49 protein-coding genes and 1 pseudogene (1 of these 50 running past the window's edge) are annotated in these 57671 nt (G+C 73.6%); 20 read left to right on the forward strand and 30 right to left on the reverse strand.

Annotated features, from left to right (window positions below; translation table 11 throughout):
- Both I6A81_RS14770 and I6A81_RS45565 read left to right on the forward strand, forming a co-directional pair.
- The coding region (locus I6A81_RS14770; protein ID WP_407661303.1) for an ABC transporter permease at positions 1–981 on the forward strand (981 nt) is incomplete at its 5' end.
- Between the two features lie 53 nt (positions 982–1034).
- Positions 1035–1937, forward strand: a complete 903-nt coding sequence (locus I6A81_RS45565; RefSeq protein ID WP_307874671.1) for an ABC transporter permease — start codon at positions 1035–1037, stop codon at positions 1935–1937.
- A gap of 383 nt (positions 1938–2320) precedes the next feature.
- Here the strand turns inward: I6A81_RS45565 and I6A81_RS14780 are convergent, their stop codons facing one another.
- Entirely contained in the window at positions 2321–2452 is a 132-nt protein-coding gene (locus I6A81_RS14780) for a DLW-39 family protein (protein ID WP_238428626.1), read from the reverse strand.
- 141 nt (positions 2453–2593) lie between these two features.
- Positions 2594–3136 (reverse strand): YbhB/YbcL family Raf kinase inhibitor-like protein, encoded by a 543-nt coding sequence (locus I6A81_RS14785; protein WP_203001840.1) that lies wholly within the window; start codon positions 3134–3136, stop codon positions 2594–2596.
- Positions 3137–3239: 103 nt separating this feature from the next.
- Here I6A81_RS14785 and I6A81_RS14790 point away from each other — a divergent pair, with 103 nt between their 5' ends.
- Complete coding sequence (locus tag I6A81_RS14790; protein WP_203001839.1) at positions 3240–3578, forward strand: P-II family nitrogen regulator; 339 nt, start codon at positions 3240–3242, stop codon at positions 3576–3578.
- Positions 3579–4259: 681 nt separating this feature from the next.
- Here the strand turns inward: I6A81_RS14790 and I6A81_RS14795 are convergent.
- Positions 4260–5012 carry a DedA family protein gene (locus tag I6A81_RS14795; protein WP_238428642.1) on the reverse strand — a complete coding sequence of 251 codons (753 nt, stop codon included), beginning with the start codon at positions 5010–5012 and terminating at the stop codon, positions 4260–4262.
- Positions 5013–5446: 434 nt separating this feature from the next.
- Between I6A81_RS14795 and I6A81_RS14800 the strand changes: the two genes are divergently transcribed.
- From I6A81_RS14800 to I6A81_RS14810, 3 genes are all read left to right on the forward strand, one after another.
- Positions 5447–6688: a lipase family protein gene (locus tag I6A81_RS14800; protein ID WP_307874673.1), complete on the forward strand. Its 1242-nt coding sequence runs from the start codon at positions 5447–5449 to the stop codon at positions 6686–6688.
- A 124-nt stretch (positions 6689–6812) separates the two neighbouring features.
- Positions 6813–7802 carry an ROK family protein gene (locus I6A81_RS14805; RefSeq protein ID WP_203001837.1) on the forward strand — a complete coding sequence of 330 codons (990 nt, stop codon included), beginning with the start codon at positions 6813–6815 and terminating at the stop codon, positions 7800–7802.
- Positions 7803–8213: 411 nt separating this feature from the next.
- The gene (locus tag I6A81_RS14810; RefSeq protein WP_307874674.1) at positions 8214–9002 is read left to right on the forward strand and encodes a hypothetical protein; all 789 of its coding nucleotides are present in this window, start codon (positions 8214–8216) and stop codon (positions 9000–9002) included.
- 112 nt (positions 9003–9114) lie between these two features.
- Here the strand turns inward: I6A81_RS14810 and I6A81_RS44870 are convergent, their stop codons facing one another.
- The 8 genes from I6A81_RS44870 to I6A81_RS14850 form a co-directional block, all read right to left on the reverse strand.
- Complete coding sequence (locus I6A81_RS44870) at positions 9115–10659, reverse strand: AAA family ATPase (protein WP_203001836.1); 1545 nt, start codon at positions 10657–10659, stop codon at positions 9115–9117.
- 22 nt (positions 10660–10681) lie between these two features.
- On the reverse strand, positions 10682–11311 hold the full coding sequence (locus tag I6A81_RS14820; protein WP_203001835.1) for a 4Fe-4S single cluster domain-containing protein: 630 nt from the start codon (positions 11309–11311) through the stop codon (positions 10682–10684).
- On the reverse strand, positions 11305–11526 hold the full coding sequence (locus tag I6A81_RS45570) for a DUF2997 domain-containing protein (protein WP_203001834.1): 222 nt from the start codon (positions 11524–11526) through the stop codon (positions 11305–11307). The genes I6A81_RS14820 and I6A81_RS45570 overlap by 7 nt, the downstream gene beginning before the upstream one ends.
- A 133-nt stretch (positions 11527–11659) precedes the next feature.
- A complete protein-coding gene (locus tag I6A81_RS14830; RefSeq protein ID WP_203001833.1) occupies positions 11660–13309 on the reverse strand; it encodes an Hsp70 family protein in 1650 nt (549 codons plus the stop codon).
- Entirely contained in the window at positions 13306–13878 is a 573-nt protein-coding gene (locus tag I6A81_RS14835; RefSeq protein ID WP_203001832.1) for a hypothetical protein, read from the reverse strand. The genes I6A81_RS14830 and I6A81_RS14835 overlap by 4 nt, the downstream gene beginning before the upstream one ends.
- A gap of 304 nt (positions 13879–14182) precedes the next feature.
- Positions 14183–14599 (reverse strand): DUF1257 domain-containing protein, encoded by a 417-nt coding sequence (locus I6A81_RS14840; protein WP_203001831.1) that lies wholly within the window; start codon positions 14597–14599, stop codon positions 14183–14185.
- Between the two features lie 275 nt (positions 14600–14874).
- The gene (locus I6A81_RS14845) at positions 14875–16734 is read right to left on the reverse strand and encodes a serine/threonine-protein kinase (protein ID WP_203001830.1); all 1860 of its coding nucleotides are present in this window, start codon (positions 16732–16734) and stop codon (positions 14875–14877) included.
- Between the two features lie 137 nt (positions 16735–16871).
- On the reverse strand, positions 16872–17684 hold the full coding sequence (locus tag I6A81_RS14850) for an SDR family NAD(P)-dependent oxidoreductase (protein ID WP_203001829.1): 813 nt from the start codon (positions 17682–17684) through the stop codon (positions 16872–16874).
- A gap of 195 nt (positions 17685–17879) precedes the next feature.
- Here I6A81_RS14850 and I6A81_RS14855 point away from each other — a divergent pair, with 195 nt between their 5' ends.
- Both I6A81_RS14855 and I6A81_RS14860 read left to right on the forward strand, forming a co-directional pair.
- Positions 17880–18548: an alpha/beta fold hydrolase gene (locus I6A81_RS14855; RefSeq protein ID WP_203001828.1), complete on the forward strand. Its 669-nt coding sequence runs from the start codon at positions 17880–17882 to the stop codon at positions 18546–18548.
- A gap of 413 nt (positions 18549–18961) precedes the next feature.
- Entirely contained in the window at positions 18962–19558 is a 597-nt protein-coding gene (locus I6A81_RS14860) for an HdeD family acid-resistance protein (protein ID WP_285222872.1), read from the forward strand.
- A 338-nt stretch (positions 19559–19896) separates the two neighbouring features.
- Here the strand turns inward: I6A81_RS14860 and I6A81_RS14865 are convergent, their stop codons facing one another.
- The 4 genes from I6A81_RS14865 to I6A81_RS14880 form a co-directional block, all read right to left on the reverse strand.
- Positions 19897–20235: a three-helix bundle dimerization domain-containing protein gene (locus I6A81_RS14865; RefSeq protein WP_203001826.1), complete on the reverse strand. Its 339-nt coding sequence runs from the start codon at positions 20233–20235 to the stop codon at positions 19897–19899.
- 520 nt (positions 20236–20755) lie between these two features.
- Positions 20756–22426: an ABC transporter permease gene (locus tag I6A81_RS14870; protein ID WP_307874675.1), complete on the reverse strand. Its 1671-nt coding sequence runs from the start codon at positions 22424–22426 to the stop codon at positions 20756–20758.
- On the reverse strand, positions 22423–23406 hold the full coding sequence (locus tag I6A81_RS14875) for an ABC transporter ATP-binding protein (RefSeq protein WP_203001825.1): 984 nt from the start codon (positions 23404–23406) through the stop codon (positions 22423–22425). The genes I6A81_RS14870 and I6A81_RS14875 overlap by 4 nt, the downstream gene beginning before the upstream one ends.
- Before the next feature lie 5 nt (positions 23407–23411).
- Positions 23412–24134, reverse strand: coding sequence for a TetR/AcrR family transcriptional regulator (locus I6A81_RS14880; protein ID WP_203001824.1), 723 nt, complete (start codon positions 24132–24134; stop codon positions 23412–23414).
- Positions 24135–24305: 171 nt separating this feature from the next.
- On the opposite strand from I6A81_RS14880, the gene I6A81_RS14885 reads away from it, so the two are divergent.
- Positions 24306–25757 carry an OsmC family protein gene (locus I6A81_RS14885; RefSeq protein WP_238428624.1) on the forward strand — a complete coding sequence of 484 codons (1452 nt, stop codon included), beginning with the start codon at positions 24306–24308 and terminating at the stop codon, positions 25755–25757.
- Positions 25758–25922: 165 nt separating this feature from the next.
- Here the strand turns inward: I6A81_RS14885 and I6A81_RS14890 are convergent, their stop codons facing one another.
- From I6A81_RS14890 to I6A81_RS43415, 4 genes are all read right to left on the reverse strand, one after another.
- Complete coding sequence (locus I6A81_RS14890) at positions 25923–26399, reverse strand: hypothetical protein (protein WP_203001822.1); 477 nt, start codon at positions 26397–26399, stop codon at positions 25923–25925.
- Between the two features lie 223 nt (positions 26400–26622).
- Positions 26623–28158: an exonuclease domain-containing protein gene (locus tag I6A81_RS45575; RefSeq protein ID WP_307874676.1), complete on the reverse strand. Its 1536-nt coding sequence runs from the start codon at positions 28156–28158 to the stop codon at positions 26623–26625.
- 273 nt (positions 28159–28431) lie between these two features.
- Positions 28432–29160, reverse strand: a complete 729-nt coding sequence (locus tag I6A81_RS44875) for a DUF4232 domain-containing protein (RefSeq protein ID WP_203001821.1) — start codon at positions 29158–29160, stop codon at positions 28432–28434.
- Positions 29161–29400: 240 nt separating this feature from the next.
- On the reverse strand, positions 29401–29562 hold the full coding sequence (locus I6A81_RS43415) for a hypothetical protein (protein ID WP_203030049.1): 162 nt from the start codon (positions 29560–29562) through the stop codon (positions 29401–29403).
- Positions 29563–29709: 147 nt separating this feature from the next.
- On the opposite strand from I6A81_RS43415, the gene wecB reads away from it, so the two are divergent.
- Entirely contained in the window at positions 29710–30954 is a 1245-nt protein-coding gene (gene wecB / locus I6A81_RS14905; RefSeq protein WP_238441508.1) for a non-hydrolyzing UDP-N-acetylglucosamine 2-epimerase, read from the forward strand.
- A 33-nt stretch (positions 30955–30987) separates the two neighbouring features.
- On the opposite strand, the gene I6A81_RS14910 is transcribed toward wecB, so the two are convergent.
- From I6A81_RS14910 to add, 3 genes are all read right to left on the reverse strand, one after another.
- On the reverse strand, positions 30988–31392 hold the full coding sequence (locus I6A81_RS14910) for an MmcQ/YjbR family DNA-binding protein (protein ID WP_203001819.1): 405 nt from the start codon (positions 31390–31392) through the stop codon (positions 30988–30990).
- Between the two features lie 4 nt (positions 31393–31396).
- Positions 31397–32569: a glycerate kinase gene (locus I6A81_RS14915; RefSeq protein ID WP_203001818.1), complete on the reverse strand. Its 1173-nt coding sequence runs from the start codon at positions 32567–32569 to the stop codon at positions 31397–31399.
- A gap of 61 nt (positions 32570–32630) precedes the next feature.
- Positions 32631–33611 (reverse strand): adenosine deaminase, encoded by a 981-nt coding sequence (gene add / locus I6A81_RS14920; RefSeq protein WP_203001817.1) that lies wholly within the window; start codon positions 33609–33611, stop codon positions 32631–32633.
- 444 nt (positions 33612–34055) lie between these two features.
- Here add and I6A81_RS14925 point away from each other — a divergent pair, with 444 nt between their 5' ends.
- The 4 genes and pseudogenes from I6A81_RS14925 to I6A81_RS14940 all read left to right on the forward strand — a co-directional run bounded on the left by I6A81_RS14925 (position 34056) and on the right by I6A81_RS14940 (position 36979).
- Positions 34056–35042 carry an SPFH domain-containing protein gene (locus I6A81_RS14925; RefSeq protein WP_203001816.1) on the forward strand — a complete coding sequence of 329 codons (987 nt, stop codon included), beginning with the start codon at positions 34056–34058 and terminating at the stop codon, positions 35040–35042.
- 6 nt (positions 35043–35048) lie between these two features.
- Positions 35049–35258, forward strand: a pseudogene (locus I6A81_RS46160) (hypothetical protein); the annotation flags it as partial.
- A gap of 359 nt (positions 35259–35617) precedes the next feature.
- Positions 35618–36289 (forward strand): GOLPH3/VPS74 family protein, encoded by a 672-nt coding sequence (locus I6A81_RS14935; protein WP_203001815.1) that lies wholly within the window; start codon positions 35618–35620, stop codon positions 36287–36289.
- Positions 36290–36334: 45 nt separating this feature from the next.
- Positions 36335–36979, forward strand: a complete 645-nt coding sequence (locus tag I6A81_RS14940) for a LuxR C-terminal-related transcriptional regulator (RefSeq protein ID WP_203001814.1) — start codon at positions 36335–36337, stop codon at positions 36977–36979.
- A 222-nt stretch (positions 36980–37201) separates the two neighbouring features.
- Here I6A81_RS14940 and I6A81_RS14945 read toward each other — a convergent pair whose 3' ends face one another.
- Positions 37202–38005, reverse strand: a complete 804-nt coding sequence (locus I6A81_RS14945; protein ID WP_203001813.1) for a peptidoglycan recognition protein family protein — start codon at positions 38003–38005, stop codon at positions 37202–37204.
- Between the two features lie 376 nt (positions 38006–38381).
- Here I6A81_RS14945 and I6A81_RS14950 point away from each other — a divergent pair, with 376 nt between their 5' ends.
- The 3 genes from I6A81_RS14950 to ahcY all read left to right on the forward strand — a co-directional run bounded on the left by I6A81_RS14950 (position 38382) and on the right by ahcY (position 43949).
- Positions 38382–39512 (forward strand): GNAT family N-acetyltransferase, encoded by a 1131-nt coding sequence (locus tag I6A81_RS14950; protein WP_203001812.1) that lies wholly within the window; start codon positions 38382–38384, stop codon positions 39510–39512.
- Positions 39513–39687: 175 nt separating this feature from the next.
- Complete coding sequence (locus I6A81_RS14955; RefSeq protein ID WP_203001811.1) at positions 39688–42240, forward strand: efflux RND transporter permease subunit; 2553 nt, start codon at positions 39688–39690, stop codon at positions 42238–42240.
- 272 nt (positions 42241–42512) lie between these two features.
- Positions 42513–43949: an adenosylhomocysteinase gene (gene ahcY, locus I6A81_RS14960; protein WP_203001810.1), complete on the forward strand. Its 1437-nt coding sequence runs from the start codon at positions 42513–42515 to the stop codon at positions 43947–43949.
- A 999-nt stretch (positions 43950–44948) separates the two neighbouring features.
- Here the strand turns inward: ahcY and I6A81_RS14965 are convergent.
- Complete coding sequence (locus I6A81_RS14965) at positions 44949–45152, reverse strand: DUF1918 domain-containing protein (RefSeq protein WP_203001809.1); 204 nt, start codon at positions 45150–45152, stop codon at positions 44949–44951.
- Positions 45153–45850: 698 nt separating this feature from the next.
- Between I6A81_RS14965 and I6A81_RS14970 the strand changes: the two genes are divergently transcribed.
- Positions 45851–47107 carry a phosphatase PAP2 family protein gene (locus I6A81_RS14970; protein WP_203010211.1) on the forward strand — a complete coding sequence of 419 codons (1257 nt, stop codon included), beginning with the start codon at positions 45851–45853 and terminating at the stop codon, positions 47105–47107.
- Here I6A81_RS14970 and I6A81_RS14975 read toward each other — a convergent pair.
- On the reverse strand, positions 47100–48320 hold the full coding sequence (locus I6A81_RS14975; protein ID WP_203007626.1) for an acetyl-CoA C-acetyltransferase: 1221 nt from the start codon (positions 48318–48320) through the stop codon (positions 47100–47102). The two genes, I6A81_RS14970 and I6A81_RS14975, sit on opposite strands and share 8 nt — an antisense overlap.
- Before the next feature lie 256 nt (positions 48321–48576).
- Here I6A81_RS14975 and I6A81_RS14980 point away from each other — a divergent pair, with 256 nt between their 5' ends.
- Positions 48577–50691 carry a C2 family cysteine protease gene (locus tag I6A81_RS14980; protein ID WP_203007627.1) on the forward strand — a complete coding sequence of 705 codons (2115 nt, stop codon included), beginning with the start codon at positions 48577–48579 and terminating at the stop codon, positions 50689–50691.
- 430 nt (positions 50692–51121) lie between these two features.
- Here I6A81_RS14980 and I6A81_RS14985 read toward each other — a convergent pair whose 3' ends face one another.
- Positions 51122–51850: an alpha-ketoglutarate-dependent dioxygenase AlkB gene (locus I6A81_RS14985; protein WP_203007628.1), complete on the reverse strand. Its 729-nt coding sequence runs from the start codon at positions 51848–51850 to the stop codon at positions 51122–51124.
- A gap of 586 nt (positions 51851–52436) precedes the next feature.
- Between I6A81_RS14985 and I6A81_RS14990 the strand changes: the two genes are divergently transcribed.
- Positions 52437–54368, forward strand: a complete 1932-nt coding sequence (locus I6A81_RS14990) for a helix-turn-helix domain-containing protein (RefSeq protein WP_203010212.1) — start codon at positions 52437–52439, stop codon at positions 54366–54368.
- Positions 54369–54552: 184 nt separating this feature from the next.
- On the opposite strand, the gene I6A81_RS14995 is transcribed toward I6A81_RS14990, so the two are convergent.
- The 4 genes from I6A81_RS14995 to I6A81_RS15010 all read right to left on the reverse strand — a co-directional run.
- Positions 54553–55536, reverse strand: coding sequence for a sulfate/molybdate ABC transporter ATP-binding protein (locus I6A81_RS14995; RefSeq protein WP_203007116.1), 984 nt, complete (start codon positions 55534–55536; stop codon positions 54553–54555).
- Between the two features lie 67 nt (positions 55537–55603).
- Positions 55604–56383 (reverse strand): sulfate ABC transporter permease, encoded by a 780-nt coding sequence (locus I6A81_RS15000; protein WP_407661304.1) that lies wholly within the window; start codon positions 56381–56383, stop codon positions 55604–55606.
- A 166-nt stretch (positions 56384–56549) separates the two neighbouring features.
- Entirely contained in the window at positions 56550–57401 is an 852-nt protein-coding gene (gene cysT / locus I6A81_RS15005) for a sulfate ABC transporter permease subunit CysT (RefSeq protein ID WP_203007115.1), read from the reverse strand.
- Between the two features lie 6 nt (positions 57402–57407).
- A protein-coding gene (locus tag I6A81_RS15010) for a sulfate ABC transporter substrate-binding protein (RefSeq protein WP_238430843.1) crosses the window boundary here: on the reverse strand, positions 57408–57671 show its 3' portion. The gene runs 789 nt beyond the window's last position; 264 of the gene's 1053 nt are visible here — the last part of the coding sequence; its start codon lies off the right edge, out of view — the gene reads right to left on this strand; the stop codon is at positions 57408–57410.

Consider the following 57671-nt stretch of genomic DNA (forward strand, 5'->3'; position numbering starts at 1 on the left):
CCCGGGGGCCCCCCCGCCGCCGGGGCGGGGGGGGGCGGGGGGGCCCGGGCGGGGGCCCCCCGGGCGGGGGCCGCCGGCCCGCCGGCCCCTCGGGGGGCCTCCGCCCGCCGCCGGCGGGCCGGGCGGTGGCGCTCCCCGTTCACCCCCTACCTGCTGGCGCTGCCCGGCGGGCTGTGGCTGGTGATCTTCTTCGTCGTCCCCATGCTGGTCATGCTCTCGGTCTCGCTGCAGACCGGGAACCTGCTGGACGGCTTCCGCCAGACCTTCAACTTCGGCATCTACCCCGACGCGATCTCGACCTACTCCGACCAGCTCGTCCGGTCGTTCCAGTACGGCGGGCTGGCGACCCTGATCACGATCGTCCTCGCCTACCCGATGGCCTACTGGATCGCCTTCCACGCCGGCGGGCGCAAGTCGATGTACCTGTTCCTGGTGCTGGCGCCGTTCTTCGTCTCGTTCGTGATCAGGACCGTCTCCTGGAAGTTCCTGCTCGCCGACAACGGCATCGTGCTCGGCAACCTCAAGGACGTCGGCCTGCTGGCCGACGACTTCCGGGTCCTCGCCACCTCGACGGCGGTCGTCGCCGGCCTCGCCTACAACTTCTTCCCGTTCATGCTGCTGCCGATCTACGTGGCGCTGGAGCGGGTCGACCCGAAGCTGATCGAGGCCGCCGGCGACCTCTACGCCGGCCGGGCCGCGGTGTTCGGCCGGGTCGTTCTCCCGCTGTCGCTGCCCGGCGTGTTCGCCGGGGTGCTGCTCACGTTCGTCCCGGCGACGTCGGACTACGTCAACTCGTCGATCCTCGGCGGCACCAACGACACGATGATCGGCAACATCATCCAGACGACGTACCTGACGAACGCGGACTATCCGCTCGCGTCCGCGCTCTCGTTCATCCTGATGGCGATCCTGCTCGTCGGGATCTTCCTGTACGCGCGGGTGCTCGGCACCCGGGACGTCTTCGAGATGAGCACCCGATGACTGAGCCTCTTCCGTCGTCCTCACCAGACAGGGTCCGGAGTCTCAGCGCTCGGGTGAGACGGAAAAGGCTCATTGGCCCAGCCACCGAGGAGAAGCCGGCCGGGGCCGCCGCCTCCGCCGGGCGTCGCCCCCGCCGGCGGCGCCGGCTGGGCGAGCACTTCCTGCACGCCTACACGTGGCTGGTGCTGCTCTGGCTGGTCGCGCCGATCCTCGCGATGATCGCCTTCGGCTTCAACGACACCAAGAGCAAGCAGAACAACACCTGGCAGGGCTTCACGCTGAAGTGGTGGCGGGACGTCGGCGCGATTCCCGACCTGACCACGGCGCTGAAGAACTCGCTGACCATCGCCCTGCTGTCGATGCTCATCGCGACCGTCCTCGGCACGATGATCGGGATGGCGCTGGGCAAGCACGTGTTCCGCGGCAAGAACGGCCTGAACCTGCTGCTGTTCGCGAACATCTCGGCGCCGGAGGTCGTGCTCGGGGCGTCGTTGCTCTCGCTGTTCATCACGCTCGGGGTGCCGCGCGGCTTCCTGACGATCCTGATCGCCCACTCGATGTTCAACATCTCGTATGTCGCGATCGTCGTCAGCACCCGGCTCGCCGGCTACGACGTGAGCCTCGAGGAGGCGGCCCGTGACCTGGGCGCCGGGCCGTTCGCGACGTTCCGGCTGGTCACGCTGCCGATGATCTTCCCGGGTGTGCTGTCGGGCGCGCTGCTCGCGTTCGCGCTGTCGATCGACGAGTTCATCATCACGACGTTCAACGCGGGCAACACCCTGACCTTCCCGCTGTGGGTGTTCGGCGCGACCAGGGTCGGCGTCCCGCCGCAGGTCAACGTGATGGCGACGATCATCTTCGTCGGCGGTGTGCTCCTCGCCGGCGTGGGCGCCGTCGCCGGCCGCGGCCGGCGCGCCCGCCCACCGGCCGAGGACGCCCCCACGACGCCCGCGTGAGCGACCCCGGCGGCCGATGGCGATCCCGGTGGACGAGCCGGCGAAAACGAGAAGAGGCCGGAGGATCGGCGGATCCTCCGGCCTCGCCCGTCGTCCGGGCTCCGACTTCCCTCGTGGATCATTTTCGTGAGTCCCGAACCGCCGATCGGCGCACACAATCGTCGATCTTGGCCATGTCTCGGCGCGGTCTCCTTGGTAGATCACCAGATCCGCGCGAAGTTCAGGGACAAAGCGGGCAGAAACCGCCCGACCGCGCACACATCCAACGATCAAGGAAGGAGCCGGGCCCTCACGGGCTGATGATCGTCGGATGTGCGCGGATCGGCGGCCCAGGCGTCCCGCCAAGATCTACGGGGAGACCTCGGAGACGCGGGCCCGCGGAGTCAGGGACGCGGGTCCGCGGAGGAGGTCGCCTCGCGCCACAGGTCGATCTGCTCGCCCTTGTCCCGGCGCCGGCGGACGGCCAGCGCGGCGGCGCTGGCGACCGCGGCGATCAACGCAAGCTTGCGCATCATCCGACGCTCTCCCTTGTCCGGATTCCTGGGATTCTCAGACCCCGCACGTCAACGTATCCCCGTCGAGCGGTCGCCGCCCGCCCGCTCGGTCCACCCGCGCCGCCGGTGCCCACGGCCAGGCGCCGCGGCCGGCGGGCGCGCTCAGCGCTGGTAGGTCACCCGCAGGACGGCCCGCGCCAGCGTGTGGAAGGCGAGGTTGAAGCCGACGACCGCGGGCGCGACCTCGTCGGTGATCTCCAGCTTCGGCACGTCGACGGCGTGCACGACGAACACGTACCGGTGCGGACGATCGCCCTCCGGCGGTGCCGCGCCGCCGTACTGCTTCGTTCCCCAGTCGCTGCGCACGTGGTAGGCACCGGTCGGCAGTCCGCTCAGGTCACCGGAGGCGGCGGCGGTGGCCAGCTCCGTGACGGAGGCCGGAATGTCGACGAGCACCCAGTGCCAGAAGCCGGAACCGGTCGGCGCGTCCGGGTCGAAGCAGGTGACCGCGAAGCTCTTCGTCTCCGCCGGGAAGCCCGACCAGGACAGGTGCGGCGAGAGGTCGGCGCCGCCGGCGCCGGAGAACACCTGCGCCGCTGGCATCGGCTGGCCGTCAGTCAGATCCGTGCTGGTCACGCCGAACGTCGGCGCGGGCGGGAGCAGGTCGATCGGGTCGGGAGCCGGGGCGCGGTCGGCGAGCGACATACGTCGTCCTCCAAGAGTGTGGGCCAAGAGAACCCGGCACGCGTCGGCTCTACGCTTTGTCGGGACAAAAACCGCAGTCCGAACGCATGAGTGGGGCTTGGTCGTGAAGCTTGTCACCGCAATCCTCCGCCCGCACCGGGTGGCTGACGTCCGCGCCGCGCTGACTACGTTTGGCATACATGGGATGACAATCAGCCAGGCGACCGGTTACGGAATGGAGCTGTGGCGTACCAGCTCGTACCGGGGGCAGACATTCCATGATGAGGCGGTCAGCAACGTCCGGCTGGAGATCCTCGTCGCCGACACCGACGCCGAGGACGTCGTCAACGTGATCACGCGCTCCGCGGCGAGCAGCGCCAGCGGCGCTGGAAAGATCTGGGTCATGCCGGTCGACGCCCTGGCCAGGGTGCGCACCGGCGAGCGCGGCCTCGACGCGCTCTGAGCTCCAGCAGGAGTTCCAGTGAGTGGGCACACAGATGGCATCCGTTGTTCTGTCGCCAAGCGACAGACGCCCCGCAACCCTGTAAGGTAGGGCTTGTCCCGGGCGGCGTATCCCTCGAATCCCCCCGTATCGATGGGTGCGCCGCCCGGGCGTTCGCGTTTCCTGCTCGGTGCTTGGCACCTTCGCCGGGGTCGTGATGTCTGCCCAGGGGCACGACCCCCTGGAACCCCCGTGACAGGGGCTCCGCCCCCGACACCCCCGCCGGGGCTCGCGCTTCGCGCTTCGCCCGGTCAGGTTGATGGTCGGTGGCTCCCATAGGTCACGTGTCTGCCCCGGGGGACCTTCCTGGAACTGCCGTGGTCGGGGCTTCGCCCTGGTACCCCTGTGGGCTCGCGCTTCGCCTGGCGGGCCGCGGCCGGCGGGGCTGCGGGTCGGGTGGCTGCCGTAGGTCACGATGTCTGCCCTGGGGGGACCTTCCTTAAGTCCTGTGGCAGGGGCTTCGCCCGACAACCTGGGTGGCTCGCGTTTCGCGCGTTGCCGTCGGCGGAGCGTCACCTTCCTTCGACCCGCTCGGATTCCTGGGCCGCGCCCAGAAACGCCCTCCGCGCCGAGGTGGCGGGGAGGGCGTTTCTGGGCTGGTGGGCCCGGTGAGGCTGGCCTGTCCAGCGGCGGTGGCGGTTGCTAACGACGGTGGCGGCCGCCGCCGGTGGGGCGGTCCTCCGGGGTCAGGCGGGCGCGGGAGAGGACCTGGGTCGCCTCGCGGTCGTCGGCCCCCAGGTGGTCGGCGCCGCCTGAGGACGGGAAGTGGCGGTCCTGGAGCGGGAGGGGCTGCTTCTTGCGGTTGCGGCGGGCGCGCAGCAGTTCGAAGGCGATCGGAAGCACCGAGATCAGGACGATCAGGATGAGGATCGCCTCGACGTTGTCCCGGATGAACCCGATCCGGCCGAGGAAGTAGCCGAGGAGGGTGACGCCGATGCCCCACAGCACGGCGCCGATGATGTTGTAGACGACGAACGTGCGGTAGTTCATCCGGCTGACGCCGGCGACGATCGGGGTGAACGTGCGGACCACCGGCACGAAGCGCGCCAGGACGATCGAGCGCGGCCCGTGGCGTTCGAAGAACTCGTGGGCCTTGGTGACGTTCTCCTGCTTGAACAGCCGGGAGTTCGGCCGGCGGAACAGCGCGGGTCCGACCTTGCGGCCGAACAGGTAGCCGGCCTGGTCACCCGCGAACGCCGCGATCCCGATCAACCCGCAGGCAAGCCAGATCGGGGTGTCCACCTCGCCGCGGGCGATCAGCATGCCGTAGGTGAACAGCAGGGAGTCGCCCGGCAGGAAGAAACCGATCAGAAGTCCCGACTCCGCGAAGATGATGAGCAGCATCACCACGAGGCCGGCCTTGGCGAGCGTGTCGGCGTCCAGGAAGCCGGGCATGGCGAGCGTGTTCGTCGCGAGGGACGTCGCAAGGGGTGTGGTCACAGGCGGTCCTCCGGAGCGGTCACGGGTCTGGCCGAACAGCGGTGAACCGCCGTGGTCGCGTGGGGCGCGACATCGGGACCCGGAGCAGGGGCCCATCGCTCCGCGCCAGCGGATCGCCGGGTCCGCCCGCGGGCAGACAGGACATGGATCCTTGCCAGCGTATCCAGCGTGTCCGTTGCGGCAGTAACCGCCCGGCGCGGCGGGAGCCCGCGGGTCGTCGACCGGCGTTTCCCCGCGCCCGCCGTTCCGCGCGCCCGCGCCCCGACCGATCCGTTGACGATGGTTCGTCCGTAGTGCGTGTCCCGGTCGGGGTTGTGTGACTGGCCATGTCGACCCGATAGGGCTCATGTGAAACATGGGTCGATACAGGCGGTTAATACCCTCAGGCTGTGGGTGTGGCAGCGCAGGGCAGACCGGGCCGGCGGAACGCGCGGCGACTGGCCCTCGCCGCCGCGACGGCCGGTGTGCTCGCGGTGGCACCGCTCGCCGGCTGCGGGCTCTTCGGGCCGGTCGAGGCCACCGCGCCAGGCGCGAGCCAGTCGCCGAGCGTGGAGCCGCTGGCGGACGTGCCGCCGGGCGCGCCCGGCCAGCTGATCTCGGCCGAGAGGCTGCCGGGCGCGGCCGACGTGCTCGTCTGGCGGGTCGCCTACCACACCACCGACCACAACGGGGCCGACGTGGCGGCGACCGGGGTGGTGCTCGCGCCGGCCTCCGGCCCCGGCGACGCGGTGCCGGCCGGCGGGCGGCCGGTGGTCGCCTTCGGGCACGGCACCACCGGCCTGGCCGACGCCTGCGCGCCGTCCCGGCTGGAACCGACGCTGGCCGCCCTCGGCGCCACCCTGTCGCTCGTGCGCGCCGGGTACGTGGTCGCCGCCGCCGACTACGTCGGCCTCGGCGGCCCGGGGGAGCACGCCATCTACGCGGCGCGCCCGGAGGGCCAGGCGATGCTCGACATCGCCCGCGCCGCGCGCGGGGTTCCCCGGGCGCGCGCGGGCAGCGAGGTCGTCGCCTGGGGGTATTCGCAGGGCGGGCAGGCGGCGCTCGCCGCCGGGGCGCTGGCCGCCACCTACGCGCCGGACCTCGATCTGCGCGGGGTGGTGGCGATGGCGCCGCTGGTGGACCTGTCACGGTCACTGCGTGGGCTGCTCCAGCACAACGACAGCGGCGTCGCCTACGTCCTGCTGGCGGCCTTCGGGGTGTCGGTGACCAGGCCGGGTGTCCGGCTCGACGACGAGCTCACCGCCGAAGGCCGGCGGATGCTCTCGGTCGCGCGTCAGGAGTGCGCGGTGGACCTGCTGGCGGCGAGCGTGGGTGTCAGCGCCGCGGACCTGTTCGTCACCGACCCGCTGACCACCGAGCCGTTCGCCTCCGCGTTCGCCGCCCAGCGAACGGCCGTCCTGCGGCGGATGCCGCCGGTGCTGCTGATCCAGGGCGACGCCGACGACGTCATCGGCCGGGAGGTCACCGACGGCGTGGTCCGGGACCTGTGCGCGACGGGCACCGTGGTCGACTACCGGCGCTATCCGGGCGCCGGCCACAGCACGATCTTCCCCGCGTCCGCCGGCGACATGGACGCCTGGATCGCGAACCTGTTCGCGGCCACCTCCGCCCCGGTCCACGACATCTGCTGACGGGTCCGCGCGGAACCCGGCAGAACTGGGCGAATCGGGACGGTAGCGCCGGGTACTCGGGAACTTGACGACGTGTGGACCGGACATCGTTCATTGCCCCGGACAGGAAGCGGAGAATGGCGCGGTGACGCAGCACAACGCGAGTGGCGCGGCAACGGGCCCGGTTCTCGGCCTGGACCTCGGCGGCACCTCGATCAAGTGGGTGACCCTCGTCGACGGCGAGGTGACCGCGCGGGGCAAGGTGCCGACGCCGCGGACCGGCGTCGACGCCGTGCTCGGCGCGCTGGCCGGAGTCGCCACCGAGCACCCGGACGCGCGGGCGCTCGGCGTGGCCGTCGCCGGCGCGCTCGACCCGGTGGGCGGCAGGCTGCTCGTCGTCCCGAACATCGCCGGCGACTGGCCCGCCCGGGCCATCGGCCGCGAGCTCGCGGACGCGACCGGCCGGCCGGTCAGCCTCGCCAACGACGCCAGGGCCTTCGCCTACGGCCAGCTGCGGCACGGCGTCGCCGCGGGGGCGTCGGACGCCGTCTTCGTCACCCTCGGCACCGGCATCGGCGGCGCCATCGCGTCCGACGGCCAGCTGCGGCTTGGCTACCAGCGCCGCGGCGGCGAGATCGGCCACATGCCGATCGAGCCGGACAACGGGCGCAAGTGCGGCTGCGGCGCGATCGGCTGCCTGGAGTCGATCGCCGGCGGCAGGTCGCTGTCCGAGCTGGGCGCCGACCTGGTCAGGACCGGCGCCGCGCCCGCGCTCGCCGAGGCGGTCGACGGGCGCCCCGAGCTGGTCTCTCCCAGCCACGTCGTCGGTCTCGCCGACGTCGAGCCCGCGTGCGGCCGGCTGGTCGTCCGCGCCGGGCGCGCCCTCGGCGTCGCGCTGTCCGGGCTCGCCAGCGCGCTGGCGCCGGAGGTCATCGTGTTCGGTGGCGGCGTGGCGGCGGGCCTGCCCGCCTTCCGGCCGCACATCGACGAGGTCATGTCCCAGCACACCGTGCTGGTGGAGACGCCGCGGATCGTCACCGCCGTCGACGGCTTCGCCGGGGCCCTCGGCGCCGCCGCCTGGGCCGCCGGCCCGCCTCCCGGCTACCCGTCGCCGATCGTCCCCGGCGGGCACTGACCTCGGCCGACGCTCGCCCGGCTGGGCCGGGTCGACCCCCACCACCCCGTTGGGGTGCCTCAGCCGTTGCTGACGGCCCTCACCGGATCTCACCGGCGCCGTGGAGGTGTCCTCGGCATCGGCCGTCGGCGCCGTGCTCCCCGCGTCCGGGTAGTCGACGGTGCCCTGGAGCCGACCCGCGTGACCGGCTCCGCCCACCGTCGGCGACCCTTCAGGGGTGGGTTCGCCATGGGTTCGCGAGGGTGACCGGAGTGCGTCCGGGCGCCGGCTCGCGAGTTTTCGCGCGCCGCCCCCGCCCCATCGCCGCGCGCCTCCCTGAACATCTCCGTGATCACTCGATGACGAATTGCAACGTTTTAGTGGCACTTAACAAGAATTGAGCGGCAATAAACGAGGTGGAAGGCGGCGTGGGTGGGTGACCGGCGGGACGACCAAGTCGACCGGCAGGTGGACGATCTTCTGACCGACGTGGCGCGGCTGCTGGCCGCGGCGCCGCCGGCCGTCCGCTGGCGGGCGCTGCGCGAGCTGTCGGACAACCGGGCTAGCCTGCAGGCGATGACCGTCCACGAGCTGCTGCCCGAGGACGGTTCCCGCCGGGGCCTGTCCGCCGTCGCGAGGAGCCTGGGCGTGACGGCCAGCTGGGTCAGCCAGCTCGCGACGCTGCCGCGCCGCCATGCCGGCATGTTCGCGTGGGGCCGGGCGCTGGGGCTGGCCGGGGAGCTGGTCGCCCTGGCGGAGCGGCCCGGGTCCAGCCGCCTGTCCGACGAGTTCGCCGCGCTCGTCCAGCGCGGCCTGCACGACACCAGTCCGCGCGCCGACCTGGAGAACGCGGCCAGCCGCTGGGCGATGGCCGCCCGCCGCCAGCGCCGCGGCCCCGAGGCGGACGCGCTCGTCGAGCGGATCGACACGCTGCTGACCGACGTCGACCCGGCCCTCGATCTCGACTGGCTGGCCCGGGCCGAGATCGCCCTCGGCTACCAGAGCACCCGCGCCTCGTCCCCGCCGCGCCCCGCCGCCACGGCCTGGGGCAACGGCTCCGGCGCCGGCCCGCTCGGCCCGGCCAGGCCGGTCCCGCCACTCCCGCCCACGCCGCCCGCGCTCCAGCCGCCGCCCGCGTCCCCGCCGGCCGCCGCGCCGCGGCAGCGCCGCGGCCCCGACGATCCCCTGCCCTGGTCCCGCTACCGTCTCCGCGACCGCTAGACGCCCGGTCCGGATGGCCTGGGTGGTGCGGTAGGCGTAGCGGGCCTCTTCGTGCGGGTGAAGTGCGACATCGTGGTCCGTCCTGGTCCAGCCGGCCGGTCTGGAAGGGAAGCTAGTCGATCTCGAAGGGGACGAAGGAGCTCTCGGCGAGGGTCTTCTCGGCGAAGGACGCGGACTGGGCGCGGCCCTGGCGCAGCCAGTCGCGCAGCGACTCGATGACCTCGCGCCGCGAGCGGGACAGCGGCACGCCGCGGGCCAGGGCGCCCATGACGTCGTGGGTCGTGATGTCGCGGCCGTCGTCGGCGAAGGCGCCGTACAGCGCGTCGATGACGGCCTGCTCGATCTCCGCGCCGACGAACCCGACGGAGGCCTTCGCGAGCCGGTCCAGGTCGAACTCGGCCGGCAGCCGGCGCCGCTTCGCCAGGTGCACCGTGAAGATGTCGCGGCGTTCCCGCTCGGTCGGCAGATCCAGGAAGAAGACCTCGTCGAATCGGCCCCGGCGCAGCAACTCCGGCGGCAGGCTGGTGATGTCGTTCGCGGTGGCGACGACGAACACGGGCGCGGTCTTGTCCTGCATCCAGGACAGGATCGTGCCGAACACCCGCATCGACGTCCCGCCGTCCAGGCCGCCGGCGGCGAGTGCCTTCTCGATCTCGTCGATCCACAGCACGCACGGCGCGATCGCCTCGGTGAGCCGCAGCGCGGTGCGCACCCGCTCCTCGGACTCGCCGACGAGCGAGCCGAACAGCGCGCCGACGTCGAGACGCAGCAGCGGCAGCCGCCACAGGCCGCCGATCATCTTCGCGGTCAGCGACTTGCCGGTGCCCGGGATGCCGACCAGCGCGATCCCCTTCGGCGCCGGCAGGCCGTACTCGGCCGCCTCCGGGGAGAAGGCCCGCTCGCGCAGCCGGAGCCAGTTCTTCAGCACGTCGAGGCCGCCGACATCGTCCGGAGTCTCGTGTGCCGGGTAGAACTCGACCGCCTGCGTCTCGCGCAGGATCTGCTTCTTCTCCTCGTTGATGACGTCGATCGTGTTGTCGTCGACCCGGCGGTCGGTCACGAACACCTTCGACAGCGCGCGCTCCGCCTCGACGCGGGTCAGTCCGGACGCGGCCCGCACCAGCTTGCTCCGGCCGAGCGGAGTCAGGGAGATCTTCACCCCGGCCTGGCGGGCCAGCTGGTCCAGCGTGCGGGCGAGCTCCTCGTCGGTCGGCAGCGGGAACTCCAGCGCCACCGCCTCGTCGGTCAGCTCGCGCGGCACCTTGCCGGTGACCTCGGTGACGACGATCGTCGCCCGCTTGCGGCGCAGCGCCTGGGCGGCGTTGCGCAGCCGGCGCTTGACCAGCACGTCCTTCCAGAACTCGTGGAAGTCCTTCAGCACGTAGACGGACATGTCGTCGTTCGACGTGCGGATGATGTGCTCGAGCGCGGCGGCCGGGTCGGTGATGGACGGCACCGGTCCGCCGGATGACCCAGGGCCATCGGACAGCGAGCCGAAGCCGCCGCCGATGTCCCAGGTGACGCAGCGGCGGCCGGTCTCCTGGGCGGCCGCGGCGATCACCTCGACCGCCCGCGTCTCCTCGACCGTCGTCACGACGACGAGGGGGAACCGTGCGCGCAGATAGGTCACCAGCGTGTCGCCGAACGACTCCGTCACCCGCACGCTCCCGCCCGCGCCGTCATGCGCCCGCCCGCACCCCTGCCCCGACGGGGCCGGCGCGCGCCTGGACGGCGGCGACCGGGTCGACGCCGGTGAGGACGACGGTGCCGTCCGGCCCGACCGTCGCCTCCGCCACCGGCACCTCGGCCAGCTCGGCCAGCGTGTGCCGGCCCGAGAAGACATGCACCGTCTTGTTGTCCGAGCCGCGCAGCCCGGCCGCGACCCGGCGGGCCGCCACGTACGGACCGGCCACCAGCACGTCCACGTGCTCGGCCAGCGCCGCCACCAGCCGCGGCCGCCGCTCGCGCAGCGCCGGCATCGCGAACCCGGTGAGGACGATCACCGACAGCCCGTGGCCCGCGCACAGCCGCGCCAGCTCCACGACGGCGTCCGCCTGCTCCAACGGCTCCCCGCCGCTGATCGTCACGCCGTCCGTCCCGAACGAGGCGACGTGCTCCGCCAGCGCCGGCACGGCCCACGCGGCGCCGGCGTCGCCGGCCGCGTGCGTCTGGGGGTTGAAGCAGCCGCGGCAGCCCAGCGCACAGCCCTGGGTCCAGACGACCGTGCGCAGGCCGGGCCCGTTCGCCCGCGACCGCGGCAGCACGGCGTGCACCCGCAGCTCGGGGACCTGCCCGGCGGGGCTCACCACGACCGGCCGCTCCAGCCGGTCCGCTGCCGGGCCTCCTGGTCGACCGCGCCCGACTGGTACGCCTCGCCGGTCATCTCGCGCTCGACGACCTCGCCCCCGAGCGCCCGCTCCAGGTCGGCCGTGGTCGCCAGGCACCGGTTGCCGCCGACCCCCGACACCTTGATCGAGACCTTGCCGTCCGGGCTGATCGTGACCTCGACCTGCTCAGTAGCCACCGCGCACCTCCGGTGCGGACATGGGCACCCACACGCCGACTCGATCGTAGGTCCGGCACGCGATGGGCCGGGCACTCTTCGCGACTGGTACGCCGAGTCGGGTACCGGACACCGGTGGCCTGGCAGGAGTCTCCTAGGTGAGGCGGACCACCGGGGTCCGGTGGTGGACGAGGCGGCCGGTGCGCAGGTCGCGGGCCGTGACCAGCAGACGCTTGCCGTCGTCGACGTGGAACTCGACGGTGAAGCGGTCCTCGCCGCGCCGGCCCGGCGGGTCCGCGACGAGGAACGTCGGGGCGTCGGCGTTCATCCAGAAGTGGGTGCGCTCGCGCTGCTCGTGCGCGTCGGCCGGCACCAGCCGGGCCGCGCCGGCCCCGTCGAACATCAGCTCCACCGGGGCGTCACCGCCGGAGCGGGCGGCGGGCTCGGACAGCTCGAAGATGGCCAGGCCCAGTTCGTGCTGGCCGTCGAACGTCGCCTTGACGGTCAGAGTCGTGACGGTGTCCCTGGTCGGGTAGCTGGTGCCGGCCTCGACGACCGTGCGGTACTCGTAGGCGCCGGTGGTCGCGTTGACGTGGCGGACGGCGTAGTCGTGCTGGATGTGGTCGTAGAAGTCGACGCCGGCGACGAACGCCGCGGCGCCGGCGGCGACGACGTCCAGCGGCCGCGACATCGCCACCCGGTCACGGCCGAACCGGCGGCGCACCTGGGTGCGCACCGACGGGATCAGCGAGCTGCCGCCGACGAGCAGTACCTGCTTGACGCTGTCCTCGTCGAAGCCCTTGTCCCTCGCCTTGCCGAGCGCGGAGCCGATGACCCGCTCGACGTCGGTGTACAGGCCCTGGGCGTCGAGCAGCTCCTCCAGCTCGTCGCGGGTGACCTCGGCGTCGAGCACCCGCCCCGTCTCCGGGTCCTGGGCGCTGATCTCGGCCGAGCGGGCGGTGGACAGCGCCTCCTTGGCCGCCTCGCAGCGGACCAGCAGCTCGGCCGACATCCGCCGGACGTCCTCGTCGGACGACGAACGCCGGCCGCGGCGCAGCACCTCGGCGAACAGCCAGCCGTCGATGCTCGCGCCGCCGACGTCCGCGCCACGCTTGCCGAGCACCCGGCAGCGCCGCCCGCCGCCGGCTCCGCCGATGGGGGAGGCCGACTCCTCCTCGATCCGGACGACGGAGACGTCGAGCGTGCCGCCGCCGAAGTCGAAGACGAGGTAGACGTCGCCGGGCTGGATGCGGGCGCCGTAGCCGAGGGCGGCCGCGCTGGCCTCGTCGATCAGCCGGAACCGGCGCACCCCGGCCGTCTCGGCGACGCCGCGCAGCCAGGCGTCGTAGTGCTCGAACGACTCGACCGGCACCGAGAAGGCGACCTCCTCGTCCAGCCCGCCGCCGGCCTCGACGGCCGCGTCCTGGACCAGCCGGACGAGGAAGTCCTCGGCCGCCTCGACGGGCGTCATCCGGCGCCCGTCCGGCAGCCGCCGCCCCACCGGCGCCGCCCGCTGGGACACGTAGCGCTTCATCCAGCGGAACGTCAGCGGGTGCTCGTAGAGGCCGCGTCGCACCACCTGGCCGCCGTACCAGGTGGTGCGCGGCCCGGCCACGTGCAGCAGCGACGGCACCACGTGCATCACCTCGGCGCCGCCCTGCCCGCCTAGCCGGTCCGGCCCGTCGAGGCGCCGGTCGACGCCGAGCTCGGGCATCGCCACGGTCCTCGCCTGCCCGGCGCGCTCGTCCCAGGTGGCGACGACGCTGTTCGACGTCCCGAAGTCGATCCCCAGCCGCCCGCTCATCCGGCCTCCCCGCCCGCCTCGCCGGCGCCGGCGGTCACGGTCGAGCGGCGGACGACCCGGCCGCCGACGACCCGGACCGCGGGCGAGCGGAGCACCACCGCCGTCCCGGGCGCCGGCTCCCCGCCGGCCGGTGGCAGGTGCCGCGTCGGGTCGAAGGCCGCGGCGGCGCCGACGTCGCCGTCCAGCAGGATGCCGGCGCGCTCGAGCGCCCTGAACAGCCGGCCGGCGGCCTCGGCCAGGTCGTCGACGGTGAGGACGCCGCCGCCGGCCCGGACCAGCGCCACCTGGGTGGCCAGATGGGCGAGCGGGGTGGCGATCGCCTCGGCGACCTCGTCGACGGCTGCCCCGGCCCCGGCCGCGCCGGCCCGGCCGGCCTCCCGGCGGGCCGCCTCCAGGTCATGTTCCAGCTCGCGGATCCGTCCCAGCGCCTCCCGCAGCTCGAAGGCGGCCTCACCCGCGCTCAGCTGGCCCGCGACGGTTTCACGTGGCACATCGGCCGAGCCCGCCGGGGCCGGTACGGTCTCGGCGGTGCCGGCGGTCGCCCGGTCCTGGCGGCGGAAGAGAGCCATGATCCTCAACCTGGTTCGATGTCGTGCCGGCCGGCGCGGATCGCGTCGCCAGCGGTGCCCATGAGGTGGATGTCGAAACGGAACCGGTGCCGCGGGACCGTGGCCGGGACGCCGGCCGCGGGCAGTCACGCGCCGGCCACGCCCAGCGCTCCCACGTCCGCGGGGAGCGGCGGAGTGCCCAGAGCGCCCACCTGGCGCGCCGGCCCGCCGTCGGCTCGCCCGCGGCTGATGGTCAGACCTCCTCGGCCGAGACCACGTAGGACCTGACGAGGCGGACATCGAGCACCCGCACGACCGTCTCCGCTCAGAAACCGGTGGCCTGGCGGGTCAGGACGAGACGTACGGTGCCGTCGCGGTCGGTCTCCTCGCGGGCCACGGAGAAGCCCTGGCGGGCGAGGGTGGCGCGGGTGGCGTGGTAGGCGTAGCGGGCCTCGACCCTGCCCAGCCACCCCGCGCCGAGCTCGCGGACGTCGTACTCACTGATCCAGGCCCGGAACGTGCCGTCCTCCTGGCGTTCGAAGCCGAGGTCGTTCGACGCGGCGCCGACGTGCTGGCGCCGCACGATCACGTGCGCGCGCTGCCGGCGCCTGTCGCCCTGGTAGCCACGGAGGGGCCGCGCCTCGTCGTGGGTCTCGACGGTCGCGTAACCGACGTCGGCGAGGGCCGCCACCAGGTGCTCCAGCTCGGTGATCTTCGTGCGTAGCTGGGTGAAGTGCGACATCTCGGCCCGCCTCCTCGCCCCGCCAGGACCGTGCTCGGGCGTCGGCCCGATCCTCGTCCGCGACCGTCGGCCTTCCGTCCGATCGTAGGATCTTCGCGCGACCGATCCGGCACTCTTCGCGAACGTTGGCCGGCGTCGCCTTTCCGACAGTGCCGATGCCCGACGGCGCGATGTCCGACAGTGCCAACGGGCGTCGCCTCGCCCGGCCGCCGGCCGCCGGCCGCCGGCCGCGGGCCGCGGGCCGCGGGGCGCGGGGCGGACTCGGCGGGCGACGGTCAGGAGCGGCGGGCCAGGGTGCCGGTCGGCCGGCCGGCGTCGTCCTCGTCCGAGGCGAAGGCCAGCCCGCCGTCGGGCCGCAGGAGCAGGCGCATCGTCCCGCCCTCCGTGCAGGCGGGGAAGCCGAGCACCGTCGAGTTGTTTCCGGAGCCGGGGACGTCCGTGAGGACCACCTCGTCGCCGCCGGCGCCGCCGAAGCCGACGAACCGCAGGTCACCGACGCAGGTCACGTCGCCGAGCGCGGCGGCGAGTCCTGTCAGGGTGAACTCGGCATGACCGAGTACCTGACCGCTCTCGCCCTCCCGCAGCGTGATCACCACGTCCTGGACGATGCCGAGCTGGGACGTCACCTGTCCCGCCCACTCGCCGGCATAGCCCTCGGGCAGCGAACCAGGACGTGGCGTGGCGGATTCGCGGGGCGGGTCGGAACCGGTCGGCGGCGGGGTGGGGGTGTCCGAGCCACCGGGCGCGGTGGAGCCGCCGGGTGTGGCGCTGGGGCCGTCCGGTGTCGCTGGCGGCCGCCCATCGTTCTCGCTGGACACCGGAGTGGTCGCCAGGAAGACGATCAGTGCCACGATGGCGGCCAGGCCCAGGGCGCCCGCCGACGCCAGCGCGATCAGCCGACGCTGGTTCCGCCGGCCGGAAGGAGGGCCGGACCGGTCCGCCGGGGGCTGGCCGGTCGATGGCCAGGGTGTCGACGGGCCGGGTGTCGACGGCTGGGACGTCAGCGGCTGGGGTGCTGGTGGCCACGGTGCTGGTGGCCAGGGTGTCGATGGCCAAGGTGTCGATGGCTGTGGTGTTGCTGGCTGTGGTGTCGGCGGCTGGGATGCCGATGGCTGGGGTGTCGGCGACGCGGTGGCGTGGGTTGGCACGAACTGCGTGGGACCAGAGCGGGAATCCGGCGTGGAGCCCAGCTCCGAGGTCCCCGGGGCGGAGGCAGACCCATCCAGGCCCGGACCGGTGGGCGCCTCGAGGTCGAGGAGGGCGACGGCCTGCCGGCTCAGGCTGGTGACCAGGTCCGGCGGCAGCCACCCGGCGGCGACCAGCGCGGCGGCGTCGCCGTCCGGAGCGAGCGAGGCCAGCACCGCGGCGGGGGTGGGGCGGGCCTCCGGGACCCTGCGCAGGCAGGCCCGGACGAGGTCGCGCAGGTCGGCGGGCAGGGCGTCGAGATCCGGCTCGCGGTTGAGGACGTTGTGCATCACCGCCGCGACGATGGGGCCGTCGAACGGGCCCGCGCCGGTCGCGGCGAACACCAGGACGGCGCCGAGGGAGAAGACGTCGCTAGCCGGACCCGCCTCGGCGCCCCTGACCTGCTCCGGCGACATGAACGCGGGGGAGCCGATCGGCGCGCCGGTGTGGGTGAGCACGGTGGCGTCGATGGCCCTGGAGACGCCGAAGTCGATGACCCGCGGTCCGTCCAGGCTGAGCAGCACGTTGGACGGCTTGAGATCGCGGTGGACCAGGCCGGTGTCGTGAATGGCGATCAGGGCCTCGGCGAGGCCGGCGCCGAGCGTGCGCACGGTCGGCGCGGGCAGCGGGCCGCGCCCGGCCACCGCCTGGGTCAGCGAAGGCCCGGGGATGTACGTGGTGACGAGGTACGGGTACTCGGCGTCGGGGTCGGCGTCGACCAGTGGGGCCGTCCACGGGCCGCCGACCCGTCGGGCCGCCTCGACCTCCCGGCGGAACCGGAGCCGGAACGTGGGGTTGTCAGCGAACTCGGGGCGGATCACCTTGACGGCGACGTTCCTGCCGCCCTGGCTGCGCGCCAGGTATACGCGGCCCATTCCGCCCGAGCCGAGGGCGCCGAGTAGCCGGTAGCCGCCGACGGCGCGAGGATCGTCGGCGCGCAGCGGTTTCACGCGGGATCGTCCTCCTTGCGTCCGCGAGCCGGGGGCGGGCTCGCATTCGCCGCGATGGGCCTATCCTCCGGGACGTCTGGGCCGCTTCGACGCACACCCCCGCCTTTTCTGCGCGTCCCCGGCGGTGTCCCGCGCGGTCAGGCCAGCTGGATGCCGCCGTCGATCGCCAGGACCTGGCCGGTGACGAACGCCCCGGTGTCGGAGGCGAGGTAGACCGCGGCGGCGCCGATCTCGGACGGGTAGGCGGTCTGGCGGGTGAGCACGGTGCGGCGGCCGATCGAGTGCAGCTCCTCGCGCCTGGTGGCGCCCAGCCGGGCGAAGAGGCCGTTCGCATGCCAGCGGCTGCCGGAGCTGACGTCGTCGGACCCGGTCGGGAGGGTGCCGTAGGGAGCGATGGCGTTGACGGTGATGCCCTGCTTGCCGACCTCCTTGGCGAGCACCTTGGAGAAGGCGTGCACAGCGCCCTTCATCGCGGAGTACACGGCTATCAGCGGGTCGCCCAGGATCCCGGCCGTCGAGCCGATGTTGATGATCCGGCCGTGCCCGTGGGCGATCATGCCGGGCAGCACCGCGTGGGTGCAGTTCAGCGTGCTGAGCAGGTTGAGCGCGATGTCCTGCTGCCAGGTCTCCGGGTCGGTGTCGACGAACGCGTCGATGTCGACGTTGCCGCCGACGTTGTTCACCAGCACATCGATCGCCTCGAATCTGGCGAGCACGGCGGCGACCATCGCGCCGACCTGAGCCCGGTCGGTCACGTCGGCCGCCTGCCAGAGAACGTCCTTCGCGCCGGCTCCCAGCAGCGTCTCGCGCACCTGCTGGCCTCGCCGCTCGTCCCTGCCGACGATCACGACGTTGGTCCCCTCGGCGGCGAACGCGAGCGCGATGCCGCGCCCGATGTTCGCGTTCGCGCCCGTCACGACGACGGTGCGCCCGGTCAGCCCAGTCTCCACTCGGCCACCCTCTCGAGACGGAAAGTAAACGATCACTGCTGAGGAGGGTACCCGGACGGTCCGGGCGCGGTCCTGCCGTGCGACCCCGGCGTGGGCCGGCGCGGAACGGGCCGGCGCGGACCGAGCCGGCGGGGTTCCCGGCGGGGCCCGCCTAACGAAGGCGCCGGTCGGGCGCCGCCGGTTACTGTGCCGGGCATGGGTGATTCGGCACCGGTCGTGCTGGTTCATGGGTTCGCGTCGTCAAGTGAGCACGGCTGGCGGCCGGCCGGCTGGATGGACCTGTTGCGGGAGGCGGGCCGCGAGGTCATCGCCGTCGACCTGCCCGGCCACGGCACCTCCGCCCGCTCGACCGACCCGGCGGACTACGCCGACGTGGCGGACACCGTCGCGGCGGCGTTCGCCGACCGTGGACCGGTCGACGCCGTCGGCTTCTCCGCGGGTGCCCGGCTCCTGCTGGAGATCGCCGCGCGTGGGCTCGCGTCGTTCGAGCGGATCGCCCTGATGGGCATCGGTCCCGCCGTTCTGGAGGCGCGCGAGGCGGTTCCGTTCGCGATCGACAATCCCGACCCCGCCGACGTCCGCGCCCGGCTGTTCCGCGGCCTCGCCAAGAACGCGGGCAACGACCTCGACGCCCTGGCCGCGTTCGCCCGCCGCCCCCTCGACGCGCTGACCGCCGTCGAGCTCGCCGCCGTCACCTGCGAGGTCCTCGTCGTGACCGGCGAACGCGACACGGCCGGCTCCCCGGAGGAGCTCGCCGCGATGCTTCCCAACGCCACCGGCGTCACCATCGAGGGTGCCGACCACTTCTCCCTGCAGTCCAACATGCGCGCCATGGACGCCGTGCTGAGCTTCCTCGGCGTCTGACGAACTCACGTGCGCCGACCTGAGCGCCGGCGCGCTCCAGCCGGGCTCAGTCGTACGCGTTCAGGCGGGTGCCGGCGGACGAATGCGTGACCGCCGCATGGGCGGCGTGACCTGATCGCTGCTTGTGCCCTTCCGGGGCCGTGATCCGGCCCGGCGGGCGACCGCTCGGGGGCAGAAACAGCGATCACCGCGGGGCCTCCGCCACAAGATCCGCGCCAGAGTCGAACGGGTGGCGCCAGATCAGGTTGAGAACCGGTTCCGGTCACGAGTCTGGTGCGGGCCCGACGGTCGCGGCCGCCTGTCCTCTGCCGCTGGCCGCGGGCGCATCATCGCCTCGGCTCCGGGCATAAAAGACGACGTCAATCGAGGCGCGGGGGTGAGCGGACATGCTGAGGTCGGTTTCCACGTCACTGATGGTGCGTGGCGCGATCGCTGTGATTTTCGGAATCTTCGCCATCGCATGGCCAGGTATCACCCTGAGCGCGGTGGTAATATTGTTCGCGATTTATGCGTTCTGTGACGCGTTTGGCCAGTTCCACCGAGTTGCCGCCACGGACCGGACCGGTTCGGCGGTCGGCCACATGACGTTGGGACTCATCGACATCGCCGCCGGTATCGTGGCACTCGCCTGGCCGGCGATCACCGCGTTCGTGCTGACGGTCTGGATCGCCGCCTGGGCCGTGGTCGCCGGCATCATCGAGATCGCCGGCGCCATCACGAGCAAGCGGGCGCGCACCGGCGTCCGGATCAGCCTGACCCTCCTCGGCGTGGCCAGCATCCTGTTCGGGATCGTCCTGTTCGCTCACCCCTACGCCGGCGTGACGGTTCTCGCGCTGCTGTTTGGGCTGTTCCTGCTGTTCTACGGGGTCAACCTGCTGGTGACGGGCTTCCGGATGCGGACCGAGATCGGGACTGGTGGGCTGCCCACCGACACCCTCGGCTGGCGGGGCGCCGGCCGTGGCGCGGACGCGACCCGGCAGGCGGGCCGTCCGGCGTCCGGCTCCCGGTAGTCCAGCGGTTGTGCACGTTCGGCCGGTCCGGCCCGGCCTCCGGTCGGGCCGAGAACCGGCCGAACGTGCAGACCGCGGCGCCAGTCCTTCCCGTGGATCTTGATCGGGGAGCTCGAGCGCCGATTCGCGCACGCATCTGACGATCAGGAGTTCCCGGCGGACCCGGTGGCCTCCTTGATCGTCAGATGCGTGCGCCCGTCGGCGATTTCTGTCCGTTTTGCCGCAGAATCTCGTACAGACCTGGTGATCTACCGAAGAGACCGGGCCGGGCGGGGTGAAGACGCTGATTGTGTACGCGGATCGGCGTCTCGCGGCGGCGCGAGATCCAGAGGATGGCCCTACGCCGCCGAGGCGATGTCCTCCGCCTGGCCCGGGATCCGCTCATAGTCGCGGACGGCGCGCGGGTACGGGACCAGGCCCATGACCAGGCCACGGCGCGCGGCGCGCTCGGCCAGCCGCTGACGGGTGAGCCGTTCGCCGAGCAGCGGCAGGAAGACCGTCACACGCGCGTTCCGCTCCAGTTCCCGGAAGACATCGACATAGGTCTCGGCCACCTCGGCCAGGGTGAACGTCGCGCCGTAGTCCTCGGTGACCTCCCGGATCACCCGGCTGGCCAGCCGCTGGATCCGGGGGTCCAGCTGGTCGGCGCTGGAGCCGATCCCGATGTTCTCACTCATGGGAATCTCCTTTGGGACGGTGAATGCCGCCCATTCGGCGGGCGAAAAGCGGTGACTACGGCGGCTCTGTCGAGCCTTCCGGTGCCCGCGGGTACCGGAGACCGAAAGAGGCTCCTTGTGGAACTTTCCAGGCCGTTCCCCACGGGGTGAGGGGTGTTATTGAAGACTTTCGTGGCCGACCGTGTGAAAAACCGTGTGAAGATGCCGTCTGGCCGGCGTCGGGCTCGGGACATCACGGTCGGCGAGGCGACGTCCGCGGGCTCACGCCGCCTCAGGTCCGGTCTCGACGTCGCGAACCCGCGGGGACGCCTCGGGCTCGCGACGGCGCATCGGACCCGCGAGGACGCCTCAGGTCCAGATTGACTTCCCAGCCTGCGATCGACGCTTCAGTTCCGTATCGACGTCTCAGGTCCGTAAGGACGGCCAAGCCCGTAGCGACGTCCCAGGTTCCGTCAGGACGGCTGGTTCGGGTGAGCAGCCCCAGCAGCCGGCCCGCCTCGCGGCGGTCCGGCGCGGCCGGTCAGGTGGTCGGGATGTCGCGGCGGCGCAGGCCGGCCAGGCCGACGGCCGCGAGGGCCAGCACGAGGACGCACAGCGACGCGAGCGGGAGAGGGTCCGCCGAACCGCCAGAAGCGTGGGTGGTGTGGGTGAACGGGGAGAGGTCCAGCAGCCAGTGGCTGAGGTTCAGCCCGGAGCCGACCAGGCCTATGAACAGGCAGGCGGCGAGCACGGCCCAGCTCATCGCCCACAGCCGCGGCAGCAGCCCGAACAGCGCCAGGGCGATCGCCGCGAGCAGGGCGACCGCCGGTAGCTGGGCGGCCGCCCAGCCAAGGCCGCGCGCGGTCTGGCGGCCGACGCCGCCGTCGGTCAGGCCGTAGACCAGGCCGGTGACGGCGCCGGCGAGGAGCATGGCGGCCGCGGGACCGAGCGCGGCGAAGACGAGATGGCTCGCGGCCCAGCGCGGGCGGGACACGGCCGTCGCGAGGACCGGCTCGGCCCGGCCGGCGGCCTCCTCGGCCCGCAGCCGCAGCACGGCCTGGATGGCGTAGCCCGCGGCGATCATCCCGAGAATGGACATGATCGCCGCGAGGTAGGCGTCGATGAGGCCGGCCCGGCCTCCGAGGCGGGTGAAGACGTCCCCCAGACCGGGGTTGTCCTCGACCAGGTCCGTCACGCCGGCCGCGACACCGCCGAAGACGAGGCCGAGCAGAGCGAACCCGGTGAGCCAGCCGGCGAGCAGCCCGCGGTGCAGCCGCCAGGTGAGCGCGAGCGGGGAGCCGAAGGCGGGTGCCGCCTCGGCCCGGCCGAGCCGGTCGGGCAGCAGCCCGGCCCCCAGGTCGCGGCGCGCCGACAGCGCCACGGCCGCGGCGACCAGCGCGGCCACGAGGCCGGCGGCCACGGCGAGCACCCACCAGCGCTCGGCGCCAGACGTCGCGGCATACGGGCCGATCCGCTGGACCAGGCCGATCGGCGAGGCCCAGGACAGCCATTCCCATGAGCCGCCGGGGCCGCCGGGCACGGTGAAGCCGCCGTGGTCGCCGAGGACGCGGGCCGCGAAGGAGCCGGCGAGCGCCACGGTGGCGATCCCGCGCGCGGCGCCGGCGCTGGTGGTGAGCTGCGCGGCCACCGCCCCGACACCGGCGAAGATCCAGCCGGCGGCGGCGTACTCCAGCCCGGCGGCGACGGACCCGGCCACCGGCAGGCCGCGCAGGCTGAGCGCCGCCGCCGTGACCACGGCCAGTCCCAGGTTGGCGGCGAGGGTGACGACGAGCGCGGCGGCGAGGCCCGCCTGCCGGCCGACGACCGTCGAGCCGACCAGTTCGCGGCGGCCGGCCTCCTCCTCGGTCCTGGTGTGCCGGATGACGACGAGAAGGCTGATCAGTCCGGTGATGACGGGGATGAAACCGCCCCGCCAGACCACCAGCTCGCCGAGGCTGGACCCGGACAGCGGCCCGTAGAGGGCCATGAAGGTCGCGTTGCCGGCGCTGGTCCGCGCGAACTCGGCCCGGTCGGCGGCGGTCGGGTACAGGTCCGCGAAGGTCACCGCGAAGCTGACCGGCAGGATCCCGATGACGTAGACCCAGATCGGCAGCAGCACCCGGTCGCGCCGCAGCGCCAGCCGCGCCAGCACTCCGACGCCCGTCAGCACCCCGGTGCCCGTCAGCGCGCGGGGGCCCGCGAGGCCGGTCACCGCCCCGCCTCCGCTCGTTCGCCGCCGGCCGCGGCGCCCGTGGCCGCGCCCGCGCCCGTGGTCGCGCCGCTGGCGCCGGACCGGTCGTAGTGACGCAGGAACAGCTCCTCGAGGGTGGGCGGCGTGCTCACCAGGCCGCGCACGCCGACGGCCGCGAGCCGGGACAGGGCGGGGGTGAGCGCGCCCTCGTCCGCCTCGAAGCTCACCCGGCCACCGGCGGTCGCCAGGTCGTGCACCCCGGGGATCGCGGCGAGGCCGGCGGCCGTGGCCGCCGCGTCCGCGGCCGGCGTCAGGTCGGCCTGGACGATGGTGCGGGTGAGGTGGCGCATCTCGGCGAGCGTCCCGGACTCCACCGCCCGGCCGTCCCGGATGATCGTCACCCGCTCGCACAGCGCCTCGACCTCGCTGAGGATGTGGCTGGACAGCAGCACGGTGCGCCCGTCGCGGCGCTGCTCCTCCCGCACCAGCTCGCGGAACTGCTCCTCCATCAGCGGGTCCAGCCCGCTCGTCGGCTCGTCGAGCAGCAGCAGCTCGACGTCGGAGGCGAACGCCGCGACCAGCGCCACCTTCTGCCGGTTGCCCTTCGAGTAGGAGCGGCCCTTCAGGCGCGGATCCAGGTCGAATCGGTCCAGCAGCTCCGCCCGCCGTCGCCTGTCGAGCCCGCCGCGCAGCCGGCCGAGCAGGTCGATCGCCTCCCCGCCGGAGAGGTTCGGCCAGAGCGTGACGTCGCCCGGCACGTAGGCGAGCCGGCGGTGCAGCGCGGTCGCCTCGCGCCACAGGTCACCGCCGAGGAGGCTCACCGTCCCGGCGTCGGCGCGCATCAGGCCGAGCAGGACGCGCAGCGTCGTGCTCTTGCCGGCCCCGTTCGGGCCGAGAAAGCCGTGCACCTCGCCGGTGCGCACCCTCAGGTCCAGCCCGTCGAGAGCCCTGGTGGGGCCGAAGGTCTTGACGAGCCCTTCGGCGCGGATCGCCTCGTCCATGGCCGTCACCCTTCGATCCCGCTGTCGCTGTCGCTGTCGCTGCCGATCCCGCTGTCGTTGCCGCTGTCGCCGTCGGCGCGGCCGTCGACGAGGCGTGACCGCACCTGCTCGTAGGAGGCCCGCGCCTGGGCGGCCTGCTCGGCGGTCAGCAGCGGGTTCGAGTAGAGGTCGACGAGCGCGTTCCCCAGCCGGATCTGCCCGGCGGCGTCCAGCACGTCGGCGCCCAGCGCCCTGGAGACGTGGTCGTGCAGCATCAGCAGACCGCTCTGCATCGCGACCAGCGCGGCGGCGAACGCCCGCGGGTCCGCCGGCGTCGTCGGCAGCCGCCCGGCCACGGCCCACTGCTCGGTGAGCGCGACCATCTGGTCGAACAACGCCGCGGAGGCCGACGAGCCGTCGACCATCGAGCGCGCCACGTACCGCTGGTACTCGAGCACGGACGGGTACACGGAGGCCAGGAATCCTGGATCCGCCAGCCGTCCGACCACCCAGGCCTGCTCCTTGATGGCGATCATGCGTTCCAGCGCGAACGAGTCGCAGGCGTCGCGCAGCGCCTCCTTCGAGCCGAAGTGATGGCGCACCAGACCGGACGACACCCCGGCGGCCGCCGCGATCGCCCGGATCGTCGCCGCCTCGAAACCCTGCTCCGCGAACAGCCGCAGGGCCGCGTCCCGGATGCGCGCCTTGGCCGTCAGGTCCTCGGATGCCCGCTCCAGCCGCGTCGCCATCGCCACCACCCCCGGCCCGGACTATACGTCCATGCAGTGGACTACACAATCGTGTAGTCCGGCTTGGCGCCGTAGGCCCGCGGGCCCGGCGCGTCCAGGCGCTCGCCGCGGGCGTGGCCGCTCGAAAATTCGACTTAACGGGGCCTGGGGGGTTGGGCGAACATGGCGGGCATGGTCGTTGCCGACGAGACCGCCGCCCAGCCGCACGCGACGCACACCTACACCGTGACCTGCTCGTGGTCTGGCTCCACCGGGGTCGGCTACGAGCGGTACTCCCGGAGCCATGTGGGGCAGGCACCGCCCACCGGAGCGGCGCTGCGGATGTCCGCGGACCCCGCGTTCCGGGGTGACCCCGCGCTGCTCAACCCGGAACAGCTGCTGGTGCTCTCGGCCGCCTCCTGCCAGTTGCTGTCGTTCCTCGCGGTCGCCGCGCGCGCCCGCCTCGACGTGCGCGACTACCAGGACACCGGCGACGCCGTGATGACCGAGAACGGCCGGGGCGGCGGCCGGATCAGCGAGATCACGCTTCGGCCCCGGATCACCGTCGTCACCGACGCCACCGAGGAGCGGCTGCGCCGCCTCGTACGCCTCGCGCACGAGCAGTGCTACATCGCTGGGTCGCTGAACTGCCCCATAACCGTCGAGCCGACGTTCGAGATCCTCGCTCCCTACGCCTTCCGGGACACGGAGGCGGCGGCGCGCCGGCTCGCCGTCGTCTCGGAGGTCTTCGACCCCGGTTCGCGCGCCTTCGTCGCGGCCCACCGGCCGGCCGACGTCAGGCTCGCGGCCGACCTCGGCTGCGGCCCGGGCCACACCACCCGCATGCTGGCCGGCGCCACCGGCGCGGCCCGCACCGTCGGGCTCGACGTGTCCGCCGCCTTCCTGGCCGCCGCGGCGGCCGCCGGCGACACCGCCGCGACGGCCGCCGGCGACGAGGAGCCCGGGCTCGACCGTGTGGGCACCCGGTCGTCCGGCCGTTCGGGCGACGGCGTCGGCGGCACGGACGGTGTCGGCGGCGTCGGCGGCGCGGTGGAAGGCGCGGTGGAGTTCGTCCGGCATGACGTCCGGCGTGTCCCGTTCCCGGCGGCGGCCCGCGGCGCGGACGTACTTTACGCGCGCCTGCTGCTGGCGCATCTGGCCGACGTCACCACCGCGATCGGCGGCTGGCTCACCCAGTTGGCTCCGGACGGCGTGCTGCTGCTCGACGAGATCGAGTCGATCGACACCGATCAGCCGATCCTGTCCACTTACCTCGACCATGCGCGGCATCTGCTGGCCGCCCGGGGCACGACGCTGCACGCCGGCCGGCTGCTCAACACCGCCCTGCACGACCTGGCCGCGCACCGGGCGATGCCGACGTTCGAGGTCGAGTACAACGCCACCGAACGGCTGAGCCCACCGGTGCCGACCGCCGCGGCGATGTTCGGCATGAACCTCGCGGTCTGGCGCTCCGACCCGCGGTTCCACGACCGGCAGGCCGAACTCGACCGGCTCGCCGCCGGCCTGACCGACCTGGCGGCCGCCCCGGGCGAGGGCCACATCACCTGGGCCATGCGCCGCGTGGCCATCCGCCGCCTCGGCGACCGGGAGGCCCCACCCGCCGCGGCGCCGTCGACCGGCTGATCGCGACCGTCGCCCATGCCGCATGATCGCTGGTTGTGCCCGCTGGGGGGCGTGGCACGGCCACGTTCACGACTCCCGGACGGCGGAAGTCGTGATCATGTCAGGCGTTCCGGGCGTCGTGCCGTTGGCCTCGGCCGTCGTCGGGCGGCGTGACCTTCCGGCGGGTCAGCCGCGGCCGCGCCTCGGGGTGGCCGCTGGGCCGGGCTGGGGAATGCCGCAGCGGGGGCAGACGACGACGCCCGCGGCGGACGGGACCAGGAAGCGGCCGGGGCAGACACCGGCCAGCAGGTTCGACAGCCGGCGGGAGGGCAGCCAGCGGGGGCGGCGGCGGACCGCGCAGGTGACCTCGGTGTCGCGGGGCGGCTCGTCGCCGACCACCCTCGGGTGCACCGAGCGACACACCCCGCACACCACCTCGGGCGGCGCGCCGACGAACACCGGGTCCCGCGTCGTGGCGGAGAAGATCTGCACCTCGGTGTGGTGCGGCGTCGGCCCGTCGCAGGCGTCGCACTGGATGTACCGGACCGGCGCCCCACCGTCGGGGTGCGCCTCCCGCACGACGGCGACCAGCGCCGTGCGGGCGCCGCGCCCGGGCGGGCCCACCCGGGCGGTCGGTTCGTCGTCGCCTCGACTCGACGCCATGTCTCCATGGTCGCCGACCGCCACCCCCGCGTCCCCGCACCCACGACAAGTTGTGCGGGCCGCGCCGGCATGCTGGCCAATCGCGTGGCGGCTGGCGTTCAGATGGGCGGGATCTGGGCGGGAGTGACCACTGGCTGGGCTGGGGTGACCACGGGCTGGCAGGCCGTCGCGCCCGGAAAGCCCGGGAACCCGCTCCGGGAAGCCCGAGACCCGGCGCCTGGGGTCAGGAGCCTTCGTCGCCGGTGTCGACGTCGTCGGAGTCGGTGTCGGTGGTGATGTTGGTGTCGTACGCGGGGACCAGCTCGGCCAGGCCGTGGTCGTAGTCCTGGCCGACGGCGCGCGGCCGCCAGGCGCCGCCGCGGCGGTAGATCTCGGCGAGCCTCAGCACCCGGCGCACTCCCCGCGGGCATTGGCCCTCCGCCCGGGCGCGCCGCGCCGTCCGGATCTCGCGCACGGTGCCGCCGAGCGCGGCGGCGGGGACGGCCCCCGGGGCGGCGCCCGGTCCCGCTGGCTCAACCGGGCCGGGTGGCTCGGTCAGGCCGGGCAGCTCGACGATCTGGCCGGGCTCGGCGGGGACCGCCAGCCCGGCGGTCGCCCGGCGGGCGGCCGGCTCCGCCGGGACGGGCCGTGGTTCCTCGTCGGCCTCGGAAACGGCCGGCCCGGCCTCGATCGCGGTCAGCCGGCCGTCGGCCGCCGCGGGCCGGGCCGCCTGGTCGGGCGCGGGGTCCGTGACCACGGCCAGCGGGCGTCGGACGCCGGGCCGGATGTCGGCCAGCAGGCGGAGGAAGGTCTCCTCGTCGACGACCGGGATGTCCCGGGCGAGCGCCGCCCTCGCCTTGCGGCTGCCGCTGCCGACGTCGTTGGTGACCAACAGGCTGGTGGCGCCGTTGACGGCGTCGGTGACCTTGAGGCCGGCCTCGGTGGCCATCGTCTCGAGCCGTTCGCGCGGCATCCGGCTCGGTCCGGTGAACACCGCGACCATGCCCTGCGCCAGCCCGCCTGCCACGGCGCCCAGCCGGCCCGGGTTGACGTAGGGGCAGGGGATCCGCGGGCCCCTGCCAGGGAACGGCGGCGGGAGTTCGGCGGCGCACGGAGTGAGCGGCAGCTCCAGCTCCTGCTCGGCGGCGACCCGCAGCAGCCGGGGCAGCAGCGCGGCCAGCACGGCCGCGTCGTCGGCGGCGTCGTGCGCCCGGGTCTGGGCCACGCCCCAGTGAGCCGCCAGGGTGCCCAGCTTCAGGTCGGGCACCGGCAGGTCGAGGCGGCGCGAGAGCACCCAGGTGCACAGCCGGTTCGCCACCGGGAGGGCCTGACCGGCGCGTAGCGCCTCGGAGGCGAGCATCGCCCAGTCGTAGCGCGCGTTGTGCGCGACCAGTACCCGGTTGGCGAGCAGGCCGGCCAGCTGGCCCTGAACCTGGTCGAAGGTGGGGCTGCCAGCCAGCACCTCGCGGGTCAGCCCGTGGATGTGCACCGGGCCCGGGTCGCAGCCGGGGTCGAGCAGCGTCGACCACCGGTGCTCGACGGAGCCATCCGGCGCGAGCAGCACCACCCCGATCGAGAGCACCCGGTCCTGGCGCGGTCTGAGCCCGGTCGCCTCGACATCGACCACCGCGTAGGAGTGCGGGAAGCGGCGCGCGAAATCGACCGTGCCGTCCGGAGCGGAGCCTGCCGGAGCGGAGCCGTCTGGAGCGGAGCCGTCCGGAGTGGAGCCGTCGGGATGGTGGTCGTCGCCCCCGCGGGCGGCCTGATCAGGACCGGTCACTGTCGGCGATGTCGGGTGCACCGGTCGACTGTGCCGGAGTTACGCCAAACGGGACAGCGGGCGAGCACCATCAACCGCACAACCCCTGACGGGCGCGGCAACCTTCGCGGGACCACCAAAGTGCCGGTCCACCCCGCGGAGCGTGGCGGCCGGACGCGGCGGGCCGGCGCCGGAGCCGGCGGGGCCGGGAACCGCGGTCCAGGTGGTCCCCGGCACCGCCGCGGTCCCGGTGGTCAGCGGCCGGCGAGGTTCAGGCGGCCAGTGAGGAGGAGCTCAGGCGGCCAGTGGGCCGACGAGGAGCTGGTGGACGTCCGGCGACACGCAGGCCGTGATGCCACCCGCCAGCGCGACGGACACCGCCGCTGACCCGTCGGGCGGGGTCACCCGCAGGGCGGTGGCCGGCTTCGTCGAGTCGGTGGCGAGGCAGCCGTCCTGGATTCCCGGCTGGGTGATGCGCAGGACGGCGGCCGCCTTGCCCTCGGGGGCGAGCAGCACGGGGGCGGGAGTGCCCCGGTCGGTGTCCTGCTCGGCGGGGGCGCCGAGCGCGGCGCCGGCCGCGTCGATGAACTGGACGTCGGGGAAGCCGACCAGCTTGCAGGCGGCCGCGCCGGTGTTGGTGAGCACGAGCCTGCCGTAGACCTGCCCGGCGGCGCCCTCGGCGTCCTCCATCGCGCCCGTGAGTGTCTCCGCGGCGCAGACCGGGGCGTTCGCGAGCACGCTCGGGGGCACGGTGGGCAGGGCCGGGCCGCCCGTCGCCTCGGCGCCGCCGGCCGCGGCGGGGCCGCCGGCCGCCGACGCGCCGGCTGGTCCGGCGGGCGCGGCACCGGAGGAGCCGGCGGTGACCGCGGTCGCGTCCTCGTTCCCGACGGTCGATGCGCAGCCGGAGCCGGCCGCGAGGAGCCCACACGCGGCCAGGGTCACGCCGACGGCCCGGATCCTGCCGGCGTGGGGCGCCCCGGCGGCCCGTCGGTGGGTAGGCGCCCAGACCAGATCCGTCCGCATAGAGCGCTCCTCGGTGCTGGCTTCGCGGCAGCCTTGCTGACGCACAGCAATCTCAGGTTGACGGAGAAGACCGTATCCAGCTGTCGATGATCAGCAAAGCTCAACGCACCGCCTCTGGATAGTTGCTCGGTGCGACATGGACCAGCTGGACGAGTTGGTCCCAGCCGCAAGCTTCCCGGCGCGCCTCCGTCGAGTCCGCCAAGAGGACCCTACTGTTACTCCATGTAGTCGCATCGTGCTTTAGAGTGATCGACGGGGGATGCTGTGGCGCTGGTCTGGGCCCGCGGGCCGGTCGAACATCGTCAGGCCGGCGAACATCGTCAGGCCGGCGAACGTCGCCGGACCGGTGAACGTCGTCCACCGCCGCATGCCGTCAGCCCCGCGAAGGAGCGCGCGAGTCACATGGACATCCCGGTCGACGCGGGCTCACCCGGCGCGGTCCCACCGGTCGGCCCCCGGCCGGGCGGGCTTCCACGCCCGGGGGCGGCGGAACCCGGCGCGCACCGGAGCAGCCAGGTGACGGCGACGGAGTCGGCGAGGGTGAAGGTGATGGTCATCGTCGGCACCCGACCGGAGGTCATCAAGCTCAGCCGCGTGATCGCGGCGCTGGAGCGGCACGTCGACGTCTGCCTGGTCCACTCGGGGCAGCACCACGCCTACGAGCTGGGCCAGATCTTCTTCGACGAGCTCGGGATCCGCCCGCCCGACCACCATCTCGACGTGGCGCGGCCGGGGGCGACCGCCGCGGACACGATGGGCCAGGTGATCAGCCGGGTGGACCGGGTGCTGGCCGCCGAGCGACCGGACGCGGTGCTGCTCTACGGCGACACCAACACCTGCCTCGCGGTGATCCCGGCCAAGCGTCGGCAGATCCCGGTCTTCCACCTGGAGGCCGGCAACCGATGCTTCGACGACCGGGTTCCCGAGGAGGTCAACCGCCGGCTGGTCGACCACCTCAGCGACGTGAACCTGGCGCTCACCGAGCATGCCCGCCGTCACCTGCTGGCCGAGGGCCTGCCGGCCAACCGGATCTTCGTCACCGGTTCGCCGTTGAAGGAGGTGCTCGCCCACCACCGGGCCCGGATCGACGCCTCCGCGGTGCTCGCCGACCTGGGCCTGGCCGCCGGGCGATACCTGCTGGTCAGCGCGCACCGCGAGGAGAACGTCGACCGCCCCGACCTGCTGCGCTCGCTGCTCGCCACGTTGAACCTGCTGGCGGGCCGCTACGACATGCCGATCATCGTCTCCACCCACCCGCGTACCCGGGCCCGGCTCGACGAGCTCGGGTGCCAGGCCGGGGCCGGCCCGGCTGGCGCCGCCCCAGCCGGCACGGACCCGCGGGTGCGCTTCCTGCGCCCGTTCGGGCTGGCGGACTACGTGGCGCTGCAGCGGGGCGCGCACTGCGTGATCTCCGACAGCGGCACCCTCACCGAGGAGGCCGCGCTGCTCGGGTTCCCGGCCGTCCTGATCCGGGAGGCGCACGAACGCCCGGAGGCCTTCGACCACGGCGTCCTGGTCTCCAGCGCGCCGCGCCCCGACCGGGTGTTCGCCGCCGTGCGCGCGGTCGTCGAGCCGGGGGCGGGGGCGTGCGGCCGCGCGCGCCGGCTCCCGCCGGACTACGACGTCGACGACGTGTCCACCCGCGTCCTGCGGATCATCCTCAGTTACATCGACCAGGTGCGCCGCACGGTCTGGTACCGATCCCCGTCCCCGTCCCCGCCTTCGCCCGCGGCCGCCATGTCCGCCGCCCGGACGGCTCCCGCCTCGGCCGACGCCGCGCTGGCGGCCGGCTGAGCCGGGAGCGCCCCACCGGCGACCGGCCGCTGGTCAAGCCCGCGCGCTCGGTCCTGGGCGGTCGGGGAGCGCGGCGGCGAGCCGTCGGGGAGCCACGGCGCGGTAGGCGTCGAGGACGATCTCGGCGATCTCGGTCCAGTCGACGGCGACGTCCAGGTAGACGCCGAGCCAGCCGCGGTGGCCCACGTAGGGCGGGCGGAAGAAACGGTCCGGGTCCTCGCTGATCAGCTCGGCCGCGGCGCCGGGCGGCGCGGCGCACCAGAAGGCCAGCCGGTTGCCGTGGTGCTCGCCGACGAAGCTGACGAACGTCGTCTTGCCGCGGATGAACCAGGTCGGTGAGCCATGGCTCGGCCGTTCGACGACCTCGGGCAGCGGCAGGCACAGCTCGCGCAGCGCCTCGAGCGGGTCGCGCGCGGCGCGGTCCCGGGTGTCGGTCATGGGCTCATTCTCCCGGTGGCGCGCCCCGGAGATCCCCGGACGCGAGGCGGGCCGCGGCGGCGGTGAGCCAGCGGCGCGGGTCGGCGAGCGCGGCGGGGACGCCGCCGGCCAGGTCGGCGAGCGCGACCGACGCGCGCACCTGGGCGGGCGGTCTCGCGCCCAGCTGGCCGGCGACGAGAAGGACCGGCACCCCGGCCCCGGCAGCCCCAGCGCCGGCCGCCGCGGCGCCGGCCACCCCGGCCACGGCCGCCATCCCGAGGACGCCGCCGACGACCTTGCCGGCCAGCGAGGTGGCGTCGAAGCGGCCCTCGCCGGTGATGACGAGGTCCGCCTCGGCGAGCGCCGCGGGCAGGCCGGCGTGCTCGGCCACGGTGGCGGCCCCGGGGACGAGCCGCGCTCCCCAGGCCGCGGCCAGGCCATAGCCGGCGCCCCCGGCGGCGCCGGCGCCGGCGGCGCCCGGATCCCCGCCGAGCAGCGCCGCGAGCCGGCGCAGCGCGCCGTCGAGCAGCGTGATCTCGTCGGCGCCGGCGCCCTTCTGCGGGCCGAAGACGGCCGCGGCTCCCCGCGGGCCGCACAGCGGCGCGTCCACGTCGGTCAGGCAGAGCACGCCGCGCGGCGGTGGGGGCCGCAGCCCGGTCAGGTCGACGGCGGCGAGCCGGGCCAGCGCCCCGCCGCCCGGCGGCAGCTCAGCGCCGCCGTCGTCGAGGAAGCGGGCGCCGAGCGCCGCGAGCGCCCCCGTGGCGCCGTCGGTGGAGGCGGAACCACCGAGGGTGACGATGATCTGCCGGGTGGCGGGATCGTCCAGGGCGGCGGCGAGCAGCTGGCCGAGGCCGACGGTGTGCGCGCCGAGCGGGTCGCGCCGGTGGCCGAGAAGCGGCAGCCCGCTGCCCCGGGCGAGCTCGACGACGGCGGTGCCGTCCGGCAGCGCCAGCCACTCGGCGTCCACCGGACGGCCGCCCGGGCCGAGGACCGTGACCGGGTGGCGGCGGGCGCCGGGAACGGCGGTGGCGAAGACGTCGAGGGTGCCCTCGCCGCCGTCGGCGACGGGCAGCCGGACGACGTGATCGTCAGGCCGGGCGGACAGCCAGCCGTCCGCGAGCGCGTCCGCCACCTGGTCGGCCGCGAGCGACCCCTTGAAGGAGTCCGGCGCGATCACGACCCTCAGCTGGTCAGCCATGCCGCCCATCATCGTCCGTGGGGTCCCCGTCACGATCAGACCCGGCGTCCGGGCCTGGACCTCAGGCCGCGAGCCAGGCGTCGATGCCCGCGAGTGCCCGGGCCTGGACCTCGGCGGGGGCGGCGCCGCCGGTGATCGAGGCGCGGGCGCAGGCGGCGAGCTGCTCGTCGGTGAGGCCGAACGTCTCGCGGCACAGCTCGTACTCCTCGAGGCAGCCGGGCCCGAAGATGAGCGGGTCGTCGGCGTTGATCGAGCAACGCACACCGGCCGCGAGCAGCGCCGGCAGCGGGTGCTCGGCCAGCGACGGCACGACCGACAGCTGCAGGTTCGACGTCGGGCAGACGTCCAGCGTCGTGCCGCGCAGGACGAGGGCCTCGACCAGCGCCGGGTCCTCGATCGCCCGGACGCCGTGCTGGAGGCGGTCGGCGTCGAGCGTCTCGATCGCCCCGCGCACCGATGCGGGGCCGTCGAGCTCGCCGGCATGCGGGGTGGACAGCAGCCCGGCGTCCTTGGCGTAGCGGAACGCCTCGACGAAGGGCTCCGGCGGGAAGCCGTTCTCGTCGTTGTGCAGGCCGAGGCCGACGATGCCGGCGTCGTGGTAGCGGACGGCGGTCTTGGCGATCTCGATGGCGAACTCGGGGGTGTCGAGCACCCGGTCGACGGCGGCCATCCAGCGCACGGTGACGCCGTGCCGGGCGCCGGCCTGTTCGCCGCGGGCGATGATGGCCTCCCAGGCGGCTTCGGCGCTGCCGAAGATCTCCAGGTAGGGGTACGGGTAGAAGCTCGGCTCCAGGTAGACGATGCCCTCGTTCGCCGCGTCCTCGACGACCTCGTCGACGAGCCGGTCGAAATCGGCGACCCCCTGGAACATCGGCAGGATGCCCACGACGACGTCGCCGAACCCGCCGAACTCGTTGAAGCCGGTCGTGCGCGGCGTCGGCACCCCGTTGCGCGCGGCGAACGCCGCCAGGGTGGACGGCCGCATGCCGAGCTCGAGGTGCAGGTGCAGGTGCCCCTTGGGCAGCTCGCGCAGGTCTCGCATCACAACTCCTCATGCCGCCCAGGCCGTAACCGGTCGGGGATGCCCCGCCGGCCGGCGCGCGGGCGCCGTCCGGCACGGCCTCGTGGCCCGCCGCGCGCCGCGCCTCCGACGACGGTACGGAGCCCAGTGGCGTCTAGGAAGATCGTGACCCGGTATTTACCACTCCGACACAGCCAATTCCTAGCGGAGCGGTGGAGATGCCCGCCGGATCGCCGGCCCCACCATCCTTCTCTGGCTCCAGGTAATCGGCTGAACGTGAAGGGTGATCGACTCTGATCGACTCGATCGACGGAGGTGGTCCGACGTCCGGCCGGCGGGGCGCGGTGGGCGTCGGTTGTCGGTTTACTGGCCGAGCGAAAAGTGATATCACTTTGATAGGCGATGAGCTCGCGCCACCCGCCGGGGTGAGGCGCCAGGCTCGTCAGAGTCGGAGGAGATGCCGCGATGAGCAGCGGTCACCCACCCCAGGAGCAGGACGGCCCCGACGGCGTGGTCGCGCCGGAGCTGGACCCGCGCGACGCGGTCGACATGCCCGAGCCGCGGGTCCAGGAGCGCGTGATGTCGGGCCTGCCCGGAGGGGTGGGGTTCCTGATCTCGCTGCTGGCGCTGCTCGCCGGCGTGGCGTTGCTGGTCCTCGCCGGGCTGCTGTTCGGCGACGGCCAGGGCGCCGGCGGGGCGGGGGCGCTCGTGGCGGGCATCCTGGTCGTCATCGCGAGCTTCGTCTGCCTCTGCGGGCTGACCGCCGTCGCCCCAGGGCAGGCGCGCGTGGTCACGCTGTTCGGGCGCTACGTGGGCACGGTCCGCGTGACCGGGCTGCGCTGGGTGAACCCCTTCATGAGCCGGCGTAAGGTCTCCACCCGGATCCGCAACCACGAGACCGGCGCGGCGAAGGTCAACGACGCCGACGGCAACCCGATCGAGATCTCGGCCGTGGTGGTCTGGCAGGTCGCCGACACCGCGCAGGCCGTGTTCGAGGTCGACGACTTCGTCGAGTTCGTCGCGATCCAGACGGAGACCGCCGTCCGGCACATCGCCACCCGATACCCGTACGACGCGCACGAACCGGGGCAGATGTCGCTGCGGGAGAACGCGGACGAGATCACCGGCAGGCTGTCGGTCGAGATCGGCGCGCGGGTGGCGTCCGCCGGGGTCCGGGTCATCGAGTCGCGGATCACCCGGCTCGCGTACGCGCCCGAGATCGCCCAGGCGATGCTGCGCCGCCAGCAGGCGAACGCCGTCGTCGCCGCGCGGGCCAGGATCGTCGAGGGCGCGGTCGGGATGGTCGAGGCGGCGCTGGAACGGCTGGAAAGCCAGGACGTCGTCGAGTTGGACGAGGAGCGCAAGGCAGCCATGGTCAGCAACCTCCTGGTGGTTCTGTGCAGCGAGCAGTCGACCCAGCCGGTCGTGAACACCGGATCGCTCTACCACTGATTCAAGGTGACGGAGCGTAAGAAGATCCTGCTGCGGCTCGACCCGGCCGTGCACGACGCCCTCGCGCGCTGGGCCGGCGACGAGCTGCGCAGCACGAACGCTCAGATCGAGTTCCTGCTCCGCGCGGCCCTGTCGTCAGCCGGCCGGCTGCCGAGCGCCGTCGGCCGGATGCCACGCCGCGGCCGCCCGCCCAGGTCCGGCGGCGAAGCCGCCGGCGGTGACGGAGTCGGCGGCGAAGTCGCCGGCGGTGACGGAGTCGGCGGCGAAGTCGCCGGCGGTGACGGAGTGGGCGGCGAAGTCGCCGGCGGTGACGGAGTGGGCGGCGAAGCCGTCGGCGGTGACGGAGTGGGCGGCGAAGTCGCCGGCGGTCATGGAGTCGGCGGTGACGGAGTCGGCGGCGCGGCCGGTCAAGGGTCCGAGGCCGGCGGCGAAGCCGGGCCTGACGAGGCGGCGACCGCCGTCGAGGACGGCGGCCTGGGCCTGGCCGATCAGCCGGCCCGCGCCGATCAGCCGGGCGCAACCGACGAGACAACCGACGAGACAGCCGAGTAAGCCCGTACGGGAGGAGCGCGGTTATGGATCTGCCCGAATCGCTACCAGCCCAGCTGTACCTGCTGACCTACAACCCGGACAAGGGACGGATGGACGGCGCCGCGCGTTCTGGGCATCTCGGTCCGGCGCTGCGGGCCGCCGCGCTGCTGGAGCTGCGCCGCCGTGGCCGGATCGGCGACGACGGCGGCAAGGTGGTGGTGACCGGCCGGGCGTCCCGGCCGGGCGGCGGGGCCTTCGACGACCCGATCCTCGCCAGGGTGCTCGGCCAGATCGAGGAGTCGGCGCGGCAGCGCTCCTGGTCTCACTGGATCGGCCAGGACAACCGGCGCACGACCAGATGCGCCCGCGACTACCTGGAGGCGGGCCGCTGGCTGCGGGTGGAGCGGGATCGGGTGCTCGGGGTCTTCCCGCGGACCACGGTCACGGTCCGCGACCGGCGGGTCGTGCGCGCACTGATCAACGACGTGCGCCGGGCGCTGCGCGGGCCGACTCCCACGGATCGCCTGGACGTCCGCGCCCGGGAGCTCGCCGCGCTCGGCGCCCTCGCCCAGATCCGGGTGCTCGCCTCCGGTCGCGAGCTGCGGGAGCACAAGGGGCGAGTCGAAAGCCTCATGGAGTCCATCGCCCCCGCGGGCCCCGCCCTGCGCAAGGTCGTCCGCGAGCAGCAGGCGCAGGCGGCGGCGGCCGGCGGTTGAGACGGTGCCGCGCGCCGGCGCCGGGCGGGATGGAACGCTGTAGGCGTGCGCGTCGTGCTTGCCGAGGATCTGGCCCTGCTCCGGGATGGGCTGATCAGACTGCTGACCGCCTACGACTTCGAGGTCGTGGAGGCGGTGGACAACGGGCCGTCGCTGCTGCGGGCGCTGACCAGCCACCGGCCGGACGTCGCCGTGGTGGACGTCCGGCTGCCGCCCACGTTCACCGACGAGGGGCTGGTCGCCGCGATCGAGGCCCGGACCAAGGTTCCCGGGCTCCCGGTGCTCGTGCTCTCGCAGGACGTTCAGCCGCTTTACGCCCGCGAGCTGCTGGCCAGCCCGGGCGGCGGCGTCGGCTACCTGCTCAAGGACCGGGTGAGCGACGTCGGCCAGTTCGTCGACGCGGTCCGCCGGGTCGCGGCCGGCGGGTCGGCGATGGACCCGGAGGTCGTGGCGGAGCTGCTCACCCGGCGTTCCCGGGACGAGCCGCTGCGCGGGCTGACGGCCCGCGAGCGCGAGGTGCTCGAGCTCATGGCCGAGGGGCGGTCGAACGCGGCGATCGCCGGCCGTCTCTTCGTCACCGAGAAGGCCGTCGGGAAGCACACCAACAACATCTTCAGCAAGCTGGGCCTGGAACAGTCCGCCGATGACAACCGCCGGGTGCTCGCCGTCCTCGCCTACCTGAACACCTGACCGAACCGGCGTCGCGGGGAGTGGGCCCGCCGGCAAGGCGGCAGGTCGCCCGTCCGGCGGCGACGTCTCGGATCAGACGTCTCGGATCAGAGGTCGCCGGCCAGGCGTCGCCGGCCGCCGGCCGGGCACCCAGCCCGTCCAGCCGCCCGCGTCGAGGCCGGCACCGGCCGGGCTCGGGCGGGCGCGGAGCGCCCATCCGGACGGGGACGCTCCGCGCCGCCGTCACACCCAGCGGTTCATGCCGGTGAGGATGTAGCCGATCTTGAGCCAGCTCTGGCGGCCGACGACGCCGTCGGCGGTGATCGGGCCGTAGTACGGCGAGTTCAGCCGCTGCAGCGAGCCGACCCGGGCCTGCGTCCGCTGGCCGAAGGCGCCGTCCGGGACGAGCCGGTTGGGGTCGCCGGTCGGCGCCTCGTGCCCAAAGATGATGTTGAGCGCGTTCTGCAGGGTGACGACCGCGTTCCCGCGGTCACCGGGCCGCAGCGTGGGCATGTTGACGTACCGCTGCTGCGCGCTGGAGGAGGTGACGTCGCCGCTCGTCGCCAACGCGGCCTGGAGGATGCCGGAGCGCCGGTCGGCGCGGATGCTGCCGGGACAGGAATGCGCGCCCCAGGCGGCGCCGCCCATGCGGTGCGTGCCGATGCCGTATCCGTTGACGCTGTCGGTGATCTCGGCCTTCCAGCCGAACTCGGCAATTCCCCAGGCGTAGAGCTCGGCGAGCCGCTGGACCTGGATCGGGGTGTAGTCCTCGGTGTCGTAGCCCTCGCACTCCACCGAGATCCAGTACGGGTTGCCGTCGGCCTGTGCCCAGGCCTTCCGGTCGAGTTCGACGTACTGCTCGACCGTCCCGCCCTTGGAAACCCACAGGTGGCTCGAGACCTCGCTGGCCGGGTTGTTGAACCAGCCAAACAGCGAGCCGTTGCCCTGCTGCACATGCGGGATCAGGCCACGGGTGGGGAGCACCATCGTGCCGGAGGTGTTCCGCACCGGGCGCCAGGCCGCCGGTGGATATCGGGTCGCGGCCATGCTTACCGCCCCCGGAGCCCGGCCGTGACCGCCCCGCTGGACGGATCGACGGCCCTCGTGCCGCTTGTTATGTCCATATGAACCCCTATTGACCGCTTTACCGGCGCCTCATGCCGGCTCGGCCGGTGACAACGCTGTCGCCGGCCATGCCCAGAAAAGCGCGAGTCGCGGTCGGCATTCTCTGTGTTGTCCGTCACGCAGGGCGCGTCGACCCCGGAACGGCCTGCTCGGCGCGGTTCCTCCGCGGGCGCCGTGAGCGGCGGCCCGCGGTGGCGCCGGCTCGCCGAGGACCGCCAGGCCCGGAGCCCGGCGCCGCCTCGTGGCGACGTGGGTGTCCGTTGTCCGGGAGCGTCCCTTGCTTCCTAGACTGCGGCCCATGGTTGTGTCGGCCCGTACCAGCGCGCGTACCGAGGACCCCTTCGCCCCCGAGGTCACGGTGCTGCCCGGGCCGCCGCCGGCCGCCGTGCGCGCGCTGCGGACCGCCGTGTTCGTCGAGGAGCAGGGCGTCCCGGCCGAGCTGGAGCACGACGCCGCCGACGAGCACGCCGACCACGCGGTGGTCTGGGATGGCGACGGCCAGGCGCTGGCGACCGCCCGGCTGCTCGACCCGGCCGCGGTCGCCGGGCTCGACGCGGGTCCAGAGGCGGGGCCGCCTGGCGCCGGCGCCGGGCCGGCCGGGGTGATCGGGCGGGTGGCCGTCCGGCCGGACGCGCGCGGGCGTGGCCTTGGCCGGGCGGTGACGGTGGCGCTGGAGCGGCGCGCGGCCGAGCGGGGCCTGGTGGTGGTCCGGCTGCACGCGCAGGCAAGCGTCGCCGGGATGTACGCGGGCCTCGGCTACCGGTCGTTCGGGCCGCGCGACGTCACCGCCGGGATCGAGCATGTCTGGATGGCCCGGGCGATCCTGCCGGGGATACGCCCGGTCCGCGACGCCGACGGCCCGGAGCTGGAGCGCCTGATCGGCGCGGTGTGGTCCGAGTACCCGGGCTGCGTGCTCGACGTCGACGCGGAGGAGCCCTGGCTGCGCCATCCGGCGGCCACCTACACCGGCGACGTGGAGCCCGGGCCCGGTCGGTACCGCGGCGCGATGTGGGTGGTCGAGGACGTTCTCGAGGACCTCGCCGATGACGCCGTCGAGGATGTCGCCCCGGGCGCGGCCGGCGGCTCCGGTGACGGCGCGGGCGCGGGCGGTGCCCCGCCGGCGCCGCGGCTGGCCGCCTGCGTCGCGACGCGGGAGACCGGCGACGGCCGCGTGGAGCTGAAGTCGCTCTACGTGGCCGCCACGGCGCGCCGGCGCGGGCTCGGCGCGGCGCTGGTGCGCCGCGTGGAGCGCGAGGCCCGTCGGCGGGGCGCCGGCCTGGTCGAGCTGTGGAGTGACACGCGGTTCACCGACGCTCACCGGCTGTACGAGCGGCTCGGGTACGTCGCCACGGGCCAGATCCGAGATCTGCGTGACCTCTCGAACACCACCGAGGTCCGGTATACCAGGGGGCTGCCGGCCCGGCCCTGACCAGCGCGGGCCGTATTGTTTCCGTGCCGTTGTGAATCTGTTGCCAAATTTGGGTGGCTAGGTCTCTACACCCAGGCTTCGTCTGAGCTATACACCTTTGAACTTGTTACCTAACTCACCAGTAACCAGCGGTGCCGCCTACCGGCGCCCTGCCAACCCTGTCGGGAGCGCGCTCGTGTCCACACCCCAAGGTCCCTCCGAGCCGCGCGGGTCCACGCGCGGTGACCGGTCCGGATCCTTCTGGACGTCGGTCGCACAGGTGGCCGGTCGGCGCGGCGGGATCGTCGCGATCATCGCGGTACTGCTCACCGTCGGCCTCGGCTTCGGCATCACTCGGCTCGAGTTCAGCACCAGCCAGGACAACTACCTGAACTCCGGCTCCCAGGTCGCCAAGGACAACATCGCCTACCAGTCGCTGTTCGGCGGCCAGGCGATGCTGGCCAACTTCAAGATCGATGATGGCAAGCAGCTCAAGGACCTCTTCACGCCGCACAACGTCGCCGAGTTCGACGCGCTGGCCAAGGAGCTCGAGAGCGACCCGCGGATCGTCGCGGTGGTCACCCCGAAGACCGCGCTCGAATTCACCCACAACCTGGTCACCAGCCCTGACGGCAACCCGATCGACAGCCCCGCCGGCAAGATGCTGCTCGGCGCGCGGGAGCGGGACACCGACCCCACCTCGCAGGCGAAGCGGCTCGAGGACTCGATCACGACCCTGGGCCGGATCAACCAGATCCCGCCCGCCCAGCACACCTTCAGCGACCAGGCCTGGGTCGACTTCCTGCTGCACGACAACGCGGGTGACGTCCGCCGGTCGCTGCTGCCGTTCTTCCCGAACGACGAGAACGCGCAGATGGTCGTCCGGCTGGCCGGCAACGCGTCGATCGACGACGAGGGTGCCGCCTCCGAGCTCGTCGAGGAGGCGATGGCCAAGCGGCAGTTCGACAACGCGACCGTCACCACCACGGGCGCGCCCGTGCTGCTGCGGGACATCAACGACTACCTGCGCGGCGGGTTCCTCACCCTGGGCGCGATCGCGGCGGCTTTCATGGTCGCGCTCCTGCTGGTGGCGTTCGCGGTGCGCTGGCGGCTGCTCCCGCTCGGCGTCGTCGTGGTCGGCCAGGTCTGGGCGTTCGGCCTCGCCGGCTACCTGGGCGTTCCCCTGAACATCGTCACGATCAGCGGCCTGCCGGTGCTGCTCGGCGTCGGCATCGACTTCGCGGTCCAGCTGCACAGCCGGGTCGAGGAGGAGGCGCAGCTCGCCCACGACCGCCATCCGGTCGCCGAGGCGCTGCACCGGCTGATGCCCGCCCTGGCACTGGCCACCGTCGCCGCGGTGGTCGCCTTCCTGGCGCTGGAGTTCAGCGCGGTGCCGATGATCCGCGACTTCGGCACGCTGCTCGCGCTCGGCCTGCCGGTCATCGTCCTCGCGACCGTCCTGCTGACCTCGGCGTCGCTCGCCTGGCGCGAGCAGCGCAGGCCCACCCCGCCGAAGGACTACACCCGCGGGCCGCTCGGCCGGACGACCGTGCTGCTCGGGTCGCTGCCGCGCGTCGCGGCGATCCCACTGGTGGTGGCCGCGGTCGCGGTGTTCGCCGGCGGCGTGCTCGTCGAGGGCCGGCTCACGGTGCAGACCGACCCGCAGAAGTGGGTCAGCCAGGACAGCCAGGTCATCAAGGATCTCAACCGCCTGCGCGACAACACCGGCACGACCAGCGAGCTCGGTGTCTTCGTCCAGTCGGACGATGTTTTCGACGATCGGACCGTCGGGTTCGTCGACGAGTTCGCCCGCGCGCAGCTGGCGAAGTACCCCGACGACCTGAACACGGCGTCCAGCCTGGTGACGACCGTCAGCTTCCTGCTCGACGTGCCCGATGCCCAGGTGGTGCCCCCGACGGGCGAGGACGTGCGGGCCGCGTACGAGGTCGCGCCGGAGGCGATCAAGCGCAGCACGGTGAACCTCGGCGCCGCGGGCGGGAACGCCGGAGCGTTCAACCTGATCTTCCAGACCGGGCCACGCACGCTGGAGCAGCGGGCCGTGGTCGTGAAGGACATCCGGGCGACGGTGGACCCGCCGGAGGGCGTGCGCGCCACCCCGTCGGGGCTGGCCGTCGTCGGCACCGGCCTGCTGGACAACATCGAGAAGAACCGGGTCGAGCTCACCTACTACGCCCTGCTCGGCGTGTTCGTGGTGCTTTTCGTCCGCTACCGGGGCCCGGTCAAGGCGCTGCTGTCGATGGTGCCGGTCCTGATCGCGGTCGGGCTCACGTCGCTGATCGCCTGGGTGTCGGGCCTGGAGCTGTCCCCGCTGACCGCGCTGGGCGGGCCGCTGATCATCGCGCTGTGCACCGAGTTCACCTCGCTGATCGTGGCGCGGCACCTGGAGGAGCGGGCACGCGGGCTCGCGCCGCGGGCCGCGGTCGACGAGGCGGCGGCGCGCACCGGGCGGGCCTTCCTGGTGTCCGCGGCGGCCGCGGTCGTCGGCATCCTGGTGCTGGCGGTCAGCCCGCTGCCGCTGCTGCGGGACTTCGGCCTGCTGGTCGCGCTCAACGTCGCGGTGGCGCTGCTGTCCGCCCTGGTCGTGCTCCCCCCGCTGCTGGTCTGGATGGACGAGCGCGGCTGGGTGCACCGCCCGAGGGGCGGCGCGCCGGTCCCGCCCAGGCAGCCGTCCGGGGACGAGGCGGTGGCCACCGCGCTGCCCACGACGCCCACGGCCGACTCGGCCTGAGACCTGGGACAATTCGCCGGGGTCCGACGATCCCAGCGAGTCCCCGCCGGCTGACGGCCGAACCGACGGCCCAGGGCTGGACGAACGGTAGCCAGCCGGCGGGGTGGGGGCGAAATCACGGCGGTGACCGGTCCGCGGGCGGGGCCGGTAACTTGGCCGCGCCAACGGGTGCCGTACCGTAACCCGGTACGGCACGGGCACGGAACACCACCGCTTGGGCGCCTCCAAAACCCAGCAGATTCAGGGGCGCCGGTGAGCGCCGAAGGAGAGAGATGAGCTTCGACTTCAAGGTCGCGGACCTCGCGCTGGCCGAGTTCGGTCGCAAGGAGATCCGGCTGGCCGAGCACGAGATGCCGGGCCTGATGGCGACTCGTGCCGAGTACGCCGCGAGCCAGCCGCTCAAGGGCGCGCGGATCATGGGGTCGCTGCACATGACGATCCAGACCGCCGTGCTCATCGAGACCCTCGTCGCGCTCGGCGCCGACGTCCGCTGGGTCTCCTGCAACATCTTCTCCACCCAGGACCACGCCGCCGCCGCGGTCGTCGTCGGCCCGAACGGCACCAAGGACGCCCCGGCCGGCGTCCCGGTGTTCGCCTGGAAGGGCGAGACGCTCGAGGAGTACTGGTGGTGCACCGAGCAGGCGCTGGCCTGGCCGGACGGCGGCGGCCCGAACATGATCCTCGACGACGGCGGTGACGCGACGCTGCTCGTCCACAAGGGCGCCGAGTTCGAGAAGGCTGGCGCCGTCCCGGCGACCGACCCGTCGGACTCCGAGGAGTACGCGATCGTCCTCGAGACCCTGCGCACCACGATCGCCGCGAAGCCGGGCCGCTGGACCACGGCCGCCGCCGCGATCAGGGGCGTCACCGAGGAGACCACCACCGGCGTCCACCGGCTCTACGAGATGCACAAGGCCGGCTCGCTGCTCTTCCCGGCGATCAACGTCAACGACTCGGTCACCAAGAGCAAGTTCGACAACAAGTACGGCTGCCGGCACTCCGTCATCGACGGCCTGAACCGGGCCACCGACGTGCTCATCGGCGGCAAGGTCGCGGTCGTCGCCGGCTACGGCGACGTCGGCAAGGGCTGCGCGGACGCGCTGCGCGGCCAGGGCGCCCGCGTCATCGTCACCGAGATCGACCCGATCTGCGCGCTGCAGGCCGCGATGGACGGCTTCCAGGTGACCGTGCTCGAGGACGTCGTCTCGACCGCCGACATCTTCGTCTCGACCACCGGCAACTTCAACATCATCACCGCCGAGCACATGGCGGCGATGAAGCACCAGGCGATCGTGTCGAACATCGGGCACTTCGACAACGAGATCGACATGGCCGGGCTCGGTCGCATCCCGGGCATCGAGAAGATCAACATCAAGCCCCAGGTCGACGAGTGGGTGTTCCCCGACGGCCACTCGGTCATCGTGCTGGCCGAGGGCCGCCTGATGAACCTCGGCTGCGCCACCGGCCACCCGAGCTTCGTCATGTCGAACAGCTTCACCAACCAGGTGATCGCCCAGATCGAGCTGTTCGTCAAGACCGACCAGTACCCGATCGGCGTCTACACGCTGCCGAAGCACCTCGACGAGAAGGTCGCCCGGCTGCACCTGGACGCCCTCGGCGTGAAGCTCACCAAGCTCACCAAGGCGCAGGCGGAGTACATCGGCGTCGACGTCGACGGCCCCTACAAGGCGGACCACTACCGCTACTGACGGCGGCTCGAATGGCGCGCCAGGCGCGCCGCTCGCCGGCGTCTCTCGGACGCTTCGCGCCCTCGTAGACCAGGTTGTGAGGTAGCCCTGTAAAGCCGGTGTCGGGCCTGTCCGAGGTGGCCTTGGTGGTCACCTCGGCGGGTTGGGTCACCGCTGGTTGGTTGCGTCGGGCGTGTCGCTTGCCAGGGTCCCTCGGACGCTCCGCGCCTGAGGGAACTGGTCGTGAGGTAGCCCGGCGAAGCCGGGGTCGGGCCTGTCCGAGGTGGCCTTGGTGGTCGCCTCGGTGGGTTCGGTCATGCCGGCTGGTTGCGTCGGGCGTGTCGCTTGCCAGGGTCCCTCGGACGCTCCGCGCCTGAGGGAACTGGTCGTCAGGTAGCCCGGCGAAGCCGGGGTTGGACGTGTTCGAGGTGGCCTTAGTGGTCATCTCGGCGGGTTCGGTCATGCCGGCTGGTTGCGTTGGTCGTGTCGGCTTGGGCCAGACCGTCGCGGACACGGCGAGAACATCAAGAACATGAGGAAGGGCCGCTCCCCTTGAGGGAGCGGCCCTTCCTGATTGGTGGCGGTCCGCCTACGACGCTTCCTGTGGATCATGTTCCGCGGCCTCGGACCGCGGATTCGCGCGCGCAAACCCCGATCTTCGACCCGTCCTGGCCCGGTCTCGCCGGTAGATCACCAGATCTGTGCGAAGTTCGTGGACAAATCGGACAGAAACCGCCGGACGGCGCACACATCTGGCGATCAAGGAAGTCGTCGGGCCCTCACGAGCCAGTGATCATCGGATGTGTGCGCGGATCGGCGATCGGGCGGCCCTGGCAAGATCCACGGAAAGGCCCTGGCGGGACTTTGCCAGGCTGCTCCGACCAGCGCATCCGGATGTTCCGGAAAGCGCGGAGTCTCGATCTCCGTCTCTCGTCCGCGCAGGTCACGGGCTTGAGTGACCGACCGTCCGGCGCCCGTGGCCCTGCCTGGCGTGAGACCCGACAAAGTCCTACCGGGCGGCTAGACGTGGGCGTGCTGCTTGCTGAAGACCTCTAGGACGGAGTCGGCGCCGGGGAAGAAGAGCACCTCGTGGCCGTCGTCCCAGCGGATCAGGAACGGCGGCCCGTCCGGCTGCCCGCGTACCTCGAGCACCTCACCGTGTCGTTCGGACTGGCCAATGGTCCGGCTGCGGACGCACACCCGGTCCCCGACGTTCGCGTGCATCGCGTCCTCCCTTGCCTGGAGCAACCTCTTGCTGAGCCTCCCCGCCGAGGCGGGTGATCACACCGCCCGGACCGTGCGGATGCGGCCCGCGGCCAGCTCCGGGCGCGTCGCCGCGACGGGCGGGGCTCACCGGGCGGGCTGTCAGGCGGGCGGGGCCGTCAGCTGGGCGGGGCCGCCGGCCGGGCGTGGCGGCCAGCCGGAGGCGGGACGCCAGTCGGGTCGGGCCTGGCCGTTGGGCCGGGCCCGGCTGATGGCTTACGGCGCCCGCACCCCGACATTGCTCGTGGGCGAACGGATGACATCCAGTCGGTGACGGCGGGGTGTCGCGAACCCGACACGCCTTCCGTCCCGCCAGGAAAGTGAACTGAAATAGTCGATGTTTGTTCTCGGTTGAGCGACTGCCGTCCTGTGGCTAGAGCCTACGGGATTGGCTACCCAGGGTTACTTGTGTGTATCGCCGAGTCGCCGTTACTTCCTTGACGGTCTCGCCCTGTCTTTGCGATGACCATACGACCATAACCGACTCCGAAAAGTAATGATCTACGGCATGGTTCCGTCGCTGGACGCGGTCGCGGGATCACGGGTGCGCTGAGAGATGTCTCACCGCTGGCGGGGCCTGTACTTGCCGGCCGGCTGGTAGAACCGTAGAGCGGGGATCCGTTGGGCTGGGGAGGATTTCGCATGCGCGGGTGTGCGCAATGGTGAGCATTCCGTGTCCATCGGCCGGCGATCGATCTCCGTTCCGCCGCCCCGCCGAGCCGGCCGCCGGGCTGGCGCGTTCCACCACGCCAGCCACCCGGCCGCGCCGGTCGCGCGCGCGGCGGCTCGCGTCGTCGTTCGCTTTCTACGTGGGGCAGGTCCTGCTGCTGGGCGGGCTGTTCATGGTCTACCGGCTCGGCCGGAGCGTCGCGGATGGCCGACAGGACGAGGCGCTCCAGAACGCGCTCAACGTCTGGCATTTCGAGCGCCTGCTCGACCTGCCCAACGAGTCGGGGATCCAGCGGCTGGCGCTGCATTCCACCGACCTGCTGGAGTGGGCGAACCGCTTCTACATCGGCGTGCATTTCCCGGCCGCGATCGCGTTCCTGCTCTGGGTGCTGGTCTTCCAGCGGGCGCACTGGCCTCGGGTCCGTAATGTGATCATGCTGTCGACCGGGGTCGCGCTGGTGATCCACATTCTTTACCCGCTCGCGCCGCCCCGGTTCCTGCCGGCGGTAAGCCCGGACATCCCGTTCGTCGACACCGGCGTCGTCATCGGCCCGTCCGCCTATGCCGCCCCCGGCGCCGAGGCCGCCAACCAGTACGCGGCGATGCCCAGCCTGCACGTCGGCTGGGCGATCCTGGAGGCCTGGGGCGTCATCACCATCCTGCGCTGGCGGGCCCGTTGGCTCGCGATCGCGCACCCCGTGGTGACCGCGCTGGTCGTGGTCATCACGGCGAACCATTACTGGCTGGACGGTCTGATCGGCGGCGGCCTCGTCTACGGCGCCGTCCTGCTGACCAGGCCGGCGCGCTGGCGGCGCCTGACCGACGTCACGCTCGCCCCGGCGCGCCGGGTCCGCGCGGTCCTTTCTCCGCGCCAGCCGGCTCTCCCGGGCATTCCGGGGCAGGCGGTGCCGCGGCCGGCTCTGGTGGAGCCCAGGCCGCCGGGCAGCTTGGCCCGTGTGCTCCCGCCGCCACCCGCCACGGCGACGGTCGGGCCCGCCACGGCGACGGTCGGGCCCGCCGCGGCGACGGTCGGGCCGATCGGGCCGACCGCCGGGCAGGTCGCCCCCGACCCGGGCAGCCGTCCGCCCCTCTCCGCGCCGCCCGTCTCCGCGCCACGGCCGGGCGACGAGGGCGCCGGCCGTGGCGAGCCGGAGACGGCCGGTGAGTTGACGACGGCCGCGGGCTACGACGTCTCCCAAGGATCATCTTCCGCGATCCCGGACCGCCCCGGGCCCGTGGTCAGCTGAGTCGTTCGATGACCAGGGCCATGCCCTGCCCGCCGCCGACGCACATCGTTTCGAGGCCGATGGTCTTGTCCTTGGTGCGCAGGCCGTTGATCAGGGTGGTCAGGATGCGCGCGCCGGTCATGCCGAACGGGTGGCCCAGCGCGATCGCGCCGCCGTGCACGTTCAACTTGTCGAAGTCGACCCCGAGTTCGCGGGCCGACGGGACGACCTGGGCGGCGAACGCCTCGTTGATCTCGACGAGGTCGACGTCGTCGATGGTCAGGCCGGCCCGGGCGAGCGCCTGCTTCGAGGCGCCGACCGGGCCCAGGCCCATGATCTCCGGCGAAAGGCCGGTGACGCCGGTGGAGACGATCCGGGCGAGCGGGGTCAGCCCGAGCTCGCGGGCACGGGTGTCGCTCATGACGAGCACGGCCGCCGCGCCGTCGTTGAGGGGGCAGGAGTTGCCGGCGGTCACGGTGCCGTCCGGCCGGAACACCGGCTTGAGCGCGGCCAGCCCTTCCAGGGTGGTGCTCGGGCGCGGGCTGTCGTCCTTCGAGACGACGGTGCCGTCGGGCAGCGTGATCGGGACGATCTCGCGCTCGAAGAAGCCGTCGGCGATCGCCTTCGCCGCGTTGTGCTGCGAGCGGTAGGCGAACTCGTCCTGCTCCTCGCGGGTCAGCCCGGTGTGCTGGACGACGTTCTCCGCGGTCTGGCCCATCGCGATGTGGATGTCAGGCAGCAGGCCCTGCTCGCGCGGGTCGGTCCAGCCCGGGGCGCCGCCCTCGGCGCGGGCCTTGGTGCGGGCCTCCGCGTCGGCGAAGAGCGGGTTGTGGGTGCCGGGCAGGTTGTCCGCGCTGCCCAGGCCGAAGTTGCTGACCATCTCGACGCCGGCCGAGATGAAGACGTCGCCCTCACCGGCCTTGATCGCGTGGTACGCCATCCGGGTGGACTGCACCGAGGAGGAGCAGTAGCGGTTCACCGTCGTGCCGGCCAGGAAGTCGTAGCCAAGGGTCACCGCGGTCACCCGGGCGATGTTGAAGCCCTGCACACCGGCCGGCTGGCCGCAGCCCATGATCAGGTCGTCGATGGTTGTCGGGTCGACCTCGGGCACCTTCTCCAGGAGCGCCCTGATGACCGCCGCGGCCAGGTCGCTCGAGCGCAGGTCCTTGAGTGATCCCTTGTTCGCGCGCCCGATCGGGGATCGAGCGGTCGCGACGATGACGGCCTCGGGCACGTTCGCTCCTTCGACGGTGTCCGCGGGTGGCGGCCAGGACGGCCGTCACCGGACCGCGGGTGTCTCCCTGCCCGGCCCGCTTCTCCCGTGTGCCGCCCTCGGCGCCATACGGGCACCCCGCGACGTGGAGACCCCTGCTCGCCCAAGCTAGCGCAGTCGGCGCATACGGACCTCCGATCGGGCGCGAACATGATCATGACGTGCGCGACATCCGCGAGGGCGGCCCGTACCCTGGCCCCGACAGCGGAGAGTGATCATGAACGATCTCGCCCTCGGCGCGGGTGGCCGCCCCGCCGCAGGACCCGTCCTCGACGAGGCCGCCGTGGCCGCGCTCAGGGCGGCGGCCACCGCCCTGCGGGACGGCGCGGTCGAGCTGCGCCGGCTCGCGGGCGTGGCGTTCGGCCTGCTCGAGCCGGCGCGGTGCCTGGACACGCCCGAGACCTGGTCGTCGCCCTGGCAGGCGCGCGCGACGGCCCGGATCGGCGGCTGGCGGCGGGCCCTGGACGCCGGCGGTGAAGCGATGACCGTGCGTGCCCGCTGGTACGAGCGGACCGCCGGCGTGTTCGAGAAGGCCGCCGGCGGGGCCGGGGCGGCCGATCGGGCCGGTGGGGGCGGCGTGACCGGACAGGGCGGTCCGGCCGCCCCCGCCGGCCGGGTCGCGGGCCCGGGCCTCGTGGCGCCCCGCGCGCCCGCGATGCCCCCGGCCTGGGACACGCCTGATCCGGAGCTCGTGCGCGCGCTCGCGGGCGAACTGGCCGACCCCGCCGACCCGTACGCGGCTGGGCTGCCGGGCGCCGGCGGGCTGGCGGCGCCGCCCGGCCACGACCCCGGCGCCGGGCGCCACCCGGAAAGCGGCTACCCGGGTGTGGGCTACCTGGGCGGCGGCGGACCGGTCTCGTTCGACGCCGGGCTGCTCGGCGCGCTCGCCGGGCGGCTGCGGACGGCCGGCGTGACGGCCGGCCCGCTCGCGGTCGCGGTCGGCCGGGCCGACGAACAGGCGCTGGGCGCCGTGCTCCGCGCGGTCACCGCCGCGGCACGCGCGACGGGCGGCGGGCTTGCCCAGGCCGCCGGCGCCGGCGCGGGACCGGCCCACCGGTTCCGGGTGGCCGGGCTGCCGGCGGACACCGACGTGCTCCGCCTCGGCCTGCACGCCGTCGCCTGGGGCGCGCCAGGGCTGGCCGCCTCGATCGAGCGCCGGATGGCGCACTTCGCCGCGGCCGAGGAGGCGGTGCGCGCCGGTGGCGTGCTCATCGACCAGCGCGCCTGGTTCGACGACGCCCCGCCGCCGAGCCTCGCCGAGATCAGGGCCGTCGCCGGCGGCCTCGTCGCGTTCGTCGGCGACGACGCCGGGGCGCTGTCGGCCGCCGACGTCAGGGAGGTCGGGCGCCGGCTGGCGGCGCTGCCCCCGGCGGCCCGCGCCGCCGTGATCAGTCGGCTCCGTGGCCGCCCGCTGCGGGTGCTCGCGGGCGCGGTCGACCGGCTCACGGACGGCCTCGCGGCCCGCTCGGGCGACGAGCTGGTCGCCCTGGCCGCCGTGCCGGACCTGCTGCTCGCCAGCGCTCCGGCACCGATGATCGCCGAGCTGGTCCGGCTGCTGCCTGATCTCGAGCCGGCTCCGCCCGGCGCGGGCCGGCGCGGGGGAGCCGGTGGCGGGGGCGAGGCCGACCGGGCCGACCCACTCGTCCGGGACGGGGTGAGCACGTCCGACGTCGGCCAGGGCGGCGTCGGCGACTGCTACCTGGCCGCCGCGCTCATCGGGCTGGCCGAGACCCGCCCCGACCTGCTCCTGGGCGGGATGCGGGAGAACGCCAACGGCACGTTCACCGTTACCCTCTACCGGGACGGCCGGGCGTTCCCGGTCACCGTGACCCGGGCCCTGCCGAGTCTGGCCGCCCCCGGCGGGGAGGACGGGGGAGCGGGGGCGGGCGGTGGCTGGCCGCCGGTGGCCATGGCCGCGGTCGACCTGGCCGGCCGGCCCGAGCTCTGGGCCGCCGTCTACGAGAAGGCCTACGCCCGTGCGCACGGCGGGTACGACGCGATCAACGGCGGCGACCCCGGCGTGGCCGCGAGTGACCTCACCGGCCGCGAACACCACACACTGCCGCCGGCCGTGGTGACCGTCGAGGACCTGACGGCGCGGCTGGCCGCCGGTGACCTCATCACCGTCTCGACCCGTGCCCATCCCGAGCCCCGGCCCGGAACCGGCCTGGTCGGCCGGCACGCCTTCGCGGTCCTGGGCGCCGACCCGGTCGGTGGCAGGGTGCTGCTGCGCAACCCGTGGGCCAGTCCCGGTGAGGAGCTGACCCGCTGGTACCGGTGGGACGACCTGCGTCCCGGGCTGCGCGCGGTCACCATGACACCGCTGTCCTGACCGGCCTCGGCCAGGTCGGACCGGCCGGCGGGCCCGCAGGTGGCCGTTTGTGGGACGTTCATGGCGAAGGTGGCGGTGGCGCTCAGGAACCCAGCCTTCTTCACTCGAACTGGCGTCCTGATCGGGCCGCCGGATATGACTGCTGGGCATATTCGCTGGTGGATTCCTGGGTGGCGGGCAGTCGGGGGCCCCTGAACGGGTCCGCGCCGAGCGCCAGCCGAGCGCTCGCCGACCGTCTCGGCGTCGCCGGCGCCATCCGCGCCCAAGCCGCTCGACAGGCGCTCGTCGAGCGCCTGTCGAGCGCTCGCGACCGGCCTGCCGGCGGGCCGGAACGGCGGGAGGCCGACGAGCCCAGGGGCTCGTCCGAGGGCGGTGAGCGACGACCGCCCGCGTCGGAAGCGTGGCGGGGCGCGGCGGAGCCATGGCGGCGTCAGCGGTCGAAACGGCGGGCGGCCCCGTAGCCAGGGCCCTGCTCCGGCCGCCCGGTGCGCGACGTCCACCGCCACTGCACCGAGATCCGGCCGCCGACGTGCCCGGCGACCCTGGGCACTCCGTGTAGCCAGTCGGCCTGGGCCCGGCCGCCCAGGACGATCAGGTCGCCGGAGCCGGGGGCCAGGTCGACGACCCCCGAGGTGTCGCGCGCGTCGTTCAGGATGCGCCGGCCGGGTGGCAGCCGGGCCGGCTTGAGGTGCCAGGGCCGACGGGCGCCGAGCGTCAGGATCGCGATCACGGTGTCGTCGAGCCAGCGCAGCTCCTTGTCGCGGTGCACCGCCACCGAGTCGGCGCCGTCCCGGTAGTAGGACAGGCCGTAGCCGTCGAAGTCGATGCCGTAGCGCCGGCGCAGCGCCAGATAGGACGCCGTCAGCTCCGGGTAGGGCAGCTGTTGGCCGGCCCGGTACCAGGCGCTCAGCCGGGGCGGGAGGACGTACTTCTCGTAGCGCCACATGGCCCCCGACTGCCAGGGGGCGGTGTCGCGGACCCGCTGGTAGAGCCCGTCGGCGGCGGGCAGCCAGCCGCGGCCCACGTCCACCCAGGAGGTCCGGTCAAGCCAGTGCCGTTCGAGGTCGGCCGCCGTCAATGCCTGAACGAGGTCACGGATCGTGACGTCGCTGGCTGTCGCGTCGCCGCTTTCGCCCTGTTCGGGACGCTCGACGGGCATGGCTCGACGCTACCCGCCGGGTCTGACACGTCTGGGCGGCCGGCGGCGCGCGCGGATCCCGTCCCGACGGGCGCGGCGCGGTCGCGGGGAGTCCGGCGTAGGTGTCGGGTTGCGGACGGGTGGGTGTCGGGTGGGGCGGCGTTTCCCGCGCCCGGCGGCCGTCGGGCCACCGGGGACATGGGGACGGCCGCAACCTGTCGGCCCCGGCCATGGCCCGGAATAAGCGCTGGTCGAGCGCTCGCTACGCGCTCACACAGGCATGTTGCCGTGATGTGTGCCCCTTGGCTCCACGTCCCTTACCTGACCGGCGGCGCGGGGTAACGTTCGTCAACCGGCATAGCCAAGCGCCGCGCCACGCACCCGGCGAACGGCCGATACTTACGAACTCGACGACGCACGAACTCGACGACTAGCGATCATTGCCCCGGCCGCGCGCCGGGAGACGCCGGTACGACTGACCACCCGCACCGTCACGTCCGTGCTGTCCGCTCCAGCCGGTCCTGGCCTCCGCCAGGGCCGCGCTCCGGACGGGGCGGCTGGGCGATCACGAAGGCTTGACGATCACGAAGGGAGGAGGCGAGGCTCCGTGGTGACCGACCCGATGCGTCAGCTCCAGCTCCCCGGGGTCCTCGTCCTCGTCTCGACCGCGCCGTCGTCCGGCGCCATCGCCGCCGACAACTGGGGCTGGTACCGGGCCGTCGCCGAGGCGGGGCTCCCGCCGGCGACCAAGCTCGTCGCGCTCATCCTGGCCAGCCACGTCCGGCCGGCCAGTGAGGCCGACCGGGAACTGCCGGTCGGGTCGGCCGTCTGCGCGCCGGGCCTGCCGGTCCTGGTCGCCCAGACCAAGTACAGCCGGACCCACGTGCAGCGCCAGCTCGCCCGGCTGCGTGAGCTCGGCTGGCTCGGCTCGGTCGGCCGGCCAGCCGCCGGCCGGCCGGCGCGCTTCGTGCTGACCCTCCCGCCGGACGTGGCCCGGTCCGCCGGGGTCGAGCCGGCGCGGTCCTCGGCAGACGCCGGGCCCGTCGTCGCCGAGGCCGCCGCGACCGAGGCCAGGGCAGTCGCGGCCGTCGCGACCGGGACCGGGACCGCCGAGCCCGCGATCGTCGCGGCCGGGACCGTGGCGGGGGCGGCCGGGACCGAGCGGGCGGGCGACGCCCTCGCCCGCCCGGCCGCCGGGGCGCCTGACCGTCTCACCGCGGCGGGTGAACTGGCCCCGGACGAGGCCGCCGAGGCCGCGGACGGCGTGGAGCCGTTCGACGTCGGCGACGACGCCGAGCCGGTGGTCGCGGTGGCCGGCGCGGCGGCAATGGTGTCGGCCGGCGCGCACGTGTCGCGTCGCCTCGCCGGTCGCGGCCGGCTGCTGCGCGCGATGTCCGAACGCGCTCGGGGGCGGGTGCCCGTGACGGCCTCGGCGCCCGGGGCGATCGGGACGGCGTACCCCGGGCCGTGGCTGCCGGCGAACGCGGATCGCGACCCGTACGAGCCGCCGTGGGGCGGCTCGCTCCGGGCGGCCCGGGACGAGCCCGCGCCGATGGACCCGCCTGTGCCGGCGGACCCGCCTGTGCCGGCGGACCCGCCAGCGCGGGCGGCCGCCTCGGCGGCCGTCGCCGCGCCCGCCGCGCCGAGGGCGCACCCGCCAGCCGCGCCGGACCAGCGAGCCGAGCCGCCGCGCCCGGCGCCCCCGCCGACTTCGGCGGCGATCCCGAGTTCGGTGCCGCTCCCGACCTGGACGCCGCTCCCGACCTGGACGCCGCTCCCGGCCTGGACCGCGCGCCCGGGCGAGCGCCCCCGACCGTCGGCGAGTGCACAGGAGCCTCCGGTCCCGCCACCCGTGCCCGCCGCGGCGCCGTCCACCTCGCCGGTGAACGACCTCGCGACGCCGCGCGGGGACGCGACGCCGGCCGGGGACGGCCCGGGCCCGTCGATCGCGCCGGTTGCCCAGCCGGATTCCGTCGTCCCGCCCGGTCCGGCCGCCCAGCCTGGCCGGACTGTCCAGCCCGGTCCGGTCGCCGTGCCGGCGCCGGGCGCCGCGCCCGCCGGCCCGGTCGCCCAGGCGGAGCCGGAACCGCCGGCCCTGGCGGTGGTCGAGTCACCGCGCGATCCCGCGACGGTGGCGGCGGGCCAGGTCATCACCACCCTGGCCCGGGCCATGCGCGAGCAGCCGGAGGTTTTCGTCGACTCGCTCGACACGCTCACGGAGATCATCAAGGACGGCGGCTGGTCCGCGCCGACCCTGGCGACCCACCTCGTCCACCTCGTCGTCGGCGGCGTGAAGATCGGCTCAGACAGCCCGGCGGACGGCCTGGCCTGGCGGCTGAAGCACCTGCCGCGCACCAGCGACGAGTGCCCGTGCCGGGCCTGCCAGAACTGGCGTGGCCTGCTCGCGCAGCAGCCCGCGTCCGCCGCCTCGGCGGCGTCCGGCCAGGACGGGCCGTCGTCGGACCTGGCCGCGATCGAGCGCGCCGGCGCCGTCGGCGCCCGGCACGCGGCCCTGCTCGCCAAGGCCCGCGCCTCCTGATCCCAGCCCCGCCCGGCGGACCCACCCCGGCCGCCTCGCGGTCGCGCGCCTGAAGCGGCGGCGTGGGCGCCAGCCGGACGTGGTGTCCGAACGCGACGGTTGCGGCCTCGGCCGGAACGCGAGCGGCCCGGCTCCGCCATGCGGGGAGCCGGGCCGCGTCTCGCCAGCCAGTGCCAGGCGAGGGTCAGGCGTAGGAGGCCTTGCTGTCCAGCAAGGTGGCCGTGCCGACCGGCGCTATCCGCAGTCCCACCCGAGTGCCCGTCTCGAGGCCGAGCGCGAGCAGGTCGTTGCGGGTGATCGTCACCGTGACGACCTCCGCGTCGCTCACCGTCACGTCCACCCGGATCTCGAAGCCGATGCGGCTGATGCGGCTGACCACACCGGTGGCGTCCGCCGGCGCCGCCGGGTCGAGGTCGATCTGGACGTCGTGCGGCCGGACGAGGTGGTCGCCGACCTGGGTGACCGGGCCGAGGAAGCGCATGACGAAGTCGTTGGCCGGCTTGTCGTAGAGCTCGTCGGGCGTGCCGATCTGCTCGACCCGACCCTCGTTGATCACCACGATCTTGTCGGAGACCTCGAGGGCCTCCTCCTGGTCGTGCGTGACGAACACCGTCGTCACGTGGACCTCGTCGTGCAGCCGGCGCAGCCAGTCACGCAGCTCCTTGCGGACCTTGGCGTCCAGTGCCCCGAACGGCTCGTCGAGCAGCAGCACGGTGGGCTCCACCGCGAGCGCCCGCGCCAGCGCCATCCGCTGCCGCTGGCCGCCGGACAGCTGCGACGGCAGCCGGTCGGCGAACTGCTCCAGGTGGACGAGCGCGAGCAGTTCGTCCACCTTGGCGCGGATCTCGGCCTTCGGCCGCTTGCGGATCTCCAGCCCGAACGCGACGTTGCGCCGCACCGACAGGTGCTTGAAGGCCGCGTAGTGCTGGAACACGAAGCCCACGTTGCGCTTCTGCGGCGGCAGCCGGGTCGCGTCGACGCCCTCGATCTCGACCCGGCCGCTGTCCGCGGATTCCAGGCCGGCGATGATGCGCAGCAGGGTGGACTTGCCGCCGCCCGAGGGGCCGAGCAGGGCGGTGAGCTGGCCGGTCGGGATGCTGACGGAGACGTCGTCGAGCGCGACGAAGTCGCCGAACCGCTTACCGATCTCCACAACTTCGATGCTCATCGAGCCTTTTCCATCTCACGCGGGTCCGGAAGCTGCTGTGCTGGGCCGCGGGGCGGGCGGCGGGCGCTCACCGCTTGCCCTTGGGCTTGAAGATCGACACCACGATGACCGCCGCGACCGCGACCAGCGCGAGCAGGAAGGACGTGGCGTACGCGCCGTCCTTGTCGAAGTTGAGGTACTTCTCCTCGACCGCGAGCGTCGCCGTCCTGGTCGAGCCGAGCACGTTGCCCGACACGACCTTCACCGCGCCGAACTCGCCGAGCGCGCGGGCGAGGCTCAGCACGACGCCGTAGACGACACCCCACTTGATCGCCGGCAGGGTGATCCGCCGGAACGTCGTGAACGCGCCCGCCCCGAGGCTGCGGGCCGCCTGCTCCTGGTCGTCGCCGACCTCCTCGAGGACCGGCACGACCTCGCGGATCACCAGCGGCAGCGCGATGAACGTGGTGGCCAGCACCATGCCGGGCACCGCGAAGATGATCTGGAAGCCGGCGTCCTCGAGGGCCGGCCCGAACCAGCCGCTGCGGCCGTTGTAGACGAGGGTCAGCGCGAGGCCGACCACGATCGGCGACACCGACAGCGGCATGTCGAGCAGCGCGTTCAGCACCCGCTTGCCGGGGAAGTCGTAGCGCACCAGCAGGAGCGAGATCCCGACGCCGAAGACGGTGTTGAGGACCACCGAGATGGCCGCGATCTGGACGGTCAGCAGCAGCGCGTCCACCGTGTCCGCGTCGGTCAGCACGTCCCGCATCGCCCCGAACCCGTCCTTGAACGCGTTCTGGCCGACGAGATAGAGCGGCCAGGCGATCAGGAAGAACAGGTAGGCGATCACGATCAGGCGCAGCACGTAGGTAAGCGGGCCGCGCCGGGCCGCCGCCCGCCGGGCCGGCGCGCGCTTCGGCGCGTCGTCCGGCTCGCGCAGGCGCTCCCGGCCGGGCTCGTGCCCCGGCTCGTGGCCCGTCTTCACCAGCGAGAGGTCCCCGTTCCCGGCGGCGTGGCCGTCGATGGTCTCGTCAGCCACGGCGCACCATCCGGCGCTGCAGGACGTCGACGACGACGATGACGACGAGCGAGATCGCCAGCAGGATCACCGCGACCGCCGCCGCGTTGTCCGGGTTGTCGTTCTCGATGCTGGACAGGATGCGCACGGAGGCGACCTCGGTGCGCATCGGCAGGTTGCCGGACAGCAGCACCAGCGAGCCGTACTCGCCGACCGCCCGGGCGAACGACAGGGTCGCGCCGGCGGCGATGGCCGGGATGAGGCTCGGCAGGATGATCCGCCGGAAGACGGTGAACCGGCTCGCGCCGAGCGACGCCGCGGCCTCCTCCGCGTCCCGGTCGAGTTCGGCGAGCACCGGCTGCACCGAGCGGACGACGAACGGCGTCGTGACGAACAGGAACGCCAGGAAGACCGAGAGCCGGGTGCCCGCGACGTCGACGCCCAGCGGGCTGGTCGGCCCGTAGAGCGACAGCAGCACCAGGCCGGCGACGATGGTCGGCAGCGCGAACGGCACGTCGATGACGACTTCGATGACCCGCTGGCCGGGGAAGCGGTCCCGTACCAGTACCCAGGCGATCAGCGTCCCCATGACCACGTTGACGGCCGTGACGGCGAGCGCCATGAGCACGGTGAGCCGGATCGCGGACGCGGTCGCGTCGTTGCTGAGGGCGCGCGAGAACGAGTCCCAGCCCGAGCCGGCCGCGGTGGCCGCCACCGCGGCCAGCGGGATGAGGACCAGCAGGCTGAACCACATGGTCGCGACCCCGAGGCCGATCGCGGAGCCGCGGGTCAGTGGATGACCCGTGCGGGCCGGCCGGCGCTTGCGCGCCGACCGACCCGCCGGGGTGAGCGTCGTGGACGTCACAGGTTGTTACTCGGCCTTCCCGGACTCAGTGATGATCTTCGTGATGATGCCGGTGTCCTCGGCGAAGAACTTCTTCGACAGGGCCGACCAGCTCTCGAAGTCCTCGCTGACGGTGAGCAGCTGCTCAACGGTCGGGAACGGGTTCTTCGGGTCGATCGCGCCCTCGACCTCGCCGTACTCGACGCCGTCGATGATCGGGCGGAAGCCCTTCAGCGCGAACTGCTTCTGGCCGTCCTTGCTGAGCACGAAGTCAAGCCAGGCGGTGGCCTT

It is taken from the genome of Frankia nepalensis (assembly GCF_016786325.1).
Lineage (GTDB): Bacteria > Actinomycetota > Actinomycetes > Frankiales > Frankiaceae > Pseudofrankia > Pseudofrankia nepalensis.

Bases quoted from the DNA above. Each gene is read 5' to 3' on its own strand.
- I6A81_RS14795 (WP_238428642.1), bottom strand. From the start codon at position 5,012: ATGCCCGGCTTCCTGGACGCCGACACGCTCGCCAAGGCCGGCCTCGTG.
- I6A81_RS14835 (WP_203001832.1), bottom strand. From the start codon at position 13,878: ATGGCTCTCTTCCGCCGCCAGGACCGGGCGACCGCCGGCACCGCCGAG.
- I6A81_RS14945 (WP_203001813.1), bottom strand. From the start codon at position 38,005: ATGGCCGCGACCCGATATCCACCGGCGGCCTGGCGCCCGGTGCGGAAC.
- I6A81_RS14980 (WP_203007627.1), top strand. From the start codon at position 48,577: ATGAACGATCTCGCCCTCGGCGCGGGTGGCCGCCCCGCCGCAGGACCC.
- I6A81_RS14950 (WP_203001812.1), top strand. From the start codon at position 38,382: ATGGTTGTGTCGGCCCGTACCAGCGCGCGTACCGAGGACCCCTTCGCC.
- I6A81_RS14880 (WP_203001824.1), bottom strand. From the start codon at position 24,134: ATGGCGACGCGGCTGGAGCGGGCATCCGAGGACCTGACGGCCAAGGCG.
- I6A81_RS14855 (WP_203001828.1), top strand. From the start codon at position 17,880: ATGGGTGATTCGGCACCGGTCGTGCTGGTTCATGGGTTCGCGTCGTCA.
- I6A81_RS14875 (WP_203001825.1), bottom strand. From the start codon at position 23,406: ATGGACGAGGCGATCCGCGCCGAAGGGCTCGTCAAGACCTTCGGCCCC.
- I6A81_RS14865 (WP_203001826.1), bottom strand. From the start codon at position 20,235: ATGAGTGAGAACATCGGGATCGGCTCCAGCGCCGACCAGCTGGACCCC.
- I6A81_RS14935 (WP_203001815.1), top strand. From the start codon at position 35,618: ATGGATCTGCCCGAATCGCTACCAGCCCAGCTGTACCTGCTGACCTAC.
- I6A81_RS14925 (WP_203001816.1), top strand. From the start codon at position 34,056: ATGAGCAGCGGTCACCCACCCCAGGAGCAGGACGGCCCCGACGGCGTG.
- I6A81_RS14785 (WP_203001840.1), bottom strand. From the start codon at position 3,136: ATGTCGCTCGCCGACCGCGCCCCGGCTCCCGACCCGATCGACCTGCTC.
- I6A81_RS14885 (WP_238428624.1), top strand. From the start codon at position 24,306: ATGGTCGTTGCCGACGAGACCGCCGCCCAGCCGCACGCGACGCACACC.
- I6A81_RS44875 (WP_203001821.1), bottom strand. From the start codon at position 29,160: ATGCGGACGGATCTGGTCTGGGCGCCTACCCACCGACGGGCCGCCGGG.
- I6A81_RS14985 (WP_203007628.1), bottom strand. From the start codon at position 51,850: ATGCCCGTCGAGCGTCCCGAACAGGGCGAAAGCGGCGACGCGACAGCC.
- add (WP_203001817.1), bottom strand. From the start codon at position 33,611: ATGCGAGACCTGCGCGAGCTGCCCAAGGGGCACCTGCACCTGCACCTC.
- I6A81_RS14995 (WP_203007116.1), bottom strand. From the start codon at position 55,536: ATGAGCATCGAAGTTGTGGAGATCGGTAAGCGGTTCGGCGACTTCGTC.
- I6A81_RS14965 (WP_203001809.1), bottom strand. From the start codon at position 45,152: ATGCACGCGAACGTCGGGGACCGGGTGTGCGTCCGCAGCCGGACCATT.
- I6A81_RS14830 (WP_203001833.1), bottom strand. From the start codon at position 13,309: ATGAGCGGGCGGCTGGGGATCGACTTCGGGACGTCGAACAGCGTCGTC.
- I6A81_RS14780 (WP_238428626.1), bottom strand. From the start codon at position 2,452: ATGATGCGCAAGCTTGCGTTGATCGCCGCGGTCGCCAGCGCCGCCGCG.
- I6A81_RS14970 (WP_203010211.1), top strand. From the start codon at position 45,851: ATGGTGAGCATTCCGTGTCCATCGGCCGGCGATCGATCTCCGTTCCGC.
- wecB (WP_238441508.1), top strand. From the start codon at position 29,710: ATGGTCATCGTCGGCACCCGACCGGAGGTCATCAAGCTCAGCCGCGTG.
- I6A81_RS14840 (WP_203001831.1), bottom strand. From the start codon at position 14,599: ATGTCGCACTTCACCCAGCTACGCACGAAGATCACCGAGCTGGAGCAC.
- I6A81_RS14910 (WP_203001819.1), bottom strand. From the start codon at position 31,392: ATGACCGACACCCGGGACCGCGCCGCGCGCGACCCGCTCGAGGCGCTG.
- I6A81_RS14915 (WP_203001818.1), bottom strand. From the start codon at position 32,569: ATGGCTGACCAGCTGAGGGTCGTGATCGCGCCGGACTCCTTCAAGGGG.
- ahcY (WP_203001810.1), top strand. From the start codon at position 42,513: ATGAGCTTCGACTTCAAGGTCGCGGACCTCGCGCTGGCCGAGTTCGGT.
- I6A81_RS14890 (WP_203001822.1), bottom strand. From the start codon at position 26,399: ATGGCGTCGAGTCGAGGCGACGACGAACCGACCGCCCGGGTGGGCCCG.
- I6A81_RS14860 (WP_285222872.1), top strand. From the start codon at position 18,962: ATGGTGCGTGGCGCGATCGCTGTGATTTTCGGAATCTTCGCCATCGCA.